Consider the following 57671-nt stretch of genomic DNA (forward strand, 5'->3'; position numbering starts at 1 on the left):
TTATAAGGCCCTAATTTAGGTGAATCGGTGTGTTGACGTTGATAGTTGGGAATCTCAATCATATTGAGATATTTTTTGACGGTACGACGGCTGAGTCGAAGTTTTTCAGCGATTTTACGCTGAGAAAGCCCCTCTTTATGATAAAGGCGACGTATTTTTAAGATGGTTTCCATGCAAAGCATACCAGGTTATTCCCTGTTTAAATAACAAGGAGTTTATCAAAAGATGCAGTGGATCACTTTTCGATGATCTTACTGCATCAGCCTGGCGCATTTTTGCATGATCATTAACACGTGGAGGGTGTGGATTTTACGTTTATTCGCGATAATAGCGCATACGATCAGATGATGAACGACATCACGACTGATAATAAAGTGACACCAATCAAAGATTATTTGCTCACTATTGTGGCGCGAGAACAAAGAGAAGATTTGTTAGAAATAATTAACGTGCCGGGGCTTGCGGGAACGCTTGCGGGCAAGGTGAATGAGGTGTTAGTGCCGAAAATTAATATTACGGTAAAAAACTAGCATCGCGTGTGGATAGCATCGAGCGCAATGGTTTATCGAAAGCTATTGCGCTACGTATGCACTATCTCCCACACGCCGACAACAGCGAATATAATTTAGCGCGCGCAATATGGTTACATAAACAGTATTTTGAGAATCAGGCAAACGCCGTGGCAAGTGGTATCGCCAAGGTATTTTAAGGGTTAAACAATGGCAGCAATTCAGGGGCTTGAGTACATCATCAGCTTAACCGATCAATTATCCTCACCACTCAAAGGTGTAATGAAAACGATCGATGACTTAGGCAAGCGCGGTGAAGATGCAATGAGACGCATCGGATTAGGTGCTGCGGGCGTTATTGCCGCCGGTGCATCACTTAAGAATGCCCTTGATCCGGCTATTGATTTTTCACGCGCATTAAATGAAGTAAAAGCCACAGGGAGAGAACAAGCGGGATTAGATAAAATCACTGATTTTGCCCTTGATTTTTCCGCCACTTATGGTGGTGCGGCAACGGATGTGGTTAATTCAACCAACGAAATAGCCCGTGCGATTGACGGTTTAACCGACAGCGAATTGATCGCCTTTTCTAAAAGCTCAAATATTCTTGCGAAAGCCACCGGTTCAGATGTAAAAGCCATGGGTTCTTATGTTTCCCAGTTATACGGCATTTTCGGCGACGAGGCGGCAAAAATCGGTAAAGAAAAATGGGTTGAGCAAATTTCCGCACAAGCCACCGTCACCGCAAACAAATTCAAATCATCAGGCGAATCCTTAATGCAGGCTTACACCAATTTAGGATCGTCCGCGAAAGACCACGGGATTAAAACTGCCGAACAATTTGCCATTATTGGTAACTTACAAAACGTATTTGAGGGTGGTTTAGCCGGTACAAAATATGCCGCATTTTTAAACGGTGCAGTAAAAGCACAGAAAAAACTAGGTTTATCTTTCCTTGATTCGAGGGGCAAGATGTTACCGATGATTAATATTTTGGAAAAAATCAAAGGCAAGTACGGAGAGTTAAATTCAGAAAATTTATACGAACTACAAAAAGCCTTTGGAACGAAAGAGGCGGCACAGGTGATTAATAATCTGTTACCTAAGATTGATTCACTCAAAGCCGATATTGCCGAAATAGACAAAATGAAAACCCTTGACGATGCCATGGCTATATCAAAAACCGTGACCGATTCATGGATGCGTTTTCAGGCAATTTTCCAAAATATCAAAATTGCCATCGGAACACAGATTCTTGCCCGCATTGAGCCGTTGATGAATCGCATTGCCGACATGGGGCAAGAATTTACAAATTGGCTACGCACTTACAAAAATATTGCGCGTTGGATTGGCTATGCCGTCGGCGCGTTGATCGGGTTCACAGGTTTAACTGCCGCACTCACATTGATGAGCGGTGTTATTTCCGCAATCGGTATAGCGTTTGCCTTTTTAGCCAGTCCTGTGATGTTGGTTGCGGCGGCAGTGATCGGGTTAGGCATCGTGATTTATAAATTCCGTGCGCAATTTATGGATTTCATCACCGGCTTTGTGGCAGGTTTTAAAATTGCGGGAGTATCTTTTGCGCCGTTATTTTCTGCGTTTTCGATTGTGTGGGGAGCATTACAACGTATCGGCGCAACCATCGGGCGTATTATCGGTTTATTTGGTAGCGCATCAGATTCTGCATATAGTTTCCAGCAATTCGGCATAGATGTAGGTTATGCAGTGGGCGTGGTATTTAATACATTACTTAGTGCAGTTGAATTAGTCGCTCAAGCATTCAGTTTTACCGCCGATTTATTCGCTATTGTCACGAATGTGATTATTGAAGGATGGATGGCCGTCACTACCCTTTGGGACAGTAACAAACCGATTGAAAGCTTTTTAAACATTGCAACAGCATTAGGAAATATTTTTTCAAGAGCATTTAAAAGCATTGTGAATGCGTTTACCGATGTAATTAATGCCATCATCAAAATGGCGAATAATTTGCCGGGCATTAATATACCGCTAATCCCAAAATGGGATGATAGCACATTACCGGAAAAAGGCAGTGCAACCGCCGTGGGCGCATCTATTGGGGCGCAAGCATTGCAAATGCAAAATCAAATTGGCGCATTAAATACAACATCGCCGAAATTTGAATTGAGTGAACGAACCAAACCACAATTCACCAAAATGCCAAGCGGTTCAGTTAGTAAAGCTATTACGCAAAACCAACACACTACGAAAACCATTAATTACGGCGGTGTCACTATTAACAGCAACGATGGCAAGAAAGTGTGGCAAGAAATGCGCAATCGCGAACAATTGGCAGCGGGATGATAAATGGAAAAACTTTACCTTGATTTACTCATTACCGGCGAAGACATCACGTTAGATAGTGGCAATCAGCCATTAATTTGTGATAACCGCATATCTATCGCACAAGACATCAAACACGCCATCTTAGAAAGCGGACTTGCTACGCAATTAATAGCCGAACGATCGCGCATTCTACGCCGCGACATTATTTTGCAAATGGTGCTTTTAGTGGAAGAAGATGTGCGGTTGATCCCCGGCACGGTATCGATTATTGAAGAAAAATTAGGACAATTATTTATCACTGCTGACACTTACGAATTTGGCGCGTTAAATGAACTGGAGTTAAGCCTCAATGAGTGAAAATTTTAAACAAATGTTAGCCGAAAGTGGCTTACCGACGGAAGAAAACCAAATCCGCCAAGAATTTGAACGCTTAACCGCAGAAGAAGGCTTAATCACCAACACGTCGCGGATGAGCCCGTTTTGGCGACTAATCACCGCTATTGCGGTAAAACCGGTTAAATGGCTCACCGATCACTTAATTGCGGAAATTTTACCGAATCTATTTGTAAAAACTGCTAAAGATAGTTGGTTGCAGTTGCAGGCTTGGTCAGTAGGGTTAGATTTTAAACCCGCAACTAAAGCCGAGGGGGTGATTCATTTTACGAAAGAAAGCGAATTGACCGAACTCACTATCAAAGCGGGAACGGTAGTTCAAACCGAACGCATTAATGATGTTATTTTTCGATTAGTCGTTACACAAGATACTGTCATCCCTAAAGGGACATTGCGTGCACCCGTGCCAGTTGTTGCCGAAGAGTCGGGCGCAAATTACAACCTCGCCACCGGATACTACCGCATTTTGCCGGAATCCGTTGCAGGCGTAAGTGCGGTTGAAAATTTAGAAGATTGGCTCACCTCGCCGGGAGCGGATCGGGAAACCAACGACGAATTACGCGAACGTTACCGCACACAGTTTTCTAGCGTGGGGCAACACCACATAGATAGCGTGTACAAGGGCATGATTGCCAAGGTCGCCGCCTTATCTGTGGATAGAATTTATTTTAAACATGATGCGCCACGTGGGCCGGGAACGGCAAACGCCTATTTGTTGTTAGATACAGGCGTAACCAGTCAGCCGTTTATTGATAAAGTCAATCGCCACGTGCGTGACGAAGGCTTTCATGGTCACGGTGACGATTTGCTTTGTTACGCTATGCCGGAAACGCAACATAGATTAACTTGTGCAATTTATTTCCGTCCATCTATTTTTGTGGGAGATGTTCGCCGGCAAGAAATTTTAATCCAAGTAGAAAATATGATCCGTTGTGCGTTTCGCGAAAACAATAATTATAGCGTGACAAAAACCTACCCATTCAGCCGTTTTAGTTGGTCGAAATTGGGTGAGGAAATACACGACAACATCAGCGAAATTGCATCAATCGTATGGGGACAAACCGACATCAAAAGCGAGTTATCTATCCCACGAATCCAACAATTATCGGTGACAGTGCAAAAATGAAAATAAAACTCCCCTTCTGGATGGATAAAGGCGAACTGAACAAAATCGCCGCGCTATTTGGCAAATGGTGGGATTATGTTCTAAGTGCGGTCAAATTTCCCTTCAATATTTTAGATGAAGAACATTGCAGCGAGCGCATTCTAAATTTAATCGCCTATCAACGTGATGTGGAACGATTCGAGGGTGAATCGTTGGAACTCTTCCGCAAGCGCGTGAAATATGCCTTTTTGAATGCCAAAGATGCCGGCAGCAAAGCAGGTTTTATCCGAATCTTTGAGCGATTGGGGATCGGTTATGTGGAAATTGAAGAACGTTTTGACACGGAAAACTGGGATGTCATCAAAATTCGTGTAAGCGATTCCCAGTTAGCCAAGAAAACGGAATTGTTAAATTTAATCATCCGCAAATATGGCCGCACCTGTCGGCGCTACACCTTTGAAGTGATTACCAAAGAAAGCGTGACAATTCACCACGGTGAATTTAATCACGATTATCAAAGCTTTTACGTGAAAGTGAACTGACAATAACAATTAAAAGAGGTTTATTTATGGCAAGTTTAATCACGCCACAATTTGAACGCTACATCGCAGAGCAAACCATTGCAGGCGGCACAGTGCAGTTTGATGAATTTATTTTTGCCAATGTTCCGGGCTTGAATGAAAACAATCTTGCACAACACCTTACCATGCCGACAGCGGCACAAATTGTACACCGCCAAGCGGTATCACAAAGCGGTGTCATCAATGAAAATTCTGTTGTGTATTCTGTGACGATTGGCACGGAAGTGGGCGATTTTGATTTCAATTTTATCGGCTTAATCAACAAATCAAAAAATATGCTTGCTGTTGCCGTACAAACAGAACCGGTGAAGAAAATACGCAACAAAAATACCGTGCAAGGCAATAGCATTACGCGCAACATTCTTTTAGAGTTTACGGGCGCAAAAGCCTTAACCGGCGTAAATGTGAACGCCAAAACGTGGCAAATTGATTTTACTGTGCGTTTGCACGGGCTTGATGAAAAAATCCGTTTAACCAATCGCGATCTTTATGGCCGCGCCGTGTTTTTTGATGAGGGATTTTTAGTCCGGCATAAAACAGGCAATCAATTTACCATTCAACCGGGCATAGCCTATGCAGAAGGGGTGCGCATGGATTTAGGCGCAGTACATAATATCACTGCCAATAACTTGCCATGCTCCATTTATGCCGACGTAGTGCATCACTGCACAGTAACAGGCGCGTATGAAACAGAAATTAAGTATCTCACCACTCCCAGAGATGATTATGTAGATACGGCAAACCGTCAGCACTATGTGCAAATCCTTGCAGATATTGATAGACAAGGCAACGTAACTGATCGTCGCTTGCTTTCGCCGTTTCTGGGAATCAATCCGCTTGAACTAAGTGACACTACCGAAAATACAAAAGAGCAACGCGGACATGCGCATAAATTACCTATTGCGAGTACTGCGAAACGCGGGATTGTGAAATTATTTTCCGGCTTTGATTCCGATTCGGAAGATATGGCATTTACAGCTAAAGGGGCGAAAGGGTTAAAGGCTCTGATTGATGCCTTGCGAAGCTATGTCACAACATCGTTTATCTTAAACAGCAAAAAATCCAACGCGGTTAATAGTGCGTCATCTGATACGGTGGCGACAAGTTTAGCAGCTAAAACGGCTTATGATAAAGCCGTGTCCGCAGATAATAACGCAAATAGACGTGCATTTGGACTTGCGTTATCAAACGAGGATTTAAACAGTGTTACAGCCTCCGGCATTTACGGACAATCTTTAAATTCCAACTCAACATCAGCTCGACATTATCCAATAGAACAAGCCGGGAAGCTGATAGTGACTGGAAGCTCCGGCTTTGGCGCACAGCAGCTTTATATCAGTTATCACGATAATCACATTTATGCGCGAGGGAAAAATCAAAATGGTTGGAGTGACTGGAAACGCATTGACGGCTTAAACGGAGTGTCAAAATCGGGCGATACGATGACCGGAAATCTGGTCATTGATACGGATGATTCGTTGCTTAAAGGTAAAAGAAGCGGGGTGAATAAATATGCTGTCGGGCTACGAAATAGTACAAGTAACGATGTTGTCGTGCTCAATTATACTGATAATACCTCGATCGAATTGCTTGCGAATTCGGTTTACTCAAATAAAACGCTTGTCGCGCCGGGAATGATTCTGGAGGATTCTGATTGGACGGGATTAAATATAAAAAATTTATCGGGTCGCTACGTCAGATTTGAAGGCAATCCTCATTCCGCAACTAACATGCTGACTATTATGTATAGGGAAGCAAACGGAACAAATATTAATACGGTTTCTTTGCGGAAGAAAGGCGGTACGCTGGCATTACTTGAAGATTTTACCTATCAAAAAATTGGTAATTTCGAAGTTAGACGCTATCCAGACGGAACGATGATTCAGACTTATTTCGCTGAATTCAATGATATTTTAGGCGCTAACTCCGGACTGGGCGGTTCTGGGCAAAAACAATTAACTTGGGCTGCGGCTTTTGTTGGTAAACCCATAGTGTTTGGCAACATCACCACATCTCTAGAGGAGAATCATAATGCAGGAGTAAATATACTTACTAAATCAACAAACACTACATTATATTGGTATAACTATGAGAGTGGTAGCGCTAATCAGAGGTTGTGCCGCTTGCAATTTTTGGCAATCGGGAGATGGAGATAATGGCAATTTATTTTAAAGACGGATTTTTTAATGATGATTTTGGCGGGTTTGTGCCGGAAGGCGCGATAGAAATCAGCGAAGAAAAATATATTGAGTTGCTTGAGGGGCAAGAGCAAGGAAAACAAATCATCAGTGATAAACAAGGAACCCCAGTACTGCTTGAGCCACAACCCAGTCCGGCTCACGAATTAAAAGATGGTGAGTGGATTATTTCAAAAACCAAAATAACCGCACTTACCACCCAACGCAAAACAACCCTTTTACAACGCATTGCGGACAAAACCGATCAATTTAAAATGCAATATCTGCAAGGGTATTCTCAAGCCGAGATTGACAGTTTTTACCGTCAAGAACGTGAAGCGAGAAATGAATTGCCGGAAATGATTTTAACTGAAATCTTCAAGGGTCGTGACGACTTAAAAAACATTGAAGAGTTGAAACAAAAAGTCATCGAAAAAGCGGATTTGTTCGCCATTGTGATGGGTAAACTTTTTGCAATTAAGCAAAATTTTGAAACCCATATCGAACAAGCGCAAACGTTAGAAGAACTAGACCAAATTGAACAGGAGATTGAGCAATGGCAAAAACTGTAAAACACAAGTTAAAAAATTGGGGTTATAACGTCATTATCGCGATTGACCAATTATTTAACGCACTCACGGGCGGTGGTGCGGATGAAACATTTTCAAGCCGTTGTTATCGTGGTGCAATGTTAACTGAAAACCCTAAAAAGCGGTGGCGTTTTTGGTATAAATTCGTCAATGGCTTGTTCCGAGATCCGAATCATTGCAAGACCGCCTATGAAAGCGAGGTGAAACGGCGACAATATCCGGCTGATTTTCAGGCGATTGAGGGATAATGCAATGTGGCAAAAACAACAATTAAAACTCGCCCCACAGTCAAGAATAGTATTAGAAAATGCACAAAAGGGGATTATATCCCCTTTTTCGCTATCTGTGACCGGCACAAAGTTAGGCGTGCATAATTGGTCGCACGGGATCAAAGAAAAATCAAACCATTATTTATCGCCCGAAAATGCGGTAAAAGCACTGGCGGCAAAATTAGTGGATTATGCCGATCCGAATCGCCCTAAAGGTGTGCAAGATGTTGTCGCCATCATGGTGACAAATAACAACATTGAACAGTTTATTGCCGATTTAGCAAATGTGCGCGAGCTTTTGCCCGAGCCAACATTTAAACAAGCACTTGACTATGCAAAATCAAGCAAAGACTTACAAACTACAAAAATGGTAAAAACGCCGACTATGGCAAGCCCTTCATTTTCTAATAGTACGGATATTACACCGGGTTCAGCCCGTACTATGCAAAGTATTCTGCGCAATGCAACCGCCACCGCAGTTGCGGCACAAACCAAAGACCCGATGGCAGCTATTGAAGCATTAAAGGCGGCAAAGAAAGAGCGTGATAAACAAAACAATGAGAAAGTGGCAAAAATGCTAACAACATCAACGAATGTGTATGCGTTTTCTGTTTCGGATTATCTTGAAGTCGCAGAAACAAAAATCAAATTGAATGTGCCGACATCGGGCAATGTGTTCACCGCGTGCGTGATGTTTGTCGGTGCAGATTTAACTAATATCAAAGGAATGTTGCAAAATGACTAGAATCCCTTTTGTTGCCCAAGAGCGCACCACATCACGACTAGCACCAATGGGAACAACAAAACGCAACCCAAGCGTACAACTTGCGCTAAACGGCACACCGATTTACTTACACAATATTATGATAAGTGTGTCAGTTAAACGCGAAGAAAAAGACATGAGCGGACAAAAATCAAGCACGAAGAAATCCGATAAAGGTGTAAAAGCCAAGGAATTAAACGTACTGGGTTTTATTCCATACTCACGCAAAGAATGGCTCACACAATTATTTAATCTTGCCGAATCCGAAGACGGCAAGGGTGAGCAAAGCAAATACCGCGTATCTTGCACCGCCGCAGAGGCGGTAAATATGCGCGAAGTTCAATTCAGCGGCGAAGTATCAGCAACCGAACAAAGCGGACAGTTGGGTTGGTCGGTATCCTTTACATTGCGCGAGGTCAATTCCGTTGCCGAGAAAAAAGACCAACGCAAGAAAAAACCAAAAGCAAAGACACAGGGAGAGAAAGCACCAGTTGCGAAAAGTGCGGTCGAAAATCAAGGTAAATCTTCCGAGGTAAAAGAAAAAACATCGGGAACAGAAAAAGATACAAGTTTATCAGGAAGAATTAATCAAGGTGATTGGGGCGGAGCTTGGGAAGCCGCAAAAAAAGGAGATTGGAGCAGACACAATGAAAATAATTAAAACCTTTCTTCTTGATGGCGAGGAATTAGAACTTGCCGACGAGCAAATCATCCTTGAACTAAACAACACCGGACGAGGATTCGTAACGGTTCGCACCGAAAAAGACTGTATCGGCAAAAGTGCGGTCTTTGAGATGGGAGAATATGATCATTATTACAAATGGTTCGATGGTATTGTGGAGCGCGAACAAGGTGCAGAAAACGGCTATAAAAAATTGTTCATTCGTGAAAAAGTATCGGTTTTTGAAAAGACATTGAATTGCTCCCATCGTCATATCACACTGCGCGACTTATGCACGTGGATTACACAGAAAACTAAAATCCCGGTGAAAGTACCACAAGCGGATTATGCTGATACGCCAATTTCGTTATTTACCCATAACGGAAGCGGTTATCAGCTTTTAGCCAATATCGGGCGACAATATCAAATTCCGGATTATATGTGGCAACAATCGCCCGATGGTTCGTTATTTATCGGTTCACACCAAGATTCACGTTGGGTGGGCAAGAATATTGAGTTTGACGAAGGGATGACACTGACAAGCGGCAGTAACGATATGACAATTCCTATTACTGCCGCCATTCGCCCCGGCGCCATCATCAACGGCAATAAAATTCAGAAAGTGGAATTGCACGGAGATGATTATGTGTTGTCATGGGAAAACTTAGACAAAAACGGCAAGCCGGAACAGAAAAGCCCCGAACGCCGTCAAATGGAAAAAACGTTCCCCGAATTGGCGGGTGGTTATCACTTGCCGAAATATGCCAAAGTAGTCGGTATTGCAGATCCTTCAAGTGGTGGTGATATTTCTGATCCGTTCCGCCCGAAATACGCCGTTGAGTTGCAGTTATTGGACGAAAACGGAAATGAAGATAAATCCGTGCCGGTTTATCCCGCTGTGCCGTTGCCGGTAACAAGTACAGGCTCACAAGGTGGTGATTTTGCCTTTCCGGAAGTTGGCACGATGGTTGAAGTCGGTTTTGCTTATGGGCGTAGCGATCAACCTTTTGTGCGAACTATGTTGGCACAAGGCAAAACCGTGCCGAGTGTTGCACCGGGTGAACAACTTAAGCAACAACGGCCCGAAGTGTATGAGCGCACTGACGCAGCAGGCAATAAGATTCGCGAAACGGATCAGAAGATTACCGATAAATCTTATGAACGCCATATCGAAACAGACAGCGAAGTAAAACAAATCGGCACTTCAACAAAAACCGTCGATGCAGACAGTACCCAAACCATCGGCGGAAATAAAACCGTTAGTGTGTTGGGTAGTATCAACGACACCACGGCAAGCAATCGCACCCAAGGAACAGGCGGAACGCTACAAGAAAAGATTATAGGATTGGCACTACGCGTTTCAGATGAAAAAAATAAAATTGTCGCACCGATTAGTTATATGGGATCAGAGGGGCAAAACATTTTTAGATTGTTAGAAGATACAATTCAACTATTGGGAGAAGTAGCAAGTACATTAGCGACACACACTCATGGCGGTTCACCACAGCCAAACCAAGCAAGCACATTTAATCAACAAGCAAACAAGGCACAAGCAATAAAAGACAAACTAACACCGATTATTGAGTAACGCCGACATTTCACATCAAACCAAAGCCGCACAATGTTGCGGCTTTTTGTTATCTCGACGAAATTCATTTCGTCGACATCTATCACGAAAAATCTAACTCATTGTTTATTAAAGAAATTAGCATAGTAAAACATATCAAACCAATCTCACGGAATTTTTCCGCGTAAAACCTTAAGTCACGGAAAATCCACTTCCTCCCCCGCCGAATTTACGTTAAAAATTTGCGTTTTTTCAGTTAAATTTCAGGCAATAAAATTAGATAACTATTTGAAGTAAAAGGGATCATTTCATACAAAGAAGAGTGATCTTAACTGTAAAAATTACAGACTTTTACAGTATTTTTCACTTAAAAGGGATCATTGAAAACAGATAAATATCAATAAGGTATTAATTTATAAAAGATTTTTAGATTTTCCGTGATGATGAACAGACAAAATTCATTTCAGTTTAACCGACTGGCGGTTATCGCCACTGACAGAAACAGAAAGGAAGTTAAAAGAAAATTGACGCGGAATTCTTACCGCCACTTTGTCGCCACTTGGATAATATTGGTGGGTCGTGAAGGATTCGAACCTTCGACCAACGGATTAAAAGTCCGCTGCTCTACCGACTGAGCTAACGACCCAAGTGTAGGGTTTTAAAGGAGTTTTTTATAAAACTAAGGTTTTATTAAATGGTGCCCGAAGCCAGACTTGAACTGGCACGCCTCGAAAGGCGAGGGATTTTAAATCCCTTGTGTCTACCGATTCCACCACTCGGGCAAACTAACTTATAGCGTATTATGGAGGCGTGTCCCGGAGTCGAACCGAGCTACATGGATTTGCAATCCAGTGCATAACCGCTTTGCTAACACGCCAGTAATTGGAGCGGGAAACGAGGCTCGAACTCGCGACCCCGACCTTGGCAAGGTCGTGCTCTACCAACTGAGCTATTCCCGCATTCGCTGTTAGTGGTGCGCATTTTACGGAAATTTTAAACACTGTCAATCATAGATATTAAAAAAAATCTTAACCGTCTAAAAAAACTGCATTTCGTTTAAATTATTTACAATAAATGATGAAAAAATGAAATTTATGGTTATCTCTTAATTTCTTCTTTTATCACTTTAGGCTTTATGCCAAAATGTTTTCATTCTTTTTTTAATAAAAAAAGTGCGGTCACTTTTTAAATTATTTTTGAGGATATTATGACAACACAACAATATGCAATTGATACCCTACTCGCTCAAGCAGGTAATCGTAGCGATGAACGCACCGGTGCGGTTTCTACGCCAATTTTTCTTTCTACTGCATACGGGCATCATGGTATTGGTGAGAGTACGGGATTTGATTATACCCGCACAAAAAATCCAACCCGCTCAGTATTAGAAAACACGATCGCCCAATTAGAACATGGAGATCAGGGCTTTGCATTTTCATCCGGTATGGCGGCAATCCAAGTACTAATGACTCTTTTTACCGCCCCTGACGAATGGGTTGTTTCCAGCGATGTTTACGGTGGAACTTACCGTCTTTTAGATTTTTCCTACAAAAACAACAATAGTGTAAAACCCGTTTATGTTAATACAGCATCTGTCACAGAAATTGAAGCAGCCATTACACCGAATACCAAAGCGATTTTCATCGAGACACCATCCAATCCGCTAATGGAAGAATGCGATGTGGCAGAGATCGCAAAACTCGCCAAAAAACATCAATTAATGTTAATTGTCGATAATACCTTCTTGACGCCTGTTCTTTCCCGTCCACTTGATTTAGGAGCTGATATTGTTATCCATAGCGGTACTAAATATATTGCAGGTCATAATGACGTCCTTGTAGGTCTGATTGTGGCGAAAGGTCAGAAACTTTGTGAGCGTATTGCTTATATTCAAAATGGCGCAGGTGCAGTACTTTCGCCCTTTGATTCTTGGCTGACTATCCGAGGAATGAAAACGCTTTCTTTACGAATGACACGCCATCAAGAAAATGCTCAAGCTATTGCTGAATTTTTAAAATCCCAACCACAGGTTGATTCTGTTCTTTATCCAAACAAAGGAGGAATGCTTTCTTTTCGTTTGAAAGATGAAAATTGGATCAATACTTTCTTGAAATCAATCAAGCTCATCACCTTTGCGGAAAGCCTTGGCGGCACAGAAAGTTTTATCACTTATCCGGCAACTCAAACCCACATGGATATTCCGGAAACAGAACGTGTAGCTCGGGGAATCACTAATACATTGCTACGTTTTTCTGTGGGCATCGAAAATGTGGAAGATATCAAAGCAGATTTACTTCAGGCATTTTCTCATTTGAAATAATCCTCTCGGGGGTAAGATGAAAATTGCAGTTTATAGTACAAAGAACTATGACCGTAAATACTTTGAATTAATCAATGCAAAATACGGTTTTGATCTTGAATTTTTCGACTTCATGTTGAATGAGAGCACAGCCCGCCTAGCAGAACATTGCGAAGTGGTTTGTATTTTTGTTAATGATGACGGGAGTCGAAAAGTATTGGAAAAATTGACCACACTTGGCGTAAAAACAATTGCTTTACGTTGTGCCGGTTTTAATAATGTAGATTTAAAAGCCGCACAGGATCTTGGACTTAAAGTGGTTCGAGTACCTGCTTATTCCCCTGAAGCCGTAGCTGAACATACGGTCGGTTTAATGATGACACTTAATCGTCGCATTCATCGTGCTTATCAACGCACCCGTGAAGCCAACTTTTCTTTAGAAGGCCTTATTGGATTTAATATGCACGGACGAACCGTGGGCGTTATCGGTACAGGTAAGATTGGGATTGCCGTTATGCGAATTTTAAAAGGCTTTGGAATGCATATCCTTGCTTATGATCCTTTTAAAAATCCTATTGTTGAGGAGCTTGGCGCAAAATATGTCGAACTTGACGAGCTTTATGCAAAATCTCATGTGATTACCTTACATTGCCCCGCTACACCGGAAAATTACCATTTACTTAATCGCGAAGCCTTTGCAAAAATGAGAGACGGGGTGATGATTATTAACACAAGCCGCGGTTCACTCATTGATACATTGGCTGCGATTGATGCGTTAAAACAACGTAAAATTGGTGCATTGGGGATGGATGTCTATGAAAATGAGCGTGATTTATTCTTTGAAGATAAATCTAATGAAGTCATTCAAGATGACGTATTCGGTCGCCTTTCTTCTTGCCATAATGTGTTGCTTACCGGTCATCAAGCCTTCTTAACGGAAGAAGCCTTGACCAGTATTGCAGATGTTACACTTGCCAATGTATATAAACTAAAATCAGGCAAACCTTGTGAAAACTTGGTTTACCCCTCTTAGCTTTTAGTGATTAAATTAATAAGTGTACTTTTAAATAACCCGTGCTATTCTGATCGCACTTGTAATTTCGCAAAATGTCCATATATTGAGGGCATTATTCACAAACAAAGGAAACAAAAATGAGCCAAGTATTACACACAACAGATGCAACATTTGAAGCAGATGTATTACGTTCTGATATTCCGGTATTAGTTGATTTTTGGGCACCATGGTGTGGCCCTTGCAAAATGATTGCACCAGTATTGGATGAACTCGCCCCGGAATTTGCCGGCAAAGCAAAAATCGTAAAAATCAATGTTGATGAAAACCAACTTGTTGCAGGTCAATTCGGTGTACGCAGTATCCCTACTTTACTTTTAATGAAAAATGGTGAGGTTGTTGCAACACAAGTCGGCGCTTTACCAAAAGGTCAGTTAGCCAACTTCATCAATCAGCATCTTTAATTATCTTAAATCCTCTTATTAAACTTAAAATAAGAGGATTTTTTTATATTCTTCTCTAATCTACATTTTTTCTGTGATATTACTCACAAATCTCAAAAGCTTTTGTTTACATTTTGTTTAAATAGACTTACTTTCAGCAAATAATCTTGTAACACAATAGAAACAAAGGATTACCAAATGTCTATTTCACTTTCTAAAACTTACTCTCCTGAACGTCGGGCCATTACTGAAAATTATCGCCTTGATGAAAAAATAGCGATTGATCAGCTAATGGCAACACTTGATTTCACTGAAGAACAAGAAAAACGTATTACAGATCATGCTACTGATCTCATCAATAAATTACGTCATATTAAACAAAAACAATATGGTGCAGATGCCTTAATGGAAGAGTTTTCTTTAAGTTCTGAAGAAGGTGTCGCATTGATGTGCTTGGCAGAAGCCTTATTACGTATTCCCGATGATAAAACCCGTGATGACCTCATCTACGAAAAATTACAAGATGGTAATTGGCGATCCCACCTAGGCAATTCAAAATCTATTTTCATTAACGCCGCCAGCTACGGTTTGATGTTCGGTAGAAAAATCAGTGAAAACCTCACGGAAACTCAGCTCACCAACAATCTAAAAAATATTTTTTCCCGTTTCGCTGCGCCGGTCATGCGCCAAGTTATGGTGAAATCTATGCAAATTATAGGGAAGCAATTTGTAGCAGGTGTAAATATACATGAAGCACTTAAACACATCCAACCCCGCTACAAAAAAGGATTTACCTTTTCATTCGATATGTTGGGCGAAGCGGCAATGACGGCTACCGATGCGGATCGTTACTTCAACGATTATTTACATGCCATTGAGGAAGTCGGTAAAAATGCAGCAGATCGAAATATTTACAACGGTAACAGTATTTCTGTAAAACTTTCCGCCATTCATCCTAAATATAGCCGTACAAAATATGATCGTACAATAAATGAACTTTATCCTCGTGTAAAACAACTCTTCTTGCTGGCACAAAAATACAATATTAGTGTGAATATTGATGCGGAAGAAGCAAATCGCCTTGAACTCTCTCTTGATTTAATTGAAAAATTACTTGATGAACCGGAACTCAAAGACTATAAAGGTATTGGTTTTGTTGTACAAAGCTACTCCAAACGCTGCCCGTATGTTTTAGATTATTTGATCAATCTTGCCCGTGAAAAACAACACTATTTGATGATCCGCCTAGTAAAAGGTGCTTACTGGGACAGTGAAATCAAATGGGCACAAACTGATGGTTTAGATGATTTCCCACTTTTCACCCGTAAAAATCATACTGATATTGCCTATGTTGCTTGTGCCAAAAAATTGTTGGCGGCGCAGGATGTCATTTACCCTCAGTTTGCTACTCATAACGTTCTCACAATGTGCACCATTTATGAACTCGGACAAGGAAAAAAATTTGAGTTTCAATGCTTATACGGTATGGGGGAAAGTCTTTACGATAATATCGTGGGTAATGAAAACTTCAACCAACAAGTTCGGGTTTATACGCCTGTCGGCACTCATGAAACGTTGCTTGCTTACCTTGTTCGCCGTTTACTTGAAAATGGAGCGAACTCTTCCTTTGTTCATCAATTAGTGGACGAAAGTATTCCAGTTTCTCAGTTAGTCACACCGCCATGGAAACTTTACAATAAGTCTAATGGCGAACCAAATAAATTGGTGCGTAAACCTCTTGAATTATTTCACGATCGTCTTAATTCCGCCGGTTTTGATTTAACCAACGAGCTGGTATTGGAAAAACTTGAGCAATCCTTGAATGACGCTAAAATTGAAAATGCAGAATCTATCACGACACAGGCAAATCCAACTCAACAAGCCGCGCAGTATGTGAAAAATCCTGCAAAATTAACAGAAATAATTGGTGAAATACATTTCTTAGAAATTGATCAAGCGCAATCGGTATTCTCGGCTGCCAATAACCATCATTGGAACACTCAAAGTGCGGTCGAAAAAGCCAATGTTTTACGTAAAGCCGCTGATCTCTATGAAGAAAATCACGGTCTGTTGATGAAATTAGCAATGATTGAAGCCGGTAAAACTTTACCGAATGCTATTGCAGAACTTCGGGAAGCGGTCGATTTTCTCCGTTATTATGCCAATCAACTTGAAAACTTAGCCGCTATCAATAAACTTGGTGAGGCTCGTGGTAAAGTGCTTTGCATCTCCCCTTGGAATTTCCCATTGGCAATCTTTACAGGGCAAATTGCAGCCTCTCTTGCTGCCGGTAATGCGGTTATTGCCAAACCGGCAGAGCAAACCTCACTCATTGCTTATGCTGCGGTAAAATTACTTCACCAAGCAGGCGTTCCAACGGAAGCTTTACAACTTGTATTAGGCGCAGGTGATCTTGGTGCTGCACTTGTTCAACAACCATTCGATGCTGTCGTATTCACCGGCTCAACCGAAGTCGCAAAACTTATCGAAAAACGTTTAGCCGTTGCAGATAATGATCCTATTTTAATTGCGGAAACAGGCGGGCAAAATGTACTGGTAGTTGATAGCTCTGCCTTACCGGAACAAGTGGTTGCAGACGTATTAAACTCTGCTTTTGACTCAGCAGGTCAACGCTGCTCTGCTCTCCGTATTCTGTTATTACAAGAAGAAATTGCTGATCAATACTATCGAATGATTAGTGAGGCAATGAAAGAGCTAAGTATTGGCGATCCTCGTTTACTTGAAACCGATATTGGGCCTGTTATTGACGAAGAAGCAAAACAAAATTTGCTCAATCACCAAGCCAATATGCGTAAAATAGCCCTGACTTATACTGAACTGGATGTGCCGGAAAATGGGCATTTTATCGGCCCGTCCGTTTATCTGTTGGATAATCTCAATCAAATACAAAGAGAAGTATTCGGTCCAATTCTTCACATCATTCGCTATCGTAAAGATGAACTCATTACTGTACTTGATGAGGTAAATAAAAAAGGCTATGCCCTAACCGGAGGCTGCCACAGTCGAATTCGTAAACAAATGGATTTAGTGGAAAAACATCTCAATTGCGGTAATTTCTATATTAACCGAAATATCGTGGGAGCCGTAGTAGGAGTACAACCATTCGGCGGGCACGGTTTATCAGGTACAGGACCTAAAGCAGGCGGAGAATTTTATCTCCAACGCTTAACCCGGACATCGCATTATCATAGCCAATTTGGTAATGAAAAAATGCTTCCTCAATCTAAGCCTGTATTGGAAAGTATTACCGGCGAGCACAATAGCCTAGCCTATTTACCTTGTGAAGTTGCAATCCTTAATGGCGATTTATCTGCTTCTCAAGCTGCAGCAGAAAAATTATTATCAGCCGGTTTCAGTGTTCTGGTAGAGCCAAGCCATCCACTTGCCCAAAATCGCCAAACAAGTATTCGGGTCAATGCCGAACTCGGGCATTGTCAAAAAGGGATATATTTGACCGCACTTGATGCACAACGTCGCCTATGGTTAGCAGAAAACAGTGAAGCAATTTTTAAATGCTTCGACTGGCGCACAACACAAGATTTATTACCTTTATATGATGAGTTCTCTCGTAGCTATAACACAACCGCTGCCGGAGGGAATACCTCATTAATGACCACAGAGGAACATTGATTTAAAAAGTCTATAAAAAATGACGTTCTATGTTTCCTTTTTATGATTAACAAGCGACAATAACGCCTTTTGTAGAATTGGATTTATTCAACCACAATCAGTTATATATTTAAAATGGCAAGAATAAATCCTCTACGTAGGCTATGTACCTTAATAACAGGAGTAAAGCTATGCAGATTTACATCACATTCGGCTTGTATTTATTGGTAATTTTAGGCATCGGTTTATATGCCTATCGTTCCACTCAAAACTTTGACGATTACATTCTTGGCGGTCGAAAAATGGGAAGTTTCGTAACCGCAATGTCCGCCGGAGCTTCAGATATGTCAGGTTGGCTCTTAATGGGATTACCGGGTGCAATTTACCTATCCGGTTTATCCGAAGCATGGATTGCCGTCGGACTGACTATCGGTGCTTTTCTGAACTACAAAATTGTTGCAGGTCGTTTACGTATTTTCACTGAAAAATACAATAATGCGCTTACTTTACCGGAATTCTTTGCCCAACGGTTTCCTCGTCAAAAGAAAGCATTAAAAATCATTTCCTCCTCCATTATTTTATTTTTCTTCACTATTTACTGTGCTTCCGGTGTAGTTGCCGGTGCAAAATTGTTCCAAAGTTTACTTGGATTGGATTACTACACCGCCCTTTGGTTAGGTGCAATTGCAACGATTGCTTATACCTTTATCGGTGGGTACTTAGCAGTGTCTTGGAGCGATACTATCCAAGCCTCTTTAATGATTTTTGCACTCATTCTTGCGCCGGTGATGGCATTCGTCAATATTGGATGGGACGAAATCAACGCTGCATTAGCAGCTAAATCTGCCGCAACAAACATTCCATATAGCAACTGGTTACACAATGTATCGGGAATTGGCGTTATTTCTGCTCTTGCTTGGGGTTTAGGCTATTTCGGACAGCCGCATATTTTGGCTCGTTTCATGGCTGCAGACTCTGTGTCAGCACTTAATAAAGCACGTACAATCGGTATTGTGTGGATGTTCCTCTGTCTAGGAGGGGCAGTATCGGTAGGCTACTTCGGTTTGGCTTATTTCACTCACCAAAATATCCCGCTTGAAAACCCAGAATCTATCTTTATTGAACTTTCAAAAGTAATGTTTAATCCGTGGATTGTTGGCGTTGTATTATCAGCAATTTTAGCGGCGGTTATGAGCACACTTTCAGCCCAATTATTAATGTGTTCAGCCGCAATTACTGAAGATTTCTATAAAGGTTTCTTCCGTAAAAATGCTTCAAGCAAGGAATTAGTGTGGGTTGGTCGCTTAATGGTGCTAGTCATTTCTGTCGTTGCTATTATAATCGCTCAGGATCCGAACTCTAAAGTAATGGGTCTGGTATCTTATGCTTGGGCAGGCTTCGGTGCAGCATTCGGCCCGGTGGTCATTCTCTCACTCTTTAACCGAAATATTAGCTCCAAAGCAGCATTATGGGGTATGTTATCAGGCGCAGTAACCGTTGTTATCTGGAGTCCATTAATGAAATTCTTAGGCTGGAATGATTTATCCCAACTTTATGAAATTATCCCAGGATTCTTAGTTTGCTCATTTATTACCCTCAGCTCCTCTGTATTTGCCCCTGTGCATCCACTTGTTGCCGAACAATTTGACGAAGCACTAGCGGAATTTGAATCCAGAAAATAACTAAAAACTAAAAGTGCGGTTAAAATTAACCGCACTTTTATACACTCCATTCTATCGTTCAAGAATTTTCCGATTTTCTTCTGTTTCCGGTTCAAGATCGAGTTTTGCCATAAGTAATTGATCACCATCTTCTTCAGGATTATCGGTAACGAGCAATTTATCACCATAGAAAATAGAATTTGCACCTGCCATAAAACACATCGCTTGCATTTCTTCTGTCATGCCTTGACGCCCCGCCGATAAACGTACATAACTTTTTGGCATCGTAATTCTTGCAACTGCAATAGTACGTACAAACTCGGTCCAATCCAACTCTTCCGAATCGGCAAGTGGCGTTCCTTCCACTTTAACTAACTGATTAATAGGGACAGATTCAGGTTGAGGATCTAAATTCGCAAGGCTTGCAATAAGTCCGGCTCGCTCTTTACGGGTTTCATTCATCCCCACAATACCACCACAACAGACTTTTAAACCCGCCTTACGCACTTTACCTAGGGTACTTAAGCGATCATCAAAACGGCGTGTACCGATCACCTCATGGTAGTGTTCCGGTGCTGTATCAAGATTATGGTTATAATAATCCAACCCCGCATCTTTCAATTCTTCTGCCATCCCGTCTTGCAACAATCCGAACGTACCGCAAGTTTCCAAGCCGAGTTCCTTCACTGCCTTAATAATTTGCGTGACTTTTTCCATATCCTTGGTTTTTGGCCCCCGCCATGCGGCCCCCATACAAAATCGCCCTGCGCCGCGAGATTTGGCAATTTTGGCTTTGGTAATGACTTCATCTACATCCAATAATTGCTGGTTTTGCACACCGGTTTGATAGCGTGCTGATTGCGGACAATAGCCACAATCTTCCGGACAACCACCGGTTTTAATAGACATCAATGTTGAAAGTTGAATTGCCTGTGGATTGAAGTTCTCACGATGCACTTGCGCAGCACGATAAATCAATTCCAAAAAGGGCGTTTCATACAATGCCTCTACTTTACAAACAGACCAATACTCCACGGAGGGATGAGGCGTTATTTCACTTAATTGAACAGGTTGTGCGGTTGTCATAATTTTTCCTATAAATTTTGTCCTTGATGAATATGAATAATACGATCAATATGCCCTTTTAATTCCTTCGGCTGATGCGTAACAAGCAGCAAGGTTAGCATCTTTTCATTACATAACTGGTCGATCAACTTTAACATTTCAATACGTAATTGCGGATCAAGTGCCGAGAAAGGTTCATCCAATAATAAAATGGGTTTATCACGCAACAGACAACGTGCCAATGCGACACGCTGTTTTTGCCCACCGGAAAGTGCGGTCGATTTTCGCGGTAAAAAATCCTGCAAATTGACCGCACTTGCCGCTTGTTCAATCCGTATTTTGTCTTCACTTGAAAGAGACAAATTCGGTTTCAGACCTAACGCAATATTTTCCGCAACGGTCAAATGCGTGAACAAATTATTTTCTTGAAACAACATTGAAACGGGGCGTTCATAAGGTGCGCTTCTTGTGTGATTTTCACCGTTAAGCCAGATTTCGCCCTCATTGGCATAGTCAAAACCGGCTATCAGATTTAATAAGGTACTTTTCCCTGCGCCACTCTCACCGATAATGGCGACTTTTTCTTGTGCCGCAATATGTAAATCAAACTTCATCGGCATAGATTGATAATTAAATTTCACTTGTTTTAATTTAATCATTGTTCCCCCCTATTACGCTCAATAAACATAAATAATCCAAGGCACATGCTAAGTAAAATCAATGCTGTAATCGCCGCTTCCTGACTCCGATATTGTCCGATTTGTTGATAGAGCAAGTGTGGTAAAGAGGTAAAATCCGGACTACCAAATAACGCAATCGCTGTAAAATCCCCTAAAGAAAGCGTTGTCGCTAAAGCAAAGGTATATTTTAACGGTGCTTTTAATAAAGGATATTCAATCAATTTAAAGCGTTGCCAGCCCTTAAGATTTAACGATAAACACAATTTTTCATAATATTGCATGGATTGCATCATCGGGGTATTTAAAATGCGAATCACAAAAGGCATGGCTGCTAACGCATTACACAACACGACAATAAAAAATAAATGTATATTGGTAAAATCCATTTCCTGTAAAAGTAAAAATAGCCCCACTGCAAGAATTAACGTTGGAATTGCTAAAATCATCATACCACCGGTTTGAATAAGTGTTGCGAACACAGGAAAATGAAGCCATTGTAGCTGGCGGGAAAGTAAAAGTAATAAAAAAGAAAATAGTATCGCTAATGCACCCGAAATCGGTGCCATAGAAAGTGAATTGGTTAACGCTTTCCATAATTGGGGATTTTGCCAAACACTAAACCATTCCGGAGCGGTCAAACCTTCCACTACAATATTTACCAATGGCATAAAAAGAAATAAACATACGCTAAACAAAATAAAAATATTCAAAATTTTGACCGCGCTTGAAGAGGGCATATGCCAAATATAGCGTTGGGAAAGATTAGTTTCCGGTGGTTTGGCAAAAATTTGGGATACCCCAAACAATGCAAAGCAAAAAATAAATTGAATCAGGGCAAATAAAGCCGCTTTAGGAAAATCAAATTCAAAAAAAATCGCTTGGTAAATAGCGACTTCCAAGGTGCTATTTTGTGGACCGCCACCAAGAGAAAGGACAATGGTGAAACTGGTGAAACACAGCATAAAAATAAGGACAAAGGTCGGCAAAAGCGGGTTTTTAAGATAAGGTATTTCAATTAAACGAAAAAATTGCCAACCTTGAATATTTAATTGTGCAGCTAATTGATGTTGTTCTGCGGGAATTGCTTGTAAGGCTTGCTGTGTTACCCTCGCAGCAAGAGGGATATTAAAAAATAGATGTGCTATTAATATGCCGTTCAATCCATAAATTGTCGGTTTCCAATCAATCCCTAGCCATTGCATGAGTTGGCTTAACCACCCCATCGTGCCATAAATACCGAGTAAACCAAAGATCGCCAAAAGTGCCGGCAATACAAAGGTCAGGGAAAGTAAACGTTGTATAAGGGGTTTCCCCAAGAAAGGCTGATAAAAAAACGCACGACCAAACAATGCACCAATTAACACGGAAAGTAGCGCTGATAAAAAGGCTTGTCCGAAACTAAAGAAGATGACCTGATGTAAATAATCGTCCTGCTTAAACGCTTCCCAAGAATAATTTCCACCAACGGAAAATACCGCAGAAAGCGATGTGGTATAAAGCAAAACAATGAAAAAAATGACCGCACTTCCGCCAATATAATGACGAGGACGGAAATGCGGATGAGAAAACAGAGATATCATTCGGTACTATTTAGAGAGTGCTTTTTGCCACTGGTTGATCCAAGTTTTTAATTGTTCACCCGTGATTTTTGATGTATCCAATACCAGTGAATTTTGTGTATGTTGTTTTAGTGCATCAATATGACTTTCGATAGGACTGTCAATGACAGGTAACATCACGTTATTTTTCGCAATATCGGCTTGCGCTTCCGCTGAAATCAGATAACCAAGAAAATAATCCGCACAAACATTATTGCGGTTAGCCACTTTAGCCACGACTTCTACTTGTAATACGCCGCCTTCGCTAAATTCCGTTGCCATATAATTATCTTTTTGTTCAGAAAGGATATGATAAATTGGCGAAGTGTTTGTACTTAACACGAGATCACCTTCCCCTTTTAAGAATGCACCATAAGCTTCTGTCCAACCTTTTGTAACCGTTACCGTGTGCTCAGATAAGGTTTTCCATAGGTTTTGTGCTTCTGCTTGCGGATAAAGTGTATTTACCCAAAGTAATAAACCACGCCCGATACTGCTGGTACGAGGATCTTGATACAGGACTTTTAAATCTTTACGTTCAGCTAACTCTTTCAGACTTTTTGGTGGATGAGTTAATTTATTTTTATCGTAAATAAACGCATATTTTGCAAAATCAAAAGGCAAGAATGTACGATCATCCCATTTTAGCGGTAGTGCCAATTTACTGAGATCAACTTGATTAGGCTCAAACATCGCTAATTTTTTGGTTTCATCTATTTGATGATGGTCTAAGCCCAGTACCACATCCGCTTTAATTTTTTTCCCTTCTAAACGTACGCGATTAAATAAAGTACCATTGTTATCAAAAGCCACATAGTTTAATTGGCATTGGGGAAATTGCTTTTCAAAGCCGGCTTTTACCTTCGGCCCTGCGCCCCAATCGGCACTAAAAGAGTCGTAAGTATAAACGGTAAGTGGTTGTACGGGAGTTTGCGCCAATACAGAGGAGGCAAAAAGTGCGGTTGAAATGAGGGTTATTTTCTTCATTGTACTGTCCTTATAAAAATAGAAATGAAGAAACAGCCTAATGAAAAGAGTTAGTTTCCTACGCCAGCATTATCTGTTTCAGGTTCACGGGTATCTCTCAGCCAAACAATGTTAGCACCCCGACTAGGTTGGAGAGTCTATATAAACTTTTAAAAATACACAAGCACCTTAAAACAAAACTGTTAGTTTGATCACAAAATTTAAACAAAAAGAAACCCGCACAAGCGGGTTTCAGAAACGGGAGATTAAGATTAGGCTTGATGTTTTGCTGCCACTTCACTTAATAAAGTTTGTAACTCACCAGCTTGATACATTTCTAATATGATATCGCACCCTCCAATTAATTCGCCTTCAACCCATAATTGTGGGAAAGTTGGCCAATTAGCGTAAGCCGGTAATTCAGCACGAATATCCGGATGCTGGAGAATATCTACATAACCAAAAGGTACTTTACAGTTCATTAATGCCTCTGATGCACGGGCGGAAAAACCACAAGAAGGCAATTTTGGTGAACCTTTCATATAAATTAAAATTGGGTTTTCGCTGATTTGTTTTTTGATTTTGTCTAACGTTTCCATAATGTTCCCCATAAAAAATATAGGCGCGCATTCTAACATAAGTTAGAGGTATAACAAATTATAACTTGAGTGATTATATCAGGTTTACCAACTTCCTCCGGCACCACCACCGCCGAATCCTCCGCCGCCAAAACCGCCCCCCGATGAGCCACCACCGCCGAATCCGCCTCCAAATCCTCCGCCGAAACCGGAACCGCCTCCACGACGACGGGATAATGTTGATTGACGGACAATTCGATTTAGCTGATCACGCTGATTTGGGCTGATATAAATTTCATCTTTATGATATTGATATTCACCAAACACCACAAAGGCAATAAACACCAGAGCCATAATGAAAGGAATGTATTTATCAAACTCGCTCTCTTCCGTCTGATAAGCACCGTACTCCCCTTGGCTTGCTGCAATAATATCATTCAGACCATCGTTAATACCCTGTGCATACTGACCTTGTTTGAATTGAGGTAAGATGGCATTGCGAATTACTTGTGATAAAAATGCATCGGGCAATATGCCTTCCAATCCCTGTCCTGTGGCAATAAATACCTTACGATCATTTTTGGCAATCAGCATCAAGACACCATTGTTCAGCTGCTTACGTCCAATTCCCCATTTATCGCCTAAGGCAAAAGTATAATCCGCGATTTCATATTCACCAGTAGTAGGAACAAGCACAACCGCGATTTGTGAGCTAGTCGCATTACTATAAGCTATTAGTTTATTTTCAAGAATTTGCCGTTGCTGCGGGGAAAGTGTATTCGTGTAATCATTCACATAATGGAACGGATTTGGCGTGGGCGGAAACTGCGCGGCAGAGACAAAAGCACCCCAAAAAACGAAGATAAAAACAACCGCACTTTTCAATATTTGTAAAAGTTTAGTCATGAATAATCACCTCGTTTGATAATTCATTTTTGTCATCCGGTTGAATAGGGAAATGAATTTTTAAGGTATCGGCAATGCGCTCAATTGCCTCCACAATACCTTTCGTGTAAGCCTTTAACTTAAATTGCTCAATCATTAAATCACATTGCTTTTGCCAATACATCTCGTCAACAAATTGATGAATGCCTTTGTCCCCAATTATTGCGCAAAGATGATCTTGATAGCCCACATAAATCAATACTGAATTTTGTGCGGAAGTCCTATGCATCTCAAGTTCATCAAACACTTGCAAAGCACGTTCTATTGCCGGTAATCCCACTGAAATTTTAGGCAATTTTCGCTCTATATAAACACGTAACTCCGCCGAACTTTCATTTTCAAGGCGGACTATCGCCGCCTCTACTTGTTTTTTATCGACAGGAATCCTTGAAAAGAATCTCATCATTTCTACCTTAATTAAAACTTACAGTAGGAGCATTTTCAGCACCAGACGCAGATTTAAAATAAGGTTTTTCTTTAAACCCAAAAATTAATGCGGCAAATTTTGTTGGGAATTGACGCACTTTTTGGTTATATACACGAGCCGCATCATTAAATTTATTACGGGCAACATTAATACGATTCTCAGTTCCCTCTAACTGCGCTTGCAAATTCATAAAACCTTCATGGGCTTTTAACTGTGGATATTGTTCAACAGTAACAAGCAATCTGGATAATGCCGAGCCCACTTGATTTTGCTCCTGTTGGAATTGTGCAAGTTGTTCTTCCGTCATATTAGCGGGATCAATTTTAGTTTGTGTCGCTTTTGCACGTGCTTCGATCACATTGGTTAAAGTTTGTTGTTCAAAGTTTGCTTGACCTTTCACTGTATTTACTAAATTTGGAATTAGATCCGCACGACGTTGGTAAGAAGATTCTACATTCGCCCATACAGAATCAATTTCTTCTTCCGCTTTCACCAATCCGTTGTAACTGGACATTAAAGTAAACCCCGCTACGACAGCAACAAGGATAATAACAAGCCATTTTTTCATGATAGTGTTCCTATATAATAAAATCTTAAAAAATTCATCCTATTAAAAGAAAAGACCTAAACCGAAGTTTAGGTCTTTTTTCTATTTAATCCATCAATGGATAACTAAATAAAATTATTTAGAACCATTAACTGCGATTTCAACACGACGGTCTGGTGCTAAGCAAGCGATAAGTGCTTTACGACCTTTAACCGCGTCACAAGTTGCACCAGTAACTGGGTTAGCTTCACCGTAACCAGTTGCAGTGATGTCTTGTGCTGCAACACCTTTAGCAACTAGGTAGTTAGCTACAGAGTCTGCACGACGTTGTGATAATTTTAAGTTTGCAGCATCTTTACCGATACGGTCAGTATAACCAGCAACTGCTACTTTAGCGTTGCTTACTTGTGCGATTTCACCGTAGATACCGTCTAAAGTTGCCTGTGCTTGTGGTTTTAAGTTGGCTTTACCGAAAGCAAAAGTAACGTCAGAATTTAAGTTGAAAGTTTTGCTAACAACTTCAGGCGCAACAACCGGAGCACCTTGACCGAAACGGTAAGATAAACCAGCAGTTACAGAACCGATCCATGGAGTATAGTCTTTATCTTCTGCAATTTTGTTATCTTTACCAACAGAAGCTAACCATTGATATTCAACACGTAATGCTAATTCCGGTAATGAAGGTAATGCATACTCAACACCAGCTGCAAATACAGGAGATACTTTTAAGCTGTGAGCATCTTTACCCCAAACTGAATCTTCAACACCTTTAGCATTTTTGTAGTCTGAACGTACTAGTGCTGCACCGGCACGACCATAAAGATCCAAGCCTTCTAACACTTCATAGCTACCTTTTAAGCTTAAGTGTGCACCGTGGTTAGTGTGTTTTGAAACAACTTTCTCACCTTTAGAGAATTTAGCACGACCAAAATCATCGTAACCTAATTCTACGGCTAAACCTAAGTTGTCACGATTTAAAATTTGGTAACCACCGAAAACACCGTAAGTTACAGAGTTACGGTTAACACCAAAACCATTTTCATGACCAACATGTTTTGAGTCAAATTGTTTTAAACCATCATGGAAAGATGCCCAACCTGCTTTAGCACCAACATAGAAAGTGTTTTCTTGTGGAGCTGCCTGAGCTACTGAAGTTGCGGCTAAACCTGCTACAACTAATGCGATTGCAGTTTTTTTCATTTTGATGTCCTCTATTTAGTCATCGATTGATAAAAATAAGAAAAGTTTCCTTGTCTATCGTGAACTTTATAAATAAGTAACACTCTAAACATTGCTTAACTAGGGTTTTGAATTTGCCCTATATCCTACCCTTTTGACAAATTCAATTCCTTTGTATCGCCAAAGGAACGTTCAAAAGTAGGATTATTATCCTATAAAAAAATCAAATATCAAATATTTTTTACTGTTTTTGTCTATTTTATAAACAAACAGATATTAAAATGAACATATGTTCACTAAATAAAAAAGCACATTATGGTTAAAAAATGTGCTTTTTTTTTAACTAACTTAGTTGAAAATAATTATTTTGTACCGTTAACTGCGATTTCAACACGGCGGTCTGGTGCTAAACAAGCGATAAGCGCTTTACGACCTTTAACCGCATCACAGGCTGCACCTGTAACTGGATTTGCTTCACCGTAACCTGTCGCAGTGATATCTTGTGCTCCAACACCCTTAGACACTAAGTAGTTAGCTACTGAGTCTGCACGACGTTGTGATAATTTTAAGTTTGCTGCATCTTTACCGATACGGTCTGTGTAACCAGCAACCGCTACTTTAGCACCGTTTACTTGTGCAATTTCACCGTAGATACCATCTAAAGTCGCTTTTGCTTCAGGTTTTAAGTTTGCTTTACCGAAAGCGAAAGTCACATCAGAGTTTAAGTTGAAAGTTTTGCTTACCACTTCAGGTGCAACAACCGGAGCGCCTTGACCGAAACGGTAAGATAAACCTGCAACTACAGAACCGATAGACGGTTGATAATCTAAACGCAGCCCTTCAGAATCATGTTTACCCACTCGATTAATCCATTGATATTCTAGGCGAAATGCTAGTTCAGGTAATAATGGTAAAGCATATTCCATCCCCCCAGCAAACACTGGAGAAACTTTTAATGAATGGGAATTATCATAGAATGGACCTGATGGAGTATAAATTTTATAGTCTGAGCGAACTAAAGCTGCGCCAACTCGAGCATATAAATCTAAACCTTGAAGAATTTCATAGCTACCTTTCAAACTTAGATGAGCACCATGATTAGTATGTTTATCGGTTAATTCACCATTTTCTTTGAACTTAACACGCCCAAAATCATCATATCCAAGCTCAACCGCCAAACCAAAATTATTACGATTTAAAATTTGATATCCACCAAATACACCGTAGGTAACTGAATTTCTATTATAGCCATGCTGCGTATTATCCGCATGATATTTGATACCATCATGAAATGATGCCCATCCAGCTTTAGCACCAACATAGAAAGTATTTTCTTGTGGCGCTGCTTGAGCAATAGATACAACTGATAATGCAGCAATAGCTAACGCAATTGTTGATTTTTTCATAAATAGACCTCTTGTTTTTTAATTTTTAACAATTGAGGCACAAAGCCTCCATCACAGGCTATCAAAAATACTTTAAATGTCAATTTAACATATAAAATCGACATTTTTGCCCGCATCATATATCATCTTTCCATCCTTTTTATTCTTTATATAAACGAAACTATGCTACCCCGCCTTTCTCGTGTACCACAAGTTGATGAAATTGTTCAACACTACCTCACCGAACTTCAAAAACAACATTTTGAAGGCGATATCGCTACAAATTATGCAGACAGGCTAAGCCTCGCGACTGACAACAGCGTATATCAATATCTACCACAAGCCATTTTGTTCCCGAAAACAGTGGCAGATGTCGTGCGTATCACAAAATTGGCGAATCAATCAGACTTTCAATCGCTCACCTTTACCCCTCGTGGTGGTGGCACAGGAACAAACGGTCAATCTCTTAACTACACGATTGTTGTCGATATGTCTCGCCATATGACGGCAATTTTAGAGCTGAATGTAGAAGAGCGTTGGGTTCGCGTGCAAGCAGGAGTAGTGAAAGATCAGCTCAATCAATTTTTAAAACCTTACGGTTTATTCTTTGCGCCGGAGCTTTCCACCAGCAATCGTGCAACACTGGGGGGAATGATCAATACGGATGCTTCCGGGCAAGGTTCACTACAATACGGTAAAACCTCAAATCATGTCCTAGCACTACGCAGTGTCCTAGTAAATGGTGAAATATTGGATACAAGTGAGGTCAAATCTCAGGCTATTTTCAACGATATTAATTCCCTTGGCTTGAATGAAACCAGCAAAGCGCTCCATCAAACTATCGCACAACGTTGCAAAGAAAAACGTGAAAGCATCATCAACGATTTACCACAACTTAATCGCTTTTTAACCGGTTACGATTTAAAAAATGTCTTTAACGAAGATGAAAGTGAATTTAATCTCACCCGCTTGCTCACTGGTTCCGAAGGTTCTCTTGCCTTTATTTGCGAAGCAAAACTGAATTTATTACCAATTCCGCAATACCGCACTCTCATTAATATAAAGTACAGCTCTTTCGATGCCGCACTACGCAATGCGCCTTTTATGGTGAAAGCCAATGCGCTTTCTGTGGAAACCATAGATTCCAAAGTACTAAATCTTGCCAAGCAAGACATTATTTGGCATTCCGTACGAGAACTTTTAACTGAAGAGGGCAGCCCTATTCTTGGTTTAAATATTGTGGAATATGCCGGCAGTAGCAAAGAAAAAATCGACCGTCAAGTGACCGCACTTTGTCAGGCATTGGATGAAAAAATTGCCCAACAACAGGATCACATTATTGGCTATCAAATCTGCGATGATCTCCCTTCTATTGAACGCATTTATGCGATGCGCAAAAAAGCCGTAGGCTTACTCGGCAATGCCAAAGGGGCGGCGAAACCTATTCCTTTTGTGGAAGACACCTGCGTTCCGCCGGAACATCTGGCCGATTACATCAGCGAATTTCGTGCTCTATTAGATCGTCACCATTTACAATACGGCATGTTCGGGCATGTAGATGCCGGCGTATTACACGTGCGTCCGGCTTTGGATTTATGCGATAAAGAGCAAGTCAAACTTTTCAAACAAATTTCTGACGAGGTGGCTGAACTCACTGTCAAATATGGCGGCTTGCTGTGGGGGGAACACGGTAAAGGCGTTCGTTCCCATTACGGCGAAAAATTCTTCACACCCGAATTATGGAACGAACTCCGATATATCAAATCTTTATTTGATCCGTATAACCGTCTAAACCCCGGTAAAATCTGTACGCCCTTAGGTTCTAAGGACGAACTCTATTCCATTTTGTCTCCTATGCGAGCCGACTATGATCGGCAAATTCCGCTTCAAATACGGGATGAATTTAAAGGCGCAATGAATTGCAACGGCAATGGACTATGTTTTAATTTCGATGAACACAGCATTATGTGCCCTTCAATGAAAGTAAGCAAAAACCGTGTGTTTTCCCCAAAAGGACGTGCAGCTATGGTACGAGAATGGTTGCGTTTATTAGCCAATGAAAACATCTCACCGGCACAACTTGATTTTCAAAAAAATGACGTGAAATTGACCGCACTTGTCGCCAAAATCCGTCATAGCGTACAAAAATGGCGGGGAGATTATGACTTTTCTCATGAAGTAAAAGCAGCAATGGATACCTGCCTTGCCTGCAAAGCCTGTGCCAGCCAATGCCCGATAAAGATTGACGTACCAAGTTTCCGTGCGAAATTTTTCCATTTTTATCACAGCCGCTATTTACGTCCGGTGAAAGATCATATCGTGGCAAATTTAGAACTTGCCGCCCCCTATATGGCGAAACAAGCCAAATTTTTCAATTATTTTACCAAATTAAAAACCACACAAATTCTGGTGGAAAAAATAATTGGAATGACGGATTTACCGCTACTTTCCATACCGAATTTACAACAACAGCTTGTGGAAATCGGCTATCAAGGCAAACCGTTGGAAGCCCTAGAACAGCTAAGTGCGGCGGAAAAAGAGAAAATGTTACTGCTCGTGCAAGATCCTTACACCTCTTATTACGATGCGAAAGTGGTGCGGGACTTTGTGGCATTGACGCAAAAACTGGGCTTTAACCCTATTCTTCTTCCCTTCAAACCAAATGGTAAAGCCATGCACGTCAAGGGATTCTTGAAACGTTTTGCGAAAACAGCGAAAAACCAAGCGGAATTTCTTAATCGTGTTGCCAAATTAGGTGTGCCCTTGGTCGGCGTTGATCCTGCCATAGTGCTTTCTTATCGTGATGAATATAAAGAAATGTTGCAAACACAACGGGGTAATTTCCATGTATTGACCGCTCATGAGTGGCTAAAAAACCAACTTGATTCAGGCGGATTAGAAAATCTACAAAAAACCGACCGCACTTTTGATTGGCATTTATTCCCACATTGTACGGAAGCCACGTTTATGCCGAACAGCCCAAAAGAATGGCAACAAATTTTCGAAAAATTCGGACAACAATTAACGGTAGAAAAAGTAGGCTGTTGTGGAATGGCAGGCGTATTTGGTCACGAAACGCAAAACCAAACCATGAGCCGTGAAATTTATGATATTTCATGGCGTAAAAAACTTCACGGAAAAGATCCGCACTTTTGTTTAGCAACAGGCTATTCTTGTCGCAGCCAAGTGAAACGTTATGAACAAGCGGTGCTAAAACATCCCGTACAAGCGTTACTTGAAGTGATGAAATAAACCTCTCTTTTATTTTACAAATTAAGGATAAAAATGATTTGGAAAAAACCATTTACCCTCCCACAACTTAATGAAATGGGGAAAAACTGCGCCGTTGATCATCTTGGCATTGAAATTTCTGCTTTCGGCGAAGATTGGCTTGAAGCCACAATGCCTGTGGATAATCGCACTACGCAGCCTTTCGGCTTATTGCACGGCGGAATTTCTGTAGCACTGGCAGAAACAGTGGGGTCTCTTGCCGGCTTTCTTTGTGTCGAAGAAGGAAAAGTCGTGGTAGGCTTAGACATTAATGCCAATCATCTTCGCCCGGTAAGAGAAGGCAAAGTCACAGCAAAGGCTATGCCTATCAATTTAAGTCGAAATAACCATGTTTGGCAAATTGACATCCGAAATGAACAAGATAAACTTTGCTGCGTTTCAAGACTAACGCTTTCTATTATAGATTTATGACAATAACAAAAAAAATTGGTGTTATTTTAGCCAATTTAGGCACTCCTGATGAACCGACTCCAACTGCAGTTTCTCGTTATTTATGGACATTTTTAACAGATCCCCGTGTCGTTGATTTACCCCGTTGGAAATGGTGGCCTTTGCTCAAAACCCTCATTCTTCCCCCTCGTTCTAAACGTGTTGCCAAAAATTATCAAGCTATTTGGACAGAACAAGGCTCACCACTACTTGCCATCACTACACGGCAACAGGAAGCCTTACAAGCGTATTTAGAAGAAAAAAATATCAATGCACAGATCGGAATTGCCATGACATACGGCAATCCATCTATGCAAAGCGCAGTGGAAAAATTGCTGGAAAATCAGGTTGAAAAAATTATTGTGTTACCGCTTTATCCGCAATATTCCAGCACCACTACCGGTGCCTTATTTGATGTTTTTGCCAACGCACTCAAACACACTCGCAATATACCGCCCTTTGAATTTATCCATTCCTATCATTTGGATAAACACTATATTGATGCCTTGGTGCAATCCATCAAAGTGCGGTTAAAACCTGATGAGTTTTTACTCTTCTCTTATCACGGTATTCCATTGAGCTATGAAAACCAAGGTGATTATTATCGCCAACATTGCAAAGAAACTACCATTGCAGTTGTCGATAAACTCGGTTTAACAGAAAACCAATGGGGAATGACCTTTCAATCCCGATTTGGACGTGAAGAATGGTTACAACCTTACACCGATGAATTTTTAATTTCTGCAAGCGTACAAGGGATCCATAAAATTGCCGTGGTTTGCCCCGGTTTTTCGGTGGATTGTTTGGAAACCATTGAAGAAATTGATGAAGAAAATCGCGAGAACTTTCTCAATAACGGCGGTCAATCTTATCAATACATTCCCGCACTGAATGCCGAACCGGCTCACATTGAAATGATGGGTAATTTAATTTTACAAAAACTGGCATAAAAAAAGCGTGGATTTTTCTCCACGCTTTTTTTAATCACAGACCTCAACAAAAATGCTCTTTTCTTCATTTCTCTCTTTCAGTACACCGACTTCATAAATATCGACTCCAGCACCTTGAGCAATCGCCAATATATCCTGCTCACTTCTCGGTTCAACAGCCACCAATAAACCACCGGAAGTTTGCGGGTCACATAAAACCGCTTTTTGATAATCCGTCAATGTCCCCACTTTATGCCCGTAACTCTCATAATTACGCGTCGTGCCACCCGGTACGCAACCTTCAGAAATATAGTCCGATACGCCCTCAAGAGTCGGAATTTTATCGAAAAACAACTCAGCATTGAGGTTTGAGCCTTCACAGATTTCAAGCAAATGACCGAGTAAGCCAAAGCCCGTCACGTCAGTCATAGCGGTAACCCCCTCCACTTCGGAAAATTGGCTGCCGATAATATTCATTTGACACATTGCTGCCGTTGCTAACCCTTGATGTTCAGGTTTTAATTTGCCTTTTTTCTCTGCCGTGGTGAGCACCCCAATGCCCAAAGGTTTGGTTAAATAGAGTTTACTGCCCACCTCGGCTGACGCATTTCGTTTCACTTTTTCAGTATTTATCACTCCGGTGACCGCCAAACCAAAAATCGGTTCCGGTGCGTCAATAGAATGTCCACCGGCAAGAGAAATCCCTGCTTGATGACAAGCAAATCGTCCGCCATCCACAATTTTTTGCGCCACCTCTGCCGGTAATTTATTAATTGGGAAACCCAAAATCGCAATCGCCATAATCGGCTTTCCACCCATAGCGAAAATATCGCTAATCGCATTAGTTGCCGCAATGCGCCCAAAATCAAAAGGATCATCCACAATCGGCATAAAAAAGTCCGTGGTACTGATAATTGCAGTTCCATTTCCCAAATCATACACTGCCGCATCATCTGCGGTATCATTCCCTACCAACAAATGAGGATCAACAAAATGTTTAAGTTGTGTTTGCAAAATTGTCCCTAACACCTTAGGCGAAATTTTACAGCCTCAACCCGCGCCGTGACTGTATTGTGTTAAACGAATGCTATCCGCCATACGCTATCCTTTATAGTGAATTTGAGCCAAATTATACCTTTTTTCAATGAAAAGTGCGGTCAAAAAATCAAATGTTTTTGCTATACTGCGCGCTACGCATGATTTAATTTTAATTTCAATGAAACACAAACGCCCCACCTTACAAGATATCGCCACCCACCTTGGCATCACCAAAATGACGGTAAGCCGTTATTTGCGTAACCCAGATTCCGTCGCCCAAGAAACCCAAGCCCGTATTGCTCATGCTCTTGAGCAATTTGGCTACATTCCTAACCGCGCACCGGAAATTCTTTCCAATGCCAAAAGCAAAGCCATTGGCGTATTGCTTCCGTCCCTAACCAATCATGTTTTTGCCGATATCTTAAAAGGCATTGAATATATTACCGATAAAGCGGGCTATCAAACAATGTTGGCTCACTATGGTTACAGTGTAAAAAAAGAAGAAGAACGCATTGAAAGTTTACTTTCTTACAATGTTGATGGGCTGATTTTATCGGAAAACTACCATTCATTACGCACGCTTAAAATGATTGAAGTGGCGAATATTCCGGTCATTGAAATTATGGATAGTACACAACCCGGTATCCAACAGGTGATCGGTTTTGATAACGTTGCGGCAGCACAAACCATGGTAGAAACCATGATTACACGGGGATACAAAAATATTGTGTATTTCACTGCACGAATGGACAAACGAACCCAACTAAAAATGCAAGGCTATGAGCAAGCCATGAAAAAACACGGACTTGAACCCTATAGTTTAATCACCGAAGAACCTTCGTCTTTTACTTTGGGCGGAAAGCAGCTTCGCCAAATTCTTGAAAAACACCCTGAAACCGACGGTATTTTCTGCACCAACGATGACTTGGCGATTGGTGCACTGTTTGAATGTCAGCGGATAGGCATTTCTGTTCCGACACAAATCGCCATTGCGGGATTCCATGGACACGATGTTGGTTTTTCCGTTACCCCCCAGCTTGGCACGGTTATTACGCCTCGCTTGGAAATCGGAAAACTCGCCGCTCAAGAATTATTAGCACGATTAAACGGAGAGCCCCTCACAGAAAAAAAAATTGACCTTGGATTTAAAATCCATCTTGGTGAAAGTGTGTAAAAATGTGGTTAAAAACGACCGCACTTTTATCGTCAAAGCAACGGCTTTAAAGCATAAACACAACGCTCTACCACGGTTTCAAAGCTACCGTCAATATCAATATGAATCACATCCGGCTCGTCTTCTTGCGGTACTTCAAGCGTATCAAATTGGCTTTTTAACATATCCGTTTTCATATAATGCCCTTTGCGTTGTTTCATACGTTCAAGCACCAAATCAAAAGAACCTTCCAAAAATAGGAATTTTACGTTCTCATTCCCATCTCGAATCAAATCACGGTATTTTTTCTTCAATGCCGAACAAACAATGATCCCCACTTCGCTTTTACGCTCAAGGCTAAATGCCGCATCACGAATACGCTCAAGCCAAGGTGCGCGATCCTCATCATTTAACGGATGCCCTTCCCCCATTTTAATAATATTGGCGCGAGGATGAAGATCATCACCATCAATCAATTTAATACCCAAACGCTGTGCCACAGCCGTTCCAACGGATGTTTTTCCCGTACTTGAAACCCCCATCAGGATAAAACTTTTTCCTTTGCTCATAACATACCTCACAAAATTTTCTTTAATCATATAAGAATTTTGATTAATTGTTACTGGTAACATTTAATTTTGTGACAAATATCACAGAAATCCCATATTTTTATACTTATTTATAAGCAATTATCACAATTTTTTTGAAGCCGATCACATTTCTGAAAAAAGTATCTTTACCAAACTATGATAAGTAGATATGTTACCAGTAACATACCTATACATAAATAAGGAGAAATATGAAAATTAAAACATTATCCTGTGTGGTTAAAGGTGCAGAGAATGTAGGAATTATTGAGCAGGATGTGCAATATGATGAGGACGATCAACATCAGACACTTATCAAGATCTCTTGTGGGGGAATCTGTGGCTCAGATTTACATTATTATCAACACGGAAAGGTTGGAAATTTTGCAGTAAAACATCCCATGATCTTAGGACATGAGGTGATTGGTAGAATTTTGAAAACAAATGCCTCAAATTTACATGTAAATCAAAAAGTAGCAATCAACCCAAGTAAACCATGCCACAGTTGTAAATATTGTTTATCAGGAGAAATTAATCAATGCGAAACCATGCGTTTCTTTGGTAGTGCTATGTATAACCCCCACGTAGATGGCGGATTTACACAATATAAAGTTGTTGATAATACCCAATGTATTACTTATCCAGAAGATGTTGATGATGAAATAATGGTTTTTGCAGAACCTCTTGCAGTGGCGATTCATGCCGCAAAACAAGGAGGAGACCTTAAAGGGAAACGTGTATTTATTTCCGGTGTAGGCCCAATCGGTTGCTTAGTTATCGCTTCAGTAAAGGCATTAGGTGCACAAGAAATTATTTGTGCAGATATTAGTCAGCGATGTTTGAATTTAGCCCTAGAAATGGGTGCAACAAAAGTACTTCATGCGAATGATGATTTTTCAGAGTATGCGCAACACAAAGGTGAATTTGATGTGTCCTTTGAAGCGTCAGGTCACCCTTCTTCAATTGAACGCTGCTTAGAAGTGACCAAAGCAAAAGGCACAATTGTTCAAATTGGTATGGGGAGCAACATCTCTAATTTTCCATTAATGACATTAATTACTAAAGAAATTAACTGGAAAGGTTCATTCCGTTTTGTTGAAGAATTTAATACAGCCGTCAATTGGCTGGCAACCAATAAAGTCAATCCACTACCGTTACTCTCCGCTAAATTTTCATTTAAAAATTTCGAAGATGCGTTAAAAAAGGCAGGAAATAAAAATGACATTTCAAAAGTACAAATAACATTCTCATAGAGGAATTATGATGGAAAACTTCTTTTCAGTAAAAGATAAAAATATTTTAATTACGGGCTCCACACGAGGTATTGGGTATTTACTGGCAAAAGGACTCGCTGAACAAGGTGCTAAAATTATTATTAATGGTACGAAACAAGAGAATGCCGAAAAAATAGCCAAAGAATTCAATGATAATGGATTCATTGCTTATCCCGTTTCTTTTGATGTGACAAATACAGCCGAGGTCCATACAGCCATTGACTATATTGAACAAAATATCGGACCAATAGACGTATTAATTAATAATGCCGGTATTCAACGTCGCTATCCATTTTGTGAATTTCCCGAACAAGACTTTGACGACATTATTCAAGTCAATCAAAAAGCCGTTTTTATTATTTCACAAGCTGTTGCTCGGTATATGGTACGGCGTAAAAAAGGGAAAATTGTTAATATAGGTTCAATGCAAAGTGAATTAGGGCGGGATACCATTACACCATACGCTGCATCAAAAGGTGCCGTAAAAATGCTGACAAGAGGAATGTGTGTTGAGCTTGCCCGTTATAACATTCAAGTGAATGGTATCGCTCCAGGATATTTTCAAACAGAATTGACAAAACCGTTAGTAGAAAATAAAGAATTCACAGAATGGTTATGTAAAAGAACACCGGCTGCACGCTGGGGAAACCCAGAAGAGTTAATTGGAGCAGCTATATTTCTTTCGTCAAAAGCATCAGATTTTGTCAATGGCCATTTACTATTTGTTGATGGCGGAATGCTTGCGGCTGTTTAGGTATTACATCAAATAAGGTAAACAAATTATGCTAATTTTCATCCTCGTCGCCTCAATAGCAGTTTTATTGCTATTAATTATTAAATTTAATATCCATGCATTCGTTGCTTTAACCATTGTTAGTTTACTTACTGCAATCGCAACAGGCATTCCCGTAGATAAAATATTACCAACCCTCCTCAGTGGTTTTGGAAATACCCTCGCTTCAGTTGCCCTATTAGTCGGACTTGGTGCAATGATAGGCAGACTACTTGAAATAACCGGTGGTGCAAAAGTATTAGCTGATACACTCATCAATAAGTTTGGAGAAAAAAAAGCCCCTTTTGCCTTAGGTATAGCCTCTCTCCTGTTTGGTTTCCCAATCTTCTTTGATGCCGGCTTAGTTGTGATGCTTCCTATAATATTTAGTGTGGCAAAACAATTTGGCGGATCTTTATTTAAATATGCTTTTCCTGCCGCAGGTGCTTTTGCCGTCACTCATGCTTTCCTTCCGCCACACCCCGGTCCGGTAGCCTCCGGTGAACTACTCGGCGCGAATATCGGTTTACTAACAATTATTGCGGTAATTATTGCTATTCCGACATGGTATTTTGCCGCTTATCTATACGGCACATATTTAGGTAAAAAATTGCATTTGGATCTACCAAAATCATTTTTAAATGTCACACCAATAAATGAAACGACTTTAACTCCTCCGAGCTTTAAAAAAGTACTTTTCATTCTATTACTCCCATTATGCCTAATTATGCTGGATACCGTTCTATATACGCTTACCGTAGCAAAAATGGTTGATGGTTCTTCATTATTAGTACAAAGTTTGCGTCTATTAGGAAAAACGCCCATTGCATTATTAATTACATTACTTGTCTCAATTGCTTTACTCAAAGAACAAAGAAGTTACGAACAAATAGAAAAAATCTGTGATAATGCGCTTGGTCCGATTTGTGCTATCGTTTTAGTAACCGGAGCAGGCGGTATGTTCGGTGGTGTTTTACGGGCTAGCGGTATCGGGGATCAATTAGCCTCTATGCTATCTGATACAGGGATGCCTATTATTGTTGCGGCATTTGTCATATCCGCCGCATTACGTGTTGCACAAGGTTCCGCTACCGTTGCCATTACAACGACATCTGCTTTAATTGCTCCAACTGTTACTGCCACAACGGGACTCAGTCAATTTGATCTTTGCTTCATAGTTATCTCAATTGCTTCCGGAGCGACAGTCTTAGCGCATGTAAATGATAGTGGGTTTTGGTTGGTTAGTCGTTTCTTAGAAATTGATACTAAGACTATGTTTAAAACTTGGACAGTTCAAGAAACACTAATTGGCTTAGTCGGCTTTATTATCGCATTAATCGGCAGTATCATTCTCTAATCTGAAAGTGCAGTTCAATTTGCAAAACATTTCTAAAATTGACCGCACTTTGCTAAAATCAGCCATTATTTTTTCCGAACAAGGATAAACAATGGCTGATTTTCCTTTTATTATTGAGATCAATGAACAAAATCTCACTGAAATTCTTCAACAGTCCCTTGACAAACCGCTTGTGGTAAACTTTTATGCGCCTAGTCATAAAGAATCTGCCGATTTTTTAGTGCTGTTGGAGCGTGTAGCTGAGCAATATCAAGGGCAATTTATACTCGGCAAAGTGAATTGTGAAAGCGAACAAATTGTCGCAGCACAATTCCGAATTCAAGCCTTGCCAACCACCTATTTATTCAAAGAAGCACAAGCATTGGATGCTTTTCCCGGTGGATTGGATCAAACCTCGCTCTTACAACGTTTAAGTGTTATTTTACCAAAAGAGGAAGAACTCAAATTTCATCAAGCCTTAGATTTCCTACAAGTAGAAAATTACGATGCCGCATTACCGCTATTAAAAGAAGCGTGGGAACTTTCCGATAAGAAAAACAGCGATATCGCCCTACTCTACGCAGAAACCTATATTGCGATGAAAAAAACCGAGCCGGCACAAGAAATTTTAAATCAAATTCCGTTGCAAGATCGGGATAGCCGCTGGCAGGGTTTACAAGCACAGATTGAATTGTTAATTCAAGCGGCAGATACACCGGAAATTCAACAATTAGCCGCTGATTATGCGAAAAATCCGACGCCGGACATCGCGGTTAAACTAGCCGTGCAATTACATCAAGCCGGCAGAAATGAAGAAGCTCTTCCCCTCCTTTTTGGTATTTTAAAAATGGATTTAAACGCACAAAATGGTGAAGTAAAACAACAGTTCTTGTCTATTTTAAGTGCAATGGGTAATGCAGATCCGCTCACCAGCAAATTCCGTCGGTTACTTTACTCTCTGCTCTACTAAATGCAATATTATGTCACCATTACACAAAAGCACGCCAACATGGCATTCCTACTTACTACATAAAAACAAGGATACTTTATGTCAGATACCAAACACGCAAAACTGCTCATTTTAGGTTCCGGCCCTGCCGGTTATACTGCCGCAATTTATGCGGCTCGTGCCAATTTAAACCCTGTGCTTGTCACAGGTTTGCAACAAGGCGGCCAGCTCACCACAACCGATGAAATCGAAAATTGGCCCGGTGATTTTGGTGAAACCACAGGCTCAGGTCTGATGCAGCGTATGTTACAGCATGCAGAAAAATTCAACACTGAAATTGTGTTCGATCATATCAACCGTGTGGATTTATCCTCTCGTCCGTTCAAACTTTATGGTGATGTGCAAAATTTCACCTGCGATGCGTTAATTATCGCCACCGGTGCTTCAGCCCGCTATTTAGGTCTGCCTTCTGAAGAACATTATAAAGGTCGTGGTGTTTCCGCCTGTGCCACCTGTGATGGTTTTTTCTATCGTAACAAACCCGTTGCGGTTATTGGTGGGGGCAACACAGCGGTAGAAGAAGCGCTCTACTTAGCCAATATTTCAAGTTGTGTTCACTTAATTCACCGTCGTGATACCTTCCGAGCGGAAAAAATCTTAATCGACCGCTTATACAAAAAAGTGGAAGAAGGAAAAATCGTGCTCCATACTGACCGCACTTTAGACGAAGTATTGGGTGACAATATGGGGGTTACAGGCTTACGCTTACAAAATACCAAAGACGGTACAAAAGAAGATCTCAATATTGACGGCTTATTTGTGGCAATCGGTCATTCGCCGAATACGGAAATCTTCCAAGGTCAGCTTGAATTGAACAACGGCTATATTGTGGTGAAATCCGGTCTTGAAGGTAATGCGACCGCTACTTCAGTGGAAGGGATATTTGCTGCCGGTGATGTGATGGATCATAATTATCGCCAAGCGATCACTTCTGCCGGTACAGGTTGTATGGCTGCACTGGATGCCGAGCGTTATCTGGATGCGCAAAAATAAATATTAAGGCGTGCTAAGTGAGAGTTAGCACGCCAACGACTCATCATCGTGCGTGGCTAGCTCATAACCCCACGCACAAATCTATCCTCCCCGACTTGGGACGAATAAAAACCTATGGATAAACTTCGCCAAAAATATTTACAACAATGGCTACGCACCCAGCAAGAACCAATCAAAAAATTGATGCGTGCCAATATTGCCCTTGCGGCAGTTTCATCGCTTATTTTAGTGGCACAAACTTATTTTCTCGCCCTTCTACTCGATAAACTCATTATGCAAAATGTGCCGTCGGGCGATCTCATCCCTTATTTTATTGGCTTAATTTTCTGCTTTGCTTTGCGGGCAATCATTTTGTGGGAGAGAGAAAAACTCGGTTTTGAAAGTGGTCGTCAATTACGTCGCCATATTCGTCAAAAGATTCTGGATAAAATCCATCTTGTCGGCCCTGCCACCATTAACCAAAAACCGGCGGGCAGTTGGGCAAGTATTATGTTGGAACAAGTAGAAAATTTGCACAATTTCTATGCCCGTTTTCTTCCCCAACAAAGTCTTTCTGTGATCCTTCCTATTGTCATTTTAATTGCCGTATTTCCGTTAAACTGGGCCGCCGGTTTAATTTTAATGATCACCGCACCGCTGGTACCGGCTTTTATGATGCTAGTGGGAATTGCCGCCGCGGACAGCAACCAAAAAAATATGGCTACCCTCGCACGTTTAAGCGCACAATTTTTAGATCGCCTACGCGGACTTGAAACCTTGCGACTTTTTAACCGCACTTTAGAACAAACCGAGCATATCAAAAACACTACGGAAGATTTTCGTGAAACCACTATGGATGTGCTAAAAATCGCCTTTTTATCCTCCGCCGTATTAGAATTTTTCACCTCTATTTCTATTGCACTAATGGCGGTCTATTTCGGTTTTAGTTATCTCGGGCAAATTGAGTTTGGCACTTACAGCACCTCACTCACCCTCTTTACCGGCTTTTTCTGTTTAATTCTTGCCCCCGAGTTTTATCAACCTCTTCGAGATCTCGGCACCTATTATCATGATCGAGCAGCCGGTATCGGTGCCGCGGATGCCATTGTGGATTTTTTAGAAACGGAATACCTCACTAATCATCAATATGATCAAAAGATTCCCACTGAAAGTGCGGTCGAAATTCGGGCAGAAAATGTCGTGGTGCTTTCTACTCAAGGCACTCCACTGACAAAACCGTTAACATTCCATATTCCGGCTAATTACAACGTCGCCCTAGTAGGGCAAAGCGGTGCAGGTAAAAGCTCTTTAATGAATGCAATCCTCGGTTTTCTACCCTATGAAGGTTCATTAAAAATCAACGGACAAGAACTGAGTGAAAGCAATCTAACAGAATGGCGTAAAAACATTGCTTGGGTGGGGCAAAATCCATTGTTGCTACAAGGCACAATCAAAGAAAATCTGTTGCTTGGCGATATTCAAGCAAACGATGAAGAAATTGACCATGCCTTAACTTTGGCACAAGCCAAAACATTCACGGACAAACTTGGGTTAAACTATGAAATCAAAGATGGCGGCTTGGGTATTTCTGTAGGGCAAGCACAGCGCCTTGCGATTACACGCGCATTATTACGTAAAGGAAAATTGCTTCTCCTTGATGAACCCACAGCAAGCCTTGATGCACAGTCGGAAAATTTGGTTTTACAAGCCCTAAACGATATCAGTTGTTATCAAACTACATTGATGATCACGCATCGTATTGAAGATCTCAAACAATGCGACCAAATTTTTGTGATGCAGCAAGGAGAAATTCTTCAACAAGGCGACTTTTCACAGCTCAAAGCCCACGGTTTTTTTGCCGAATTACTCGCTCAACGACAAGAGGATATTCAATAATGCGTGCATTACTGCCTTTTATACGTTTATTTACATTCGCCAAATTGCCCTTAATTTTAGGCTTGATCCTAATGATTTTAGGGCTCGCCTCCAGTATGGGATTACTCACCCTGTCAGGTTGGTTCTTAGCAGCTACAGCTATCGCGGGGCTCGGTACGCTGTTTAACTTTTTTTATCCTTCCGCCAGCGTTCGGGGACTAGCCATCGGACGCACGGTCGCCCGCTATTTTGAAAAACTGGTTACGCACGATGCGACTTTCCGTGTTCTGGCAAATTTACGTGTACAAGTATTTGAAAAAATCATCCCTTTAAGCCCTGCGGTGCTGAACCGTTATCGTAACAGCGAACTATTAAATCGTCTTGTTTCCGATGTAGATACACTTGACAGCCTTTATTTACGCCTACTTGCGCCTTTTTTCAGTGCCGCATTTGTGATTATTACGATGAGTATTGGATTGAGCTTTATTCACGTCCCCCTTGCATTAGGGTTAGGCATTGTTTTGCTGATATTATTGGTACTTATTCCGACTATTTTCTATCGTTTAGGGCAACAATTTGGCAAGACTTTAGTGCAAGTACGCGCAACATACCGCACACAATTTTTAGAATTTATTCAGGCCCAAGCAGAGCTTTTACTATTTGATGCTGAAAAGCAAGTCAAAGAAAAAATGGCAACGACAGAAAAACATTGGCAAAGGGCGCAAGAAAAAGAAGCAAAATTAAGCGGATTTTCTACCGCACTTGCCCTTTTCTTAAACGGAGGGTTGATTTGCGCTATGCTGTGGTTCGGTAGTCAAGCAGATTTTGGTGACGATGAATATCGTGCGGCCTTTATTGCCCTATTCACCTTTGCCGCCCTTGCTGCCTTTGAAATTATTATGCCACTAGGCGCGGCTTTTTTACATATCGGGCAAGTCATCACAGCAGCAGAACGTGTCACGGATATTATTGAACAAAAACCTTTGGTCGAATTTCATGGCAACACAGAATTTGAACAGAAAGTGCGGTTAATTTCCGCTAAGAATTTAAGTTTCGCCTATCCGGAAAGAGAAAATCTTGCCTTAGAAAATCTCACGCTTGATTTGATGCAGGGTGAAAAGGTGGCGATTCTTGGCAAAACGGGCAGCGGGAAATCAACATTACTTCAACTATTGGTACGCAACTATGATCCCAACCAAGGAGAACTTTTGCTTGCAGGCAAGCCCATTTCTACTTACGCCGAACAAACCTTGCGTGAGCAATTCTGTTTTCTAACTCAACGGGTACACGTATTCAGCGATAGTTTGCGTCAAAATTTACAGTTTGCCAGCCAGGAAAAAATTTCCGACGAAAAAATGATCGAGGTACTCAATCAAGTAGGATTAGGAAAATTATTAACGCAATCAGAGGGATTGGATCTCTGGTTGGGTGATGGCGGTCGCCCGCTTTCCGGTGGCGAGCAACGTCGTTTAGGCATTGCCCGAATTTTATTAAATAATGCCTCTATTTTATTACTTGATGAGCCGACGGAAGGGCTTGACCGAGAAACCGAACGTCAAATTTTGCGTTTAATTTTACAACATACAAAAAACAAAACCCTTATTATGGTGACCCATCGCTTAACCGCACTTGAGCAATTTGACAGAATTTGTGTGATTGATGAGGGTAACCTCATTGAACAGGGCGATTATGAAAGTTTAATCAAAAAAGAAGAGGGATTTTTCAAACGATTGGTCGAACGTGTATAGAAAGGAAGTTGGGCGGAAACCTTCCCAGCTTCTTCTCGGCACACAGCACTTCCGACTTTGGCTGCTTTCTTCCGAACCTGACCGAGTAAACCGGACACCGTTGCGAGAGACCGAAAAGGTTTCCATTGAAATCGCAATGCGATTGCGCGCTATTATGCAAGAATTAAAGGGTCATTGCAAAGATTAATTGCATCGAATGATGAATTTGACGAGAATTTAAACCGCACTTTTCAGGAATTGGCATAATGAACTATTTACAATATTACCCCGTTGATGTGGTAAATGGCGAAGGCACGCGTTGTACCCTTTTTGTGAGCGGTTGTACCCATGGTTGCAAAGGCTGCTATAACCAAAAAAGCTGGTCATTCAGTGCCGGCGTACTCTTTGACGAAATCATGGAACAACAAATTATCAATGATTTAAAAGATACCCGTATCAAACGCCAAGGTTTAACGCTATCCGGTGGCGATCCTCTCCATCCTCGCAACTTAGAAACCCTTTTGCCTTTCGTGCAACGGGTAAAACGTGAATGCCCCGACAAAGATATTTGGGTATGGACCGGTTACAAACTAGCAGAGCTGGATGAAAATCAGCGTGCCATGCTACCCTATATTGATGTGCTCATTGATGGAAAATTTGAACAAGAAAAAGCCGACCCCAGCCTGCTCTGGCGGGGATCGGCTAATCAGATTATTTATAGGTTTAAAAACATTTAGGCAGAAAGAATTTTCACTCTAAATATTACAATCTTCATTTTTCCAATAATCTAAAGCGTGGTTTATATAGAACTCAATATCATCATCACTATAACCAAGCAATTTACCGATTTTTCTTTCTAAATCGGGATCAAACTTATCGTAGCTTTCCAACAAAACCGAGCTTAGTACCTCCGCTTTTTTTATATGTTCCGGTCGATATATTAAGTAATAGGAAAAATCACCTAATGATGTTTTTAAATTAATTGTTTTTAACTCAAACGTCTTATTCTCTAAATAAGGGAAAAAATCCTCCGGCACTTCAGCGTCGGTGTAAAATAAAGCAATCTCTTTTTGATGATTTAACATCAACTCTAATTCTTTTTCCTCATGAGGTCCAAGCATACCCATACTATTTTATCTCCCAAATAATTCATCACTATTATTCCAAATAATTTCTGCTATTCTATCAGCAGATTCACCTCTTAATTCGCATAGCACCTCAAAAGTGTTTATTATTCGTTCCGGACGATTCGGCTGACCTTGGAAACCAAACACAGGCATATCAGGACTATCTGTTTCCAGCACTAGCGCATCTAACGGTAATTTTGCAATCGCCAGTCGGGTTTTATTCGCCCGTTGATAAGTAATCGTACCGCCCACACCGATTTTATAGCCCAGATCCACAAACCGTTTAGCCTGCTCATAACTTCCTGCGAAACCATGTATCACGCCATATTTAGGCAATGAAATACGCTTCAAAAAAGTAAACACTTGATCGTGAGATTTTCGGCTGTGAATATTCACGGGTAAGGCAAATTTTTTCGCAAGATAGAGCTGGGTTTCAAAAAAATGACATTGTTTTTGCCAGAGTTCGTCCGTCAATAAATCAGGGGTCGCCCGTTCCAACCCAATTTCCGCCACCGCCGTCGCATTTTTATCACGCTGAGCTAAGGCTCGTTCTAAAACCAATAAATCTTCTTCCGAATGCTCTTTAATATAAAGCGGGTGCAAACCCAGCCCATAATATAAATTTTCCGGATAAAGTGCGGTCATTTTTTGGATAGTTTTGAAACCTCGTGCCAATACCGCCACAATCAGAATTTTCTCTACACCGGCTTGCTTGGCATTTTCCACTAATTGTGAAAGAGGCTCGCCGGTGAATTGCTGCAAATAATCAAGATGGGTATGAGTATCAAAAAAAGCCATAATAAACCAAATAATTAAAAGGTAAGAAATACAAAGTTTTGACAAACGCTCTAAAAAAGAGAGTCTCTAAAATAACTATGCGGGCTTAAAATCATTCTAGCAAATAATTTAGGTTCATTTTGTTTATTTTTCTGCACATTAAAATAGTAAATTTACAATTTTGTGAACTAGATCTCAGACAGCGACGAAAATTTTTTGCAATAATGTAACCAACATATATGATATATGTTAATTTTATGTTTAACTTTAAATATTATTTAAATTAAGAAGGATCTTAAAAATGATTATAGGTTGTCCAAAAGAAGTTAAAGTTCAAGAATACCGAGTTGGTTTAACCCCTGCAAATGTTCAATCTTACGTTGAAAACGGACATAAAGTTTACATTGAAACAGGAGCAGGCATAGAAATTGGTTTTAGCGACGAAGCCTATCAACGAGCAGGTGCTGAAATTACCGATAAAGCGACCCTATTTGCTAAGAGTGAAATGATTATTAAGGTAAAAGAACCCATTGAATCCGAATATAATTATTTCCGTGAAAATCAAATTTTATATACCTACCTCCACCTCGCAGCTGATAAACCCCTTACCGAAATGTTACTCTCCCGCAAAATTCAAGCTGTTGCCTATGAAACCATTAAAACCTCAACAGGCTTGCCGTGCCTTGCTCCAATGAGTGCGATAGCAGGACGTTTAGCGACCCTTGAATCGGCGAAATTTATCCAGAAAACCTTTGGCGGTGCGGGCGTGCTGTTAAGCGGTACAGCTGGCACACCGAAAGCGAAAGTGGTTATTTTGGGCGGCGGAGTTGTGGGCTTAAATGCAGCACAAATCGCAATGGGGATTGGGGCGGATGTAACGATTTTAGACATCAACGCCGAGCGTTTGGCGTATATCGATCAAATTTTCGGTATGCAAATCAAAACCTTAACCAGCTCACGCGGTAACATTTTAAACCTACTGCCAGAAGCCGATGTCGTCATCGGGGCTGTGTTAATTCCAGGGGCAAAAGCACCACATTTAGTTCGCCGAGAAGATTTAAAATTGATGAAAAAAGGTGCAATTTTGGTTGATGTCGCAATCGATCAAGGCGGTTGTTTTGAAACCTCAACCCCAACCACACACAACGATCCGATTTTTGAGATTGATGGCGTGATCCACTACTGTGTTGCCAATATGCCGGGCTGTGTAGCACGCACCTCAACCCTCGGTTTAACCGATTCGACCTTGCAATACGGCTTAAAAATTGCCGCACTTGGTGTAAAACAAGCCTGTCTTTCTGATCCTGCTTTATTACAAGGTCTCAATACCTATAACGGTAAATGCACTTTTAAAGGGGTGAGCGATGCCTTCGGCTTACCTTATACCGAAGCGAAAGTCGCCCTCGCCTAAACTGGCTTTTCTTACGCAAACGCACTGAACAAGCGGTGCGTTTTCTCCTGTTTTTACAAAATTTAAGGTGATAATATGACAACACCAATATCACGACAATCTTGGTCTAGCCGCCTAACGTATGTTTTGACTGTGGCGGGAGCGACCATTGGCTTTGGTGCAACGTGGCGTTTCCCCTATCTCGTGGGCGAAAATGGCGGCGGAGCTTATGTTTTTCTTTTCTGTGTAGCGATGATCGTGATCGGAATCCCGATGATTTTAGTTGAAAATGTGATCGGCAGACGCATTCAAAAAAATTCCATTGACGCCTTTTCTGGCACGGCAAACGGCAAAAAAATCCATTCGGGGTGGAAAATTCTCGGCTATATGGGCTTGCTCGGCTCATTTGGGATTCTCGCTTACTATATGGTACTCGGTGGCTGGGTGCTGAATTATATTGGTAGCCTTATTTCTGGGCAGCTTGATCTCTCTCAACCCGTAACCATTGAAACCACCAGCACGTTTTTTCACGATCATATCCATAATAACCCACTTGCGATTCTGATTTATACAGGCTTATTCGTCCTCGTCAATTACATCATTTTAGCCAAAGGGATTATGGACGGCATCGAACGCTCGGTAAAATTTTTAATGCCGCTGCTGTTCGTTTTCCTACTCGTGATGATCGTGCGAAATGTTACCCTACCGGGTGCAATGGAAGGGATAAAATTCTACCTCGTGCCTGATTTTTCCAAAATTACCAAAGAGCTGTTTGTCTTTGTGCTAGGGCAAGTCTTTTTTGCATTAAGCCTTGGCTTTGGCGTGTTGATTACCCTTTCAAGCTATCTTAATAAAAATGAAGATCTGGTTAAAACTGCCACGATTACAGGCGTGATTAACACCCTAATTGCTCTTGCTGCAGGCTTTATGATTTTCCCTTCACTGTTTAGCTTCAACGTAGCCCCTAATTCCGGACCAACGCTGGTTTTCCAAAGTTTGCCGATTGTGTTCTCGCATATGTGGGCAGGTTCGGTATTTGCCACCATTTTCTTCAGTTTGCTGGTGATCGCAGCCTTAACTACTTCAATTACCATTTATGAAGTGCTGATTACCGCTTTACAGGAAAAAACAAGGCTCACGCGTAAGCAAGCCATTGCCGTAACGCTCGGCGGAATTTTCTTACTCGGCAACATACCGTCAGTTTTGAGCGACAATGTGTGGAAAGAGGTTACCATCGCAGGACGCAGTATTTTCGACACCTTCGACTATGTCAGCGGTAACATTCTGTTTATTTTAACTGCACTTGGGAGTGCAATTTTCGTAGGATTTGTTTTGAAAGATGAAGCAAAAAAAGAGCTGGGTGCAAATGAAAAATTCACAACCGTTTGGTTCAACTATGTGAAATACGTCATCCCAATCATTATTCTGGTAATTTTTATTAATTCTCTCTAAAAAATTTAGGCTTACTGAGTTTAATTAAACAAAGTAAGCCTAGTCTATCCAGATAGAACCTGAGTCAACGCTCAGGTTTCTTTCATTATTCTACGGTAACGGAATTAATCACCACGTCGTCTTTCGGTACATCTTGGTGGAAACCTTTATTGCCGGTTTTCACACCTTTGATTTTATCCACCACGTCCATACCTTCCACCACTTCGCCGAATACCGCATAACCCCATTCTTGTACCACGGTTTTGCCAAACATCTCTTTAGAACGATGATCGAGAAAAGAATTATCCGCTACATTAATAAAAAATTGTGCCGTAGCCGAATGAGGATCAGAAGTGCGGGCCATAGCAATGGTGCCACGTTTATTGCTCAATCCGTTTGCTGCTTCATTTTGAATCGGCGCATTAGTACTTTTCTCTTTCATTCCGCTTTCCATACCGCCACCTTGGATCATAAATCCATCAATAACACGGTGGAAAATTGTGTTATCATAAAAGCCGTTTTTACAATAAGTTAAGAAATTTTCTACTGTGATTGGCGCTTTTTCCGCATTTAATGCCAGTTTAATATCGCCAAAATTTGTGTGCAAAATAACCATTTTGATTTCCCTATGAAATTTAAAGGACGCCATTATTCCATAAATAAGCAATAAGTGCTATAAAAGTGCGGTCAGTTTCAATATCAATTTAAAACCGAGAAAAAAATGCTAAAAATTTTCAATACCCTAACCCGAGAAAAAGAAATTTTTAAACCGATCCACGCCAATCAGGTGGGGATGTATGTGTGCGGTGTCACCGTCTATGATTTATGCCACATCGGACATGGTCGCACCTTTGTGTGTTTTGATGTGATCGCCCGTTATTTGCGTTACCTGGGCTATGATTTAACCTATGTGCGCAATATTACCGATGTGGACGATAAAATCATCAAACGAGCCTTAGAGAACCAAGAAACCTGCGATCAATTGGTTGATCGCATGGTGGTGGAAATGTACAAAGATTTTGATGCGTTAAATATTTTACGCCCGGATTTTGAACCGCGAGCCACCCATCATATTCCTGAAATTATTGAAATCATTGAAAAATTAATTAAACGTGGACATGCTTATGTAGCACAAAATGGCGATGTGATGTTCGATGTGGAAAGTTTCAAAGAATACGGTCAATTATCCCGTCAAGATTTAGAACAATTACAAGCAGGCGCACGGGTGGATATTTCTAAGGCAAAGAAAAACTCAATGGACTTTGTATTATGGAAAATGTCAAAACTGAACGAACCAAGCTGGCAATCCCCTTGGGGAGCGGGTCGTCCGGGCTGGCATATTGAATGTTCGGCAATGAATAGTAAACAATTAGGCGAACATTTTGATATTCATGGTGGCGGTTCTGATTTAATGTTCCCTCACCACGAAAATGAAATTGCCCAATCTTGCTGTGCACACGGTGGCGACTATGTCAATTATTGGATTCACTCTGGCATGATTATGGTGGATAAAGAAAAAATGTCGAAATCACTGGGCAATTTTTTTACCATTCGTGATGTGCTTAATCATTATGATGCGGAAACTGTGCGCTATTTCTTGTTATCCGCCCATTATCGCAGCCAACTCAATTATAGTGAAGAAAACCTCAATTTAGCCCATGGCGCATTGGAACGGTTATATACTGCATTACGGGGTACGGATCAAAGTGCGGTCGCTTTTGGCGGAGAAAATTTTGTTGGGGCATTCCGTGAAGCAATGAACGATGATTTCAACACGCCAAATGCCATTTCTGTGTTATTTGAAATGGCACGTGAAGTGAATAAATTAAAATCGGAAGCGATGGAAAAAGCCAATGGATTAGCCGCACATTTACGGGAATTGGCCCAAATTCTGGGATTATTGGAGCAAGATCCTGAAACTTTTTTACAGGCCTGTTCTGACAACGATGAAATCGCTAAAATCGAGGCATTGATCCAACAACGCAATGAAGCCAGAGCCAGCAAAAACTGGGCAGCCGCAGATACAGCCAGAGATGCCTTAAATGCGATGGGAATTGTATTAGAAGATGGGCCTAATGGTACCAGCTGGCGTAAACAATAAACAATTGTAAAAAAACTAAAAAAGTGTAGTAAAAATTTACTGCGCTTTTTTTACATACTCATTTGTATTTTTGATTAATTTTTATGATCAAAGTCACAATTTTTCAACATTTTACTTTATTTATCTAATAACTCGTTTACAATTCGTGGCTGTTAAAATAACAAACTTCAAGAAACCCTATATTAAGGAATACTATGGCTCTTTTTCTTAGCATCTTTCCAATTGTTTTACTGATCTATCTAATGGTAAAACGTAATGCACTTCCTTCTTACGTCGCTCTCCCTTGGATTGCTGTGGTTGTGCTGATTATTCAACTTATTTACTTTGGTACCGATATTTCAACAGTCAGTGCCAATATTGCCTCAGCAATCATTGCAGTACAAACACCTATTACAGTTATTTTCGGTGCAATTCTATTTAACCGTTTTTCGGAAGTGTCCGGCGTAACCAATACCTTACGTAAATGGCTAGGAGAAATCAATCCAAATCCAGTTGCGCAAATAATGATTATCGGTTGGGCATTTGCTTTTATGATCGAAGGAGCCAGTGGTTTCGGCACCCCCGCTGCAATTGCAGCCCCTATTCTTGTTGGCTTAGGCTTTAATCCAATAAAAGTTGCCGTTTTAGCATTAATTATGAACTCTGTTCCTGTCTCTTTTGGTGCAGTAGGTACGCCAACTTGGTTTGGGTTCGGTCCACTAAATCTAGCGGAGAATCAAATTCTTGAAATAGGTTCAATTACAGCAACTATTCATGCTTTTGCCGCATTGGTCATTCCACTTATTGCATTACGTTTTATCGTTTCAGGAAAGGAAATCCGCCAAAATATTGTGTTTATTTATATTAGTATTTTTGCGTGCGTGATCCCTTATTTCTTCCTTGCACAAATAAATTATGAATTCCCATCTTTAGTTGGTGGTGCGATTGGTATGTTTATTTCCGTATTTGTAGCTAATAAAGGCATTGGTTTAGCGAAAGTGGAAAATACACTAAGCAATACAGGAGTAAATGGTAAAGAGATAGCAAAAGCGTTGTTGCCAACGGGCTTATTGATCTTATTTTTAATCATCACTCGTATTCAACAGTTACCATTTAAGGCAATGATGAACGATGCAACCACTTGGTTTTCAGTACAACTTGGCACTCTTGGACAATTTGAAATCAGTAAAGGGTTAATTTTCAGCTTAAAAGAAATTTTCGGGACGAATGTAAACGCTAGCTATAAATTACTTTATGTTCCGGCTTTAATTCCATTTATTATTACCGTTTTAATTTGTGTACCACTATTTACAATGAACGCCCAAAAAACCAAGGAAATTTTTGTCGGCAGTTTTAAACAATCCAGAAATCCATTTTATGCGCTTATCGGAGCGTTAATCATGGTGAACTTAATGTTGGTTGGCGGTGATGCATCAATGGTTAAAATTATTGGTAAAAGCTTTGCACAAGCAACTGGAGAATATTGGACTCTCTTCGCTTCCTACTTAGGTGCGGTTGGCGCATTCTTCTCGGGTTCTAATACTGTCTCAAACTTAACTTTCGGTAGTGTGCAATTATCAACCGCAGAGATTACAGGTTTATCAACAAGCTTGATTCTTGCATTACAATCTGTTGGGGGCGCAATGGGTAACATGGTTTGTATCAATAACATTGTTGCGGTAAACTCAGTGTTAAATATTCAAAACCAAGAAGGTGCGATTATTAAAAAGACTGTCATACCAATGTTTGTGTATGGTGTCATTGCAGCAGTAGTGGCATTAACTGTTATTCCTATGTTTTTCAACGTTTAACATAGAGAAATAGCACTACAATTTATTGAATTTTTTACTCAACCTAGAAGGAAGTATTTATACTTCCTTTTGTGCTATAACAGTATTATAAATACGATTTTTTCTTATTCTTAATTTTAATAGGCATATCAAATGAATGTAAATTTTTATGTAACCTGCATTGCAGATGTCGTAAAAGCCGGTGTTGCTAAAAACACCGTTCTCTTACTCGAAAAATTGGGATGCAATGTCATTTTCCTTGAAAAACAAGGTTGTTGTGGGCAACCGGCTATAAACAGCGGCTATACTAAACAGGCACTGGCAGGAATGAAAAATTTGGTTGAAACCTTTGAGGTCAATGATCATCCTATTGTTGCACCGGCCGGGTCATGCGTCTCTGCAATCAAATACTATCCTGAATATTTTAATCGATTTGGTGAAACCGAATGGGCAAAACGGGCAGAAAATGTATCAAAACGCTTTTATGATCTCACGGACTTTATCGTCAATGTTCTTGGGAAAACAAATGTCGGTGCGACATTAACGGGCAAAGCGGTTTATCATCCTTCTTGTAGTTTAAGCCGTAAACTCGGTATTGTCGATGAACCTCTTGCTTTACTTCGCAACGTAAAAGGGTTGGAACTTCTTCCAATACACAATCAACAAACCTGCTGCGGTTTTGGTGGAACATTTTCAGTAAAAATGGCAGAAATTTCCGGAGAAATGGTTACAGAAAAAGTAAAAAATATTACCGAGGTTGAACCGGATTATTTAATTGGAGCAGATGTCAGCTGTTTAATTAATATTAGCGGACGTTTACAACGTGAAGGTAAAAAAGTAAAAGTTATGCATATTGCAGAAGTATTAATGCAACAAGGAGAAGCCTAATATGTCCCATTTACAAACCAGCAACCTTCCTTTTAAAGAGCGTATCGAACAGCAGGTTCATAATGAAGTCATGCGTAAAGCGGTAATCAAAGCCCAAGAAACTATTGGAGCTAACCGCCAAAAAATGGTTGATGAATTAGGACATTGGGAGGAATGGCGTGATCTTTCCAAACAATTCCGCAATCACGTTTTAGCTAATTTAGATGCCTATCTATATCAATTAAGTGAAAAAGTTACTCAAAACGGGGGACACGTCTTTTTTGCAGAGACAGCTGAAGAGGCAAGCGCTTATATCCGTAAAGTTGCCCTAGAGAAAAAAGCCAAAACCATTGTTAAATCAAAATCAATGGTGACGGAAGAAATCGGCTTAAACTCAGTTTTAGAAAATGAAGGAATAAAAGTCGTTGAAACAGATCTGGGTGAATATTTACTTCAAATTGTCGGCGATAAGCCATCGCATATTGTTGTGCCTGCAATTCATAAAGATCGCCATCGCATTCGTAAAGAATTACATGAAGTATTGGGCTACGAAGGCTCTGAACAACCGGAAGAAATGAATGCATTTATCCGTAAAATTTTACGAGAAGATTTCTTAAAGGCAGATATTGGCATTTCAGGCTGTAATTTTGCTGTACCGGAAACAGGTTCGGTTTGTTTAGTGACAAATGAAGGGAACTTACGTTTAGCCACGACAGTACCAAAAACACATATTGCAGTAATGGGAATGGAACGCATTGCACCAACCTTTAAAGAAGTTGATGTACTCATTACTATGCTTTGCCGCAGTGCAGTAGGTGCGAAATTAACCGCCTATAATACTTGGCTCACCGGCCCGCGTCTAGAAGGTGAAACAGATGGTCCGGAAGATTTCCATTTAGTGATTGTCGATAATGGACGTTCAGCGATTTTAGAAAGTGAATTTAAAGAAGTTCTACGCTGTATTCGCTGTGGAGCCTGTCTAAATACTTGCCCTGCTTATCGTCAAATCGGCGGGCATGGCTATGGTTCAATTTACCCGGGTCCAATAGGAGCAGTTATATCCCCTCTTCTAGGTGGTTACAAAGAATTTAAAGAATTACCTTATGCTTGTTCGCTCTGTAATGCTTGTAACAGTGTTTGCCCTGTTAAAATTCCACTGGCGCAACTCATTCTTAAACATCGTGAAAAAATGGTAGATCAAGGTATTACTCCAAAAATCGAACAACTGGAAATTAAAGGTTTCACATTTGCAAATTCTCACCCTAGCGTTTGGAATATGGGAGTTAAAGTGGGTGCAAAAGTTATAAGTAAACTTATCAAAAACGGAAAACCTCCTATGAAAATTGGGGCATTGGGTGAATGGACAAAAGCCCGTGATTTACCGACTAGCGATGGCGAAAGTTTCCGTGAGTGGTTTGCAAAACGGAAATAATTCAAACAAAGGAATTAATAACAATGAATTTAGAAAATAGAGAAAATTTCTTAAATAAGCTTGCAAATAAAATGGGCAGAGCGAGACAACTAGAGCCAACCTCGATGGAAGAGCCGTTAAATGACTATCCTTTGACTCGTTTAACACATTTATCCCAAAGCGAGCTTTGTGATGAATTTATAAATTTCGCTAAAGTTTTATTAGTGGATATCGTTGAAACAAAAGAAGAAAACGTTGCAAAAGCGATCATAGATGTCTGTGAAAAATATGGTGGCGGTAGTATTGTACTTAACCATGATTCCCGTCTTGAAAAGCTAGGTATTATTAACGCTGTAAAAAACACATTCGACAGTTACGTGTGGGATCATGATAACGGCGATGAAAATATCATAAAATCAGCCAAGGCAAATATTGGTATCGTACATGGTGAATATGGTCTTGCCGAATCGGGCGGCGTGGTCTTATTTTCTTCCAAAGAAAATGGTCGCTCAACAAGTTTATTACCTGAAAAATCAATTGTCGTCATTCGTAAAAGTACGGTACTCCCCCGTGTTGCTCAGTTAGCTCAAATTCTCCATGAAAAAGCCTTAATCGGAGAACGCATACCATCATGCATTAATATTATTTCCGGCCCAAGTGCTACTGCAGATATTGAGTTAATTAAGGTTGTCGGCGTTCATGGCCCCGTTTCTCAGATTTATGTTGTCATTGACGATTTAAACTAAACTTATCCCCCCTGTAAAAAAACCAGCTTAACCGCTGGTTTTATATTTATACGTTTTAAACGACTTTAATGACTTAAACAAATCTATTAGTATAGCCCTTCAGATCACAAAAATAGAATATTCAATACCTTCCCAAACAAAGGAACTTTGTCCCCATTCCTTTTGAAAAATTATTCAAAAACAACCGCACTTTTGGTGAACGACCTATTTTTTGCTATACTCTCACACCTATTATTAAATAAAAAAGGAAACCTCAAATGGAACAAATGCCGGCTTGTCCAAAATGCCATGGTGAATATGTCTATCATGATTCTGTCAACTTC

Annotated in this window: 53 protein-coding genes, 4 tRNA genes, 1 other RNA gene and 1 riboswitch (1 of these 59 running past the window's edge); of the genes, 37 read left to right on the forward strand and 21 right to left on the reverse strand. The window is 40.7% G+C overall.

Annotated elements, in window-relative coordinates:
* A partial coding sequence (locus A3GE_RS11320; protein ID WP_018357006.1) for an HTH domain-containing protein occupies nucleotides 1-182 on the reverse strand: 182 nt, incomplete at its 3' end.
* 120 nt (nucleotides 183-302) lie between these two features.
* On the opposite strand from A3GE_RS11320, the gene A3GE_RS0109400 reads away from it, so the two are divergent.
* Genes A3GE_RS0109400 through A3GE_RS0109450 form a run of 12 tightly spaced genes read left to right on the forward strand, consistent with a single transcriptional unit; the run spans nucleotide 303 to nucleotide 10943 of the window.
* Nucleotides 303-530, forward strand: a complete 228-nt coding sequence (locus A3GE_RS0109400; RefSeq protein ID WP_235181350.1) for a putative phage tail assembly chaperone — start codon at nucleotides 303-305, stop codon at nucleotides 528-530.
* 8 nt (nucleotides 531-538) lie between these two features.
* The gene (locus tag A3GE_RS12130; protein WP_018357008.1) at nucleotides 539-709 is read left to right on the forward strand and encodes a DUF6890 family protein; all 171 of its coding nucleotides are present in this window, start codon (nucleotides 539-541) and stop codon (nucleotides 707-709) included.
* A 10-nt stretch (nucleotides 710-719) separates the two neighbouring features.
* Nucleotides 720-2834 (forward strand): phage tail tape measure protein, encoded by a 2115-nt coding sequence (locus A3GE_RS0109405; protein ID WP_018357009.1) that lies wholly within the window; start codon nucleotides 720-722, stop codon nucleotides 2832-2834.
* 3 nt (nucleotides 2835-2837) lie between these two features.
* Entirely contained in the window at nucleotides 2838-3173 is a 336-nt protein-coding gene (locus tag A3GE_RS0109410; protein ID WP_018357010.1) for a DUF2590 family protein, read from the forward strand.
* Nucleotides 3166-4335 (forward strand): baseplate J/gp47 family protein, encoded by a 1170-nt coding sequence (locus tag A3GE_RS0109415; RefSeq protein ID WP_018357011.1) that lies wholly within the window; start codon nucleotides 3166-3168, stop codon nucleotides 4333-4335. The genes A3GE_RS0109410 and A3GE_RS0109415 overlap by 8 nt, the downstream gene beginning before the upstream one ends.
* Nucleotides 4332-4856, forward strand: a complete 525-nt coding sequence (locus A3GE_RS0109420) for a phage tail protein (protein ID WP_018357012.1) — start codon at nucleotides 4332-4334, stop codon at nucleotides 4854-4856. The genes A3GE_RS0109415 and A3GE_RS0109420 overlap by 4 nt, the downstream gene beginning before the upstream one ends.
* A gap of 26 nt (nucleotides 4857-4882) precedes the next feature.
* Nucleotides 4883-7051, forward strand: coding sequence for a phage tail-collar fiber domain-containing protein (locus tag A3GE_RS12245; RefSeq protein WP_018357013.1), 2169 nt, complete (start codon nucleotides 4883-4885; stop codon nucleotides 7049-7051).
* Nucleotides 7042-7644, forward strand: a complete 603-nt coding sequence (locus A3GE_RS0109430) for a hypothetical protein (protein ID WP_018357014.1) — start codon at nucleotides 7042-7044, stop codon at nucleotides 7642-7644. Before A3GE_RS12245 ends, A3GE_RS0109430 begins: the two co-directional genes overlap by 10 nt.
* Nucleotides 7629-7910, forward strand: coding sequence for a hypothetical protein (locus A3GE_RS0109435; RefSeq protein WP_018357015.1), 282 nt, complete (start codon nucleotides 7629-7631; stop codon nucleotides 7908-7910). Before A3GE_RS0109430 ends, A3GE_RS0109435 begins: the two co-directional genes overlap by 16 nt.
* 4 nt (nucleotides 7911-7914) lie before the next feature.
* Nucleotides 7915-8676: a hypothetical protein gene (locus A3GE_RS0109440; protein WP_018357016.1), complete on the forward strand. Its 762-nt coding sequence runs from the start codon at nucleotides 7915-7917 to the stop codon at nucleotides 8674-8676.
* 46 nt (nucleotides 8677-8722) lie between these two features.
* Nucleotides 8723-9355, forward strand: a complete 633-nt coding sequence (locus A3GE_RS11330) for a baseplate complex protein (protein WP_045414447.1) — start codon at nucleotides 8723-8725, stop codon at nucleotides 9353-9355.
* Nucleotides 9342-10943 carry a type VI secretion system Vgr family protein gene (locus tag A3GE_RS0109450; protein ID WP_018357018.1) on the forward strand — a complete coding sequence of 534 codons (1602 nt, stop codon included), beginning with the start codon at nucleotides 9342-9344 and terminating at the stop codon, nucleotides 10941-10943. Before A3GE_RS11330 ends, A3GE_RS0109450 begins: the two co-directional genes overlap by 14 nt.
* Nucleotides 10944-11492: 549 nt before the next feature.
* Here A3GE_RS0109450 and A3GE_RS0109455 read toward each other — a convergent pair.
* The 4 genes from A3GE_RS0109455 to A3GE_RS0109470 form a co-directional block, all read right to left on the reverse strand.
* Nucleotides 11493-11568 (reverse strand) — tRNA-Lys (locus tag A3GE_RS0109455).
* A 49-nt stretch (nucleotides 11569-11617) separates the two neighbouring features.
* A tRNA-Leu gene (locus A3GE_RS0109460) sits at nucleotides 11618-11704 on the reverse strand.
* Nucleotides 11705-11725: 21 nt separating this feature from the next.
* Nucleotides 11726-11799, reverse strand: a tRNA-Cys gene (locus A3GE_RS0109465).
* Nucleotides 11800-11805: 6 nt separating this feature from the next.
* Nucleotides 11806-11881 (reverse strand) — tRNA-Gly (locus A3GE_RS0109470).
* 248 nt (nucleotides 11882-12129) lie between these two features.
* Here A3GE_RS0109470 and A3GE_RS0109475 point away from each other — a divergent pair.
* From A3GE_RS0109475 to putP, 5 genes are all read left to right on the forward strand, one after another.
* Entirely contained in the window at nucleotides 12130-13242 is a 1113-nt protein-coding gene (locus A3GE_RS0109475) for a methionine biosynthesis PLP-dependent protein (RefSeq protein WP_018357019.1), read from the forward strand.
* Between the two features lie 16 nt (nucleotides 13243-13258).
* Nucleotides 13259-14254: a 2-hydroxyacid dehydrogenase gene (locus A3GE_RS0109480; RefSeq protein ID WP_018357020.1), complete on the forward strand. Its 996-nt coding sequence runs from the start codon at nucleotides 13259-13261 to the stop codon at nucleotides 14252-14254.
* A gap of 119 nt (nucleotides 14255-14373) precedes the next feature.
* The gene (gene trxA, locus A3GE_RS0109485; protein WP_018357021.1) at nucleotides 14374-14697 is read left to right on the forward strand and encodes a thioredoxin TrxA; all 324 of its coding nucleotides are present in this window, start codon (nucleotides 14374-14376) and stop codon (nucleotides 14695-14697) included.
* Nucleotides 14698-14874: 177 nt separating this feature from the next.
* The gene (gene putA / locus A3GE_RS0109490; RefSeq protein WP_018357022.1) at nucleotides 14875-18327 is read left to right on the forward strand and encodes a bifunctional proline dehydrogenase/L-glutamate gamma-semialdehyde dehydrogenase PutA; all 3453 of its coding nucleotides are present in this window, start codon (nucleotides 14875-14877) and stop codon (nucleotides 18325-18327) included.
* A 170-nt stretch (nucleotides 18328-18497) separates the two neighbouring features.
* Nucleotides 18498-19988, forward strand: coding sequence for a sodium/proline symporter PutP (putP, locus tag A3GE_RS0109495; RefSeq protein ID WP_018357023.1), 1491 nt, complete (start codon nucleotides 18498-18500; stop codon nucleotides 19986-19988).
* A 51-nt stretch (nucleotides 19989-20039) separates the two neighbouring features.
* Here the strand turns inward: putP and bioB are convergent, their stop codons facing one another.
* The 10 genes from bioB to ompA (A3GE_RS0109545) form a co-directional block, all read right to left on the reverse strand.
* Entirely contained in the window at nucleotides 20040-21053 is a 1014-nt protein-coding gene (gene bioB / locus A3GE_RS0109500) for a biotin synthase BioB (RefSeq protein ID WP_018357024.1), read from the reverse strand.
* Between the two features lie 8 nt (nucleotides 21054-21061).
* Nucleotides 21062-21691: a thiamine ABC transporter ATP-binding protein gene (gene thiQ, locus A3GE_RS0109505; protein WP_018357025.1), complete on the reverse strand. Its 630-nt coding sequence runs from the start codon at nucleotides 21689-21691 to the stop codon at nucleotides 21062-21064.
* Nucleotides 21688-23292: a thiamine/thiamine pyrophosphate ABC transporter permease ThiP gene (gene thiP, locus A3GE_RS0109510; protein ID WP_018357026.1), complete on the reverse strand. Its 1605-nt coding sequence runs from the start codon at nucleotides 23290-23292 to the stop codon at nucleotides 21688-21690. Before thiP ends, thiQ begins: the two co-directional genes overlap by 4 nt.
* A gap of 6 nt (nucleotides 23293-23298) precedes the next feature.
* Complete coding sequence (thiB, locus tag A3GE_RS0109515) at nucleotides 23299-24297, reverse strand: thiamine ABC transporter substrate binding subunit (protein WP_018357027.1); 999 nt, start codon at nucleotides 24295-24297, stop codon at nucleotides 23299-23301.
* Nucleotides 24298-24335: 38 nt separating this feature from the next.
* A riboswitch (TPP riboswitch) is annotated at nucleotides 24336-24429 on the reverse strand.
* A 119-nt stretch (nucleotides 24430-24548) separates the two neighbouring features.
* The gene (gene grxD / locus A3GE_RS0109520) at nucleotides 24549-24875 is read right to left on the reverse strand and encodes a Grx4 family monothiol glutaredoxin (RefSeq protein WP_018357028.1); all 327 of its coding nucleotides are present in this window, start codon (nucleotides 24873-24875) and stop codon (nucleotides 24549-24551) included.
* A gap of 84 nt (nucleotides 24876-24959) precedes the next feature.
* Entirely contained in the window at nucleotides 24960-25760 is an 801-nt protein-coding gene (locus A3GE_RS0109525; protein WP_018357029.1) for a TPM domain-containing protein, read from the reverse strand.
* Entirely contained in the window at nucleotides 25753-26202 is a 450-nt protein-coding gene (locus A3GE_RS0109530) for a TPM domain-containing protein (protein ID WP_018357030.1), read from the reverse strand. The genes A3GE_RS0109525 and A3GE_RS0109530 overlap by 8 nt, the downstream gene beginning before the upstream one ends.
* Nucleotides 26203-26212: 10 nt before the next feature.
* Nucleotides 26213-26794 carry a LemA family protein gene (locus A3GE_RS0109535; RefSeq protein WP_018357031.1) on the reverse strand — a complete coding sequence of 194 codons (582 nt, stop codon included), beginning with the start codon at nucleotides 26792-26794 and terminating at the stop codon, nucleotides 26213-26215.
* Between the two features lie 114 nt (nucleotides 26795-26908).
* Entirely contained in the window at nucleotides 26909-27973 is a 1065-nt protein-coding gene (gene ompA / locus A3GE_RS0109540; protein ID WP_018357032.1) for a porin OmpA, read from the reverse strand.
* Between the two features lie 341 nt (nucleotides 27974-28314).
* Nucleotides 28315-29358 carry a porin OmpA gene (ompA, locus tag A3GE_RS0109545; RefSeq protein ID WP_018357033.1) on the reverse strand — a complete coding sequence of 348 codons (1044 nt, stop codon included), beginning with the start codon at nucleotides 29356-29358 and terminating at the stop codon, nucleotides 28315-28317.
* Between the two features lie 162 nt (nucleotides 29359-29520).
* Between ompA (A3GE_RS0109545) and ydiJ the strand changes: the two genes are divergently transcribed.
* The 3 genes from ydiJ to hemH are packed head-to-tail and all read left to right on the forward strand — an operon-like array spanning nucleotide 29521 to nucleotide 34007.
* Nucleotides 29521-32589, forward strand: a complete 3069-nt coding sequence (gene ydiJ, locus A3GE_RS0109555; protein ID WP_018357035.1) for a D-2-hydroxyglutarate dehydrogenase YdiJ — start codon at nucleotides 29521-29523, stop codon at nucleotides 32587-32589.
* Nucleotides 32590-32622: 33 nt separating this feature from the next.
* The gene (locus A3GE_RS0109560) at nucleotides 32623-33039 is read left to right on the forward strand and encodes a hotdog fold thioesterase (RefSeq protein WP_018357036.1); all 417 of its coding nucleotides are present in this window, start codon (nucleotides 32623-32625) and stop codon (nucleotides 33037-33039) included.
* Complete coding sequence (gene hemH, locus A3GE_RS0109565) at nucleotides 33036-34007, forward strand: ferrochelatase (RefSeq protein WP_018357037.1); 972 nt, start codon at nucleotides 33036-33038, stop codon at nucleotides 34005-34007. The genes A3GE_RS0109560 and hemH overlap by 4 nt, the downstream gene beginning before the upstream one ends.
* Nucleotides 34008-34037: 30 nt before the next feature.
* Here hemH and selD read toward each other — a convergent pair whose 3' ends face one another.
* Nucleotides 34038-35084, reverse strand: coding sequence for a selenide, water dikinase SelD (gene selD, locus A3GE_RS0109570; RefSeq protein WP_077658291.1), 1047 nt, complete (start codon nucleotides 35082-35084; stop codon nucleotides 34038-34040).
* A 118-nt stretch (nucleotides 35085-35202) separates the two neighbouring features.
* Here selD and gntR point away from each other — a divergent pair, with 118 nt between their 5' ends.
* Nucleotides 35203-36198, forward strand: coding sequence for a gluconate operon transcriptional repressor GntR (gene gntR / locus A3GE_RS0109575; protein ID WP_026215466.1), 996 nt, complete (start codon nucleotides 35203-35205; stop codon nucleotides 36196-36198).
* Between the two features lie 32 nt (nucleotides 36199-36230).
* Here gntR and A3GE_RS0109580 read toward each other — a convergent pair whose 3' ends face one another.
* Complete coding sequence (locus tag A3GE_RS0109580; RefSeq protein ID WP_026215467.1) at nucleotides 36231-36746, reverse strand: gluconokinase; 516 nt, start codon at nucleotides 36744-36746, stop codon at nucleotides 36231-36233.
* A gap of 230 nt (nucleotides 36747-36976) precedes the next feature.
* On the opposite strand from A3GE_RS0109580, the gene idnD reads away from it, so the two are divergent.
* The 7 genes from idnD (at nucleotide 36977) to cydC (ending at nucleotide 45750) form a co-directional block, all read left to right on the forward strand.
* Complete coding sequence (gene idnD, locus A3GE_RS0109585) at nucleotides 36977-38017, forward strand: L-idonate 5-dehydrogenase (protein ID WP_018357041.1); 1041 nt, start codon at nucleotides 36977-36979, stop codon at nucleotides 38015-38017.
* 10 nt (nucleotides 38018-38027) lie between these two features.
* Nucleotides 38028-38792 carry a gluconate 5-dehydrogenase gene (gene idnO / locus A3GE_RS0109590; RefSeq protein ID WP_018357042.1) on the forward strand — a complete coding sequence of 255 codons (765 nt, stop codon included), beginning with the start codon at nucleotides 38028-38030 and terminating at the stop codon, nucleotides 38790-38792.
* Between the two features lie 28 nt (nucleotides 38793-38820).
* Nucleotides 38821-40167: a GntP family permease gene (locus A3GE_RS0109595; protein ID WP_018357043.1), complete on the forward strand. Its 1347-nt coding sequence runs from the start codon at nucleotides 38821-38823 to the stop codon at nucleotides 40165-40167.
* A 91-nt stretch (nucleotides 40168-40258) separates the two neighbouring features.
* Nucleotides 40259-41116 (forward strand): co-chaperone YbbN, encoded by an 858-nt coding sequence (locus tag A3GE_RS0109600; RefSeq protein ID WP_018357044.1) that lies wholly within the window; start codon nucleotides 40259-40261, stop codon nucleotides 41114-41116.
* Nucleotides 41117-41194: 78 nt separating this feature from the next.
* A complete protein-coding gene (trxB, locus tag A3GE_RS0109610) occupies nucleotides 41195-42148 on the forward strand; it encodes a thioredoxin-disulfide reductase (RefSeq protein WP_018357045.1) in 954 nt (317 codons plus the stop codon).
* A 114-nt stretch (nucleotides 42149-42262) separates the two neighbouring features.
* Entirely contained in the window at nucleotides 42263-44023 is a 1761-nt protein-coding gene (gene cydD, locus A3GE_RS0109615) for a heme ABC transporter permease/ATP-binding protein CydD (RefSeq protein ID WP_018357046.1), read from the forward strand.
* Entirely contained in the window at nucleotides 44023-45750 is a 1728-nt protein-coding gene (gene cydC, locus A3GE_RS0109620) for a heme ABC transporter ATP-binding protein/permease CydC (protein ID WP_018357047.1), read from the forward strand. The genes cydD and cydC overlap by 1 nt, the downstream gene beginning before the upstream one ends.
* An 18-nt stretch (nucleotides 45751-45768) precedes the next feature.
* Here the strand turns inward: cydC and ffs are convergent.
* An RNA gene (gene ffs, locus A3GE_RS11895) (signal recognition particle sRNA small type) lies at nucleotides 45769-45867 on the reverse strand.
* Nucleotides 45868-45995: 128 nt separating this feature from the next.
* Here ffs and nrdG point away from each other — a divergent pair.
* Complete coding sequence (gene nrdG, locus A3GE_RS0109625) at nucleotides 45996-46466, forward strand: anaerobic ribonucleoside-triphosphate reductase-activating protein (protein WP_018357048.1); 471 nt, start codon at nucleotides 45996-45998, stop codon at nucleotides 46464-46466.
* 18 nt (nucleotides 46467-46484) lie between these two features.
* Here nrdG and A3GE_RS0109630 read toward each other — a convergent pair whose 3' ends face one another.
* Nucleotides 46485-46856 carry a hypothetical protein gene (locus tag A3GE_RS0109630; protein WP_018357049.1) on the reverse strand — a complete coding sequence of 124 codons (372 nt, stop codon included), beginning with the start codon at nucleotides 46854-46856 and terminating at the stop codon, nucleotides 46485-46487.
* Between the two features lie 6 nt (nucleotides 46857-46862).
* Complete coding sequence (locus tag A3GE_RS0109635) at nucleotides 46863-47654, reverse strand: TatD family hydrolase (protein WP_018357050.1); 792 nt, start codon at nucleotides 47652-47654, stop codon at nucleotides 46863-46865.
* A 280-nt stretch (nucleotides 47655-47934) separates the two neighbouring features.
* Between A3GE_RS0109635 and ald the strand changes: the two genes are divergently transcribed.
* Nucleotides 47935-49044 (forward strand): alanine dehydrogenase, encoded by a 1110-nt coding sequence (gene ald, locus A3GE_RS0109640; protein WP_018357051.1) that lies wholly within the window; start codon nucleotides 47935-47937, stop codon nucleotides 49042-49044.
* Nucleotides 49045-49119: 75 nt separating this feature from the next.
* Nucleotides 49120-50475 carry a sodium-dependent transporter gene (locus tag A3GE_RS0109645; RefSeq protein ID WP_018357052.1) on the forward strand — a complete coding sequence of 452 codons (1356 nt, stop codon included), beginning with the start codon at nucleotides 49120-49122 and terminating at the stop codon, nucleotides 50473-50475.
* 85 nt (nucleotides 50476-50560) lie between these two features.
* On the opposite strand, the gene A3GE_RS0109650 is transcribed toward A3GE_RS0109645, so the two are convergent.
* Nucleotides 50561-51070, reverse strand: coding sequence for a peptidylprolyl isomerase (locus tag A3GE_RS0109650; RefSeq protein ID WP_018357053.1), 510 nt, complete (start codon nucleotides 51068-51070; stop codon nucleotides 50561-50563).
* Between the two features lie 105 nt (nucleotides 51071-51175).
* On the opposite strand from A3GE_RS0109650, the gene cysS reads away from it, so the two are divergent.
* The 6 genes from cysS to A3GE_RS0109680 all read left to right on the forward strand — a co-directional run.
* Nucleotides 51176-52555, forward strand: a complete 1380-nt coding sequence (cysS, locus tag A3GE_RS0109655) for a cysteine--tRNA ligase (protein ID WP_018357054.1) — start codon at nucleotides 51176-51178, stop codon at nucleotides 52553-52555.
* Between the two features lie 194 nt (nucleotides 52556-52749).
* Nucleotides 52750-54345, forward strand: a complete 1596-nt coding sequence (locus tag A3GE_RS0109660; protein ID WP_018357055.1) for a lactate permease LctP family transporter — start codon at nucleotides 52750-52752, stop codon at nucleotides 54343-54345.
* Between the two features lie 132 nt (nucleotides 54346-54477).
* The gene (locus A3GE_RS0109665; RefSeq protein ID WP_018357056.1) at nucleotides 54478-55212 is read left to right on the forward strand and encodes a (Fe-S)-binding protein; all 735 of its coding nucleotides are present in this window, start codon (nucleotides 54478-54480) and stop codon (nucleotides 55210-55212) included.
* 1 nt (nucleotide 55213) lies between these two features.
* A complete protein-coding gene (locus A3GE_RS0109670; RefSeq protein WP_018357057.1) occupies nucleotides 55214-56623 on the forward strand; it encodes a LutB/LldF family L-lactate oxidation iron-sulfur protein in 1410 nt (469 codons plus the stop codon).
* A 23-nt stretch (nucleotides 56624-56646) separates the two neighbouring features.
* Nucleotides 56647-57348 carry a LutC/YkgG family protein gene (locus tag A3GE_RS0109675; RefSeq protein WP_018357058.1) on the forward strand — a complete coding sequence of 234 codons (702 nt, stop codon included), beginning with the start codon at nucleotides 56647-56649 and terminating at the stop codon, nucleotides 57346-57348.
* Nucleotides 57349-57605: 257 nt separating this feature from the next.
* On the forward strand, nucleotides 57606-57671 hold the start of the coding sequence (locus A3GE_RS0109680) for a zinc ribbon domain-containing protein YjdM (RefSeq protein WP_018357059.1). The gene runs 261 nt beyond the window's last position; the window shows 66 of its 327 coding nt (coding positions 1-66); it begins with the start codon at nucleotides 57606-57608; the stop codon falls past the right edge of the window.

Source organism: Rodentibacter pneumotropicus DSM 21403, assembly GCF_000379905.1.
GTDB lineage: Bacteria > Pseudomonadota > Gammaproteobacteria > Enterobacterales > Pasteurellaceae > Rodentibacter > Rodentibacter pneumotropicus.

Coding starts and splice junctions, on each gene's coding strand:
- putP (WP_018357023.1), top strand. CDS start 18,498: ATGCAGATTTACATCACATTCGGCTTGTATTTATTGGTAATTTTAGGC.
- A3GE_RS0109660 (WP_018357055.1), top strand. CDS start 52,750: ATGGCTCTTTTTCTTAGCATCTTTCCAATTGTTTTACTGATCTATCTA.
- A3GE_RS0109650 (WP_018357053.1), bottom strand. CDS start 51,070: ATGGTTATTTTGCACACAAATTTTGGCGATATTAAACTGGCATTAAAT.
- hemH (WP_018357037.1), top strand. CDS start 33,036: ATGACAATAACAAAAAAAATTGGTGTTATTTTAGCCAATTTAGGCACT.
- A3GE_RS0109580 (WP_026215467.1), bottom strand. CDS start 36,746: ATGAGCAAAGGAAAAAGTTTTATCCTGATGGGGGTTTCAAGTACGGGA.
- A3GE_RS0109405 (WP_018357009.1), top strand. CDS start 720: ATGGCAGCAATTCAGGGGCTTGAGTACATCATCAGCTTAACCGATCAA.
- A3GE_RS11330 (WP_045414447.1), top strand. CDS start 8,723: ATGGGAACAACAAAACGCAACCCAAGCGTACAACTTGCGCTAAACGGC.
- A3GE_RS0109535 (WP_018357031.1), bottom strand. CDS start 26,794: ATGAAAAAATGGCTTGTTATTATCCTTGTTGCTGTCGTAGCGGGGTTT.
- ydiJ (WP_018357035.1), top strand. CDS start 29,521: ATGCTACCCCGCCTTTCTCGTGTACCACAAGTTGATGAAATTGTTCAA.
- A3GE_RS0109450 (WP_018357018.1), top strand. CDS start 9,342: ATGAAAATAATTAAAACCTTTCTTCTTGATGGCGAGGAATTAGAACTT.
- ompA (WP_018357033.1), bottom strand. CDS start 29,358: ATGAAAAAATCAACAATTGCGTTAGCTATTGCTGCATTATCAGTTGTA.
- A3GE_RS0109595 (WP_018357043.1), top strand. CDS start 38,821: ATGCTAATTTTCATCCTCGTCGCCTCAATAGCAGTTTTATTGCTATTA.
- gntR (WP_026215466.1), top strand. CDS start 35,203: ATGAAACACAAACGCCCCACCTTACAAGATATCGCCACCCACCTTGGC.
- A3GE_RS0109420 (WP_018357012.1), top strand. CDS start 4,332: ATGAAAATAAAACTCCCCTTCTGGATGGATAAAGGCGAACTGAACAAA.
- A3GE_RS0109645 (WP_018357052.1), top strand. CDS start 49,120: ATGACAACACCAATATCACGACAATCTTGGTCTAGCCGCCTAACGTAT.
- trxA (WP_018357021.1), top strand. CDS start 14,374: ATGAGCCAAGTATTACACACAACAGATGCAACATTTGAAGCAGATGTA.
- A3GE_RS0109440 (WP_018357016.1), top strand. CDS start 7,915: ATGTGGCAAAAACAACAATTAAAACTCGCCCCACAGTCAAGAATAGTA.
- cydC (WP_018357047.1), top strand. CDS start 44,023: ATGCGTGCATTACTGCCTTTTATACGTTTATTTACATTCGCCAAATTG.
- ompA (WP_018357032.1), bottom strand. CDS start 27,973: ATGAAAAAAACTGCAATCGCATTAGTTGTAGCAGGTTTAGCCGCAACT.
- A3GE_RS12245 (WP_018357013.1), top strand. CDS start 4,883: ATGGCAAGTTTAATCACGCCACAATTTGAACGCTACATCGCAGAGCAA.
- A3GE_RS0109670 (WP_018357057.1), top strand. CDS start 55,214: ATGTCCCATTTACAAACCAGCAACCTTCCTTTTAAAGAGCGTATCGAA.
- putA (WP_018357022.1), top strand. CDS start 14,875: ATGTCTATTTCACTTTCTAAAACTTACTCTCCTGAACGTCGGGCCATT.
- A3GE_RS0109635 (WP_018357050.1), bottom strand. CDS start 47,654: ATGGCTTTTTTTGATACTCATACCCATCTTGATTATTTGCAGCAATTC.
- cysS (WP_018357054.1), top strand. CDS start 51,176: ATGCTAAAAATTTTCAATACCCTAACCCGAGAAAAAGAAATTTTTAAA.
- A3GE_RS0109675 (WP_018357058.1), top strand. CDS start 56,647: ATGAATTTAGAAAATAGAGAAAATTTCTTAAATAAGCTTGCAAATAAA.
- A3GE_RS0109435 (WP_018357015.1), top strand. CDS start 7,629: ATGGCAAAAACTGTAAAACACAAGTTAAAAAATTGGGGTTATAACGTC.
- idnD (WP_018357041.1), top strand. CDS start 36,977: ATGAAAATTAAAACATTATCCTGTGTGGTTAAAGGTGCAGAGAATGTA.
- ald (WP_018357051.1), top strand. CDS start 47,935: ATGATTATAGGTTGTCCAAAAGAAGTTAAAGTTCAAGAATACCGAGTT.
- cydD (WP_018357046.1), top strand. CDS start 42,263: ATGGATAAACTTCGCCAAAAATATTTACAACAATGGCTACGCACCCAG.
- grxD (WP_018357028.1), bottom strand. CDS start 24,875: ATGGAAACGTTAGACAAAATCAAAAAACAAATCAGCGAAAACCCAATT.
- A3GE_RS0109630 (WP_018357049.1), bottom strand. CDS start 46,856: ATGGGTATGCTTGGACCTCATGAGGAAAAAGAATTAGAGTTGATGTTA.
- nrdG (WP_018357048.1), top strand. CDS start 45,996: ATGAACTATTTACAATATTACCCCGTTGATGTGGTAAATGGCGAAGGC.
- A3GE_RS0109600 (WP_018357044.1), top strand. CDS start 40,259: ATGGCTGATTTTCCTTTTATTATTGAGATCAATGAACAAAATCTCACT.
- trxB (WP_018357045.1), top strand. CDS start 41,195: ATGTCAGATACCAAACACGCAAAACTGCTCATTTTAGGTTCCGGCCCT.
- A3GE_RS0109560 (WP_018357036.1), top strand. CDS start 32,623: ATGATTTGGAAAAAACCATTTACCCTCCCACAACTTAATGAAATGGGG.
- A3GE_RS0109480 (WP_018357020.1), top strand. CDS start 13,259: ATGAAAATTGCAGTTTATAGTACAAAGAACTATGACCGTAAATACTTT.
- A3GE_RS0109430 (WP_018357014.1), top strand. CDS start 7,042: ATGGAGATAATGGCAATTTATTTTAAAGACGGATTTTTTAATGATGAT.
- thiP (WP_018357026.1), bottom strand. CDS start 23,292: ATGATATCTCTGTTTTCTCATCCGCATTTCCGTCCTCGTCATTATATT.
- A3GE_RS0109530 (WP_018357030.1), bottom strand. CDS start 26,202: ATGAGATTCTTTTCAAGGATTCCTGTCGATAAAAAACAAGTAGAGGCG.
- bioB (WP_018357024.1), bottom strand. CDS start 21,053: ATGACAACCGCACAACCTGTTCAATTAAGTGAAATAACGCCTCATCCC.
- thiQ (WP_018357025.1), bottom strand. CDS start 21,691: ATGATTAAATTAAAACAAGTGAAATTTAATTATCAATCTATGCCGATG.
- A3GE_RS0109475 (WP_018357019.1), top strand. CDS start 12,130: ATGACAACACAACAATATGCAATTGATACCCTACTCGCTCAAGCAGGT.
- thiB (WP_018357027.1), bottom strand. CDS start 24,297: ATGAAGAAAATAACCCTCATTTCAACCGCACTTTTTGCCTCCTCTGTA.
- A3GE_RS0109665 (WP_018357056.1), top strand. CDS start 54,478: ATGAATGTAAATTTTTATGTAACCTGCATTGCAGATGTCGTAAAAGCC.
- A3GE_RS0109410 (WP_018357010.1), top strand. CDS start 2,838: ATGGAAAAACTTTACCTTGATTTACTCATTACCGGCGAAGACATCACG.
- idnO (WP_018357042.1), top strand. CDS start 38,028: ATGGAAAACTTCTTTTCAGTAAAAGATAAAAATATTTTAATTACGGGC.
- A3GE_RS0109525 (WP_018357029.1), bottom strand. CDS start 25,760: ATGACTAAACTTTTACAAATATTGAAAAGTGCGGTTGTTTTTATCTTC.
- A3GE_RS0109415 (WP_018357011.1), top strand. CDS start 3,166: ATGAGTGAAAATTTTAAACAAATGTTAGCCGAAAGTGGCTTACCGACG.